At 64.5% G+C, this 56,298-nt stretch carries 53 protein-coding genes (1 of these 53 cut by a window edge); 27 read left to right on the top strand and 26 right to left on the bottom strand.

The annotated features are described in order from the left end of the window. The first annotated feature begins 37 nt into the window (after positions 1-37). From dgoD to A9K66_RS01310, 5 genes are all read left to right on the top strand, one after another. Positions 38-1,201 (top strand): galactonate dehydratase, encoded by a 1,164-nt coding sequence (dgoD, locus tag A9K66_RS01330; protein ID WP_245299514.1) that lies wholly within the window; start codon positions 38-40, stop codon positions 1,199-1,201. A gap of 2 nt (positions 1,202-1,203) precedes the next feature. After that, positions 1,204-1,980, top strand: coding sequence for an SDR family oxidoreductase (locus tag A9K66_RS01325; RefSeq protein ID WP_066990055.1), 777 nt, complete (start codon positions 1,204-1,206; stop codon positions 1,978-1,980). A gap of 85 nt (positions 1,981-2,065) precedes the next feature. Then, positions 2,066-3,058, top strand: a complete 993-nt coding sequence (locus tag A9K66_RS01320; protein ID WP_082953661.1) for a substrate-binding domain-containing protein — start codon at positions 2,066-2,068, stop codon at positions 3,056-3,058. Positions 3,059-3,122: 64 nt separating this feature from the next. After that, positions 3,123-4,643, top strand: coding sequence for a sugar ABC transporter ATP-binding protein (locus A9K66_RS01315; RefSeq protein ID WP_067319034.1), 1,521 nt, complete (start codon positions 3,123-3,125; stop codon positions 4,641-4,643). Continuing rightward, positions 4,640-5,629 carry an ABC transporter permease gene (locus A9K66_RS01310; protein WP_082953629.1) on the top strand — a complete coding sequence of 330 codons (990 nt, stop codon included), beginning with the start codon at positions 4,640-4,642 and terminating at the stop codon, positions 5,627-5,629. The genes A9K66_RS01315 and A9K66_RS01310 overlap by 4 nt, the downstream gene beginning before the upstream one ends. Positions 5,630-5,641: 12 nt before the next feature. On the opposite strand, the gene A9K66_RS01305 is transcribed toward A9K66_RS01310, so the two are convergent. The 3 genes from A9K66_RS01305 to A9K66_RS01295 all read right to left on the bottom strand — a co-directional run bounded on the left by A9K66_RS01305 (position 5,642) and on the right by A9K66_RS01295 (position 8,998). Next, the gene (locus A9K66_RS01305; protein WP_067319031.1) at positions 5,642-6,997 is read right to left on the bottom strand and encodes a glutamine synthetase family protein; all 1,356 of its coding nucleotides are present in this window, start codon (positions 6,995-6,997) and stop codon (positions 5,642-5,644) included. Between the two features lie 287 nt (positions 6,998-7,284). Further along, complete coding sequence (locus tag A9K66_RS01300) at positions 7,285-7,983, bottom strand: GntR family transcriptional regulator (protein WP_066990043.1); 699 nt, start codon at positions 7,981-7,983, stop codon at positions 7,285-7,287. 205 nt (positions 7,984-8,188) lie between these two features. Beyond that, entirely contained in the window at positions 8,189-8,998 is an 810-nt protein-coding gene (locus tag A9K66_RS01295; RefSeq protein WP_067319029.1) for a helix-turn-helix transcriptional regulator, read from the bottom strand. A gap of 119 nt (positions 8,999-9,117) precedes the next feature. Here A9K66_RS01295 and A9K66_RS01290 point away from each other — a divergent pair, with 119 nt between their 5' ends. The 5 genes from A9K66_RS01290 (at position 9,118) to A9K66_RS01270 (ending at position 13,921) form a co-directional block, all read left to right on the top strand. Beyond that, positions 9,118-10,254 carry an ABC transporter ATP-binding protein gene (locus tag A9K66_RS01290; RefSeq protein WP_067319026.1) on the top strand — a complete coding sequence of 379 codons (1,137 nt, stop codon included), beginning with the start codon at positions 9,118-9,120 and terminating at the stop codon, positions 10,252-10,254. Beyond that, entirely contained in the window at positions 10,235-11,398 is a 1,164-nt protein-coding gene (locus A9K66_RS01285; RefSeq protein WP_067319024.1) for a spermidine/putrescine ABC transporter substrate-binding protein, read from the top strand. Before A9K66_RS01290 ends, A9K66_RS01285 begins: the two co-directional genes overlap by 20 nt. A 74-nt stretch (positions 11,399-11,472) precedes the next feature. Further along, entirely contained in the window at positions 11,473-12,336 is an 864-nt protein-coding gene (locus A9K66_RS01280) for an ABC transporter permease (RefSeq protein WP_067319023.1), read from the top strand. Further along, on the top strand, positions 12,336-13,148 hold the full coding sequence (locus tag A9K66_RS01275; protein WP_067319021.1) for an ABC transporter permease: 813 nt from the start codon (positions 12,336-12,338) through the stop codon (positions 13,146-13,148). Before A9K66_RS01280 ends, A9K66_RS01275 begins: the two co-directional genes overlap by 1 nt. An 11-nt stretch (positions 13,149-13,159) precedes the next feature. Beyond that, complete coding sequence (locus A9K66_RS01270; RefSeq protein WP_067319019.1) at positions 13,160-13,921, top strand: glucose 1-dehydrogenase; 762 nt, start codon at positions 13,160-13,162, stop codon at positions 13,919-13,921. A 19-nt stretch (positions 13,922-13,940) separates the two neighbouring features. Here A9K66_RS01270 and A9K66_RS01265 read toward each other — a convergent pair whose 3' ends face one another. Further along, positions 13,941-14,381 carry a GFA family protein gene (locus A9K66_RS01265; protein WP_067319017.1) on the bottom strand — a complete coding sequence of 147 codons (441 nt, stop codon included), beginning with the start codon at positions 14,379-14,381 and terminating at the stop codon, positions 13,941-13,943. A 499-nt stretch (positions 14,382-14,880) separates the two neighbouring features. Here A9K66_RS01265 and A9K66_RS01260 point away from each other — a divergent pair, with 499 nt between their 5' ends. Beyond that, positions 14,881-16,254: a glutamine synthetase family protein gene (locus A9K66_RS01260; RefSeq protein WP_067319015.1), complete on the top strand. Its 1,374-nt coding sequence runs from the start codon at positions 14,881-14,883 to the stop codon at positions 16,252-16,254. A gap of 2 nt (positions 16,255-16,256) precedes the next feature. Beyond that, positions 16,257-17,549: an FAD-binding oxidoreductase gene (locus A9K66_RS01255; RefSeq protein WP_067319012.1), complete on the top strand. Its 1,293-nt coding sequence runs from the start codon at positions 16,257-16,259 to the stop codon at positions 17,547-17,549. Positions 17,550-17,630: 81 nt separating this feature from the next. Here A9K66_RS01255 and A9K66_RS01250 read toward each other — a convergent pair whose 3' ends face one another. The 6 genes from A9K66_RS01250 to A9K66_RS01225 all read right to left on the bottom strand — a co-directional run bounded on the left by A9K66_RS01250 (position 17,631) and on the right by A9K66_RS01225 (position 23,326). Continuing rightward, on the bottom strand, positions 17,631-18,137 hold the full coding sequence (locus A9K66_RS01250) for an L-2-amino-thiazoline-4-carboxylic acid hydrolase (protein WP_067319009.1): 507 nt from the start codon (positions 18,135-18,137) through the stop codon (positions 17,631-17,633). Then, positions 18,134-18,913: an ATP-binding cassette domain-containing protein gene (locus A9K66_RS01245; protein ID WP_067319007.1), complete on the bottom strand. Its 780-nt coding sequence runs from the start codon at positions 18,911-18,913 to the stop codon at positions 18,134-18,136. Before A9K66_RS01245 ends, A9K66_RS01250 begins: the two co-directional genes overlap by 4 nt. Continuing rightward, positions 18,910-19,788, bottom strand: a complete 879-nt coding sequence (locus A9K66_RS01240; protein WP_067319005.1) for an ABC transporter ATP-binding protein — start codon at positions 19,786-19,788, stop codon at positions 18,910-18,912. Before A9K66_RS01240 ends, A9K66_RS01245 begins: the two co-directional genes overlap by 4 nt. Next, positions 19,785-20,615: an ABC transporter permease gene (locus tag A9K66_RS01235; protein ID WP_067319003.1), complete on the bottom strand. Its 831-nt coding sequence runs from the start codon at positions 20,613-20,615 to the stop codon at positions 19,785-19,787. The genes A9K66_RS01240 and A9K66_RS01235 overlap by 4 nt, the downstream gene beginning before the upstream one ends. Then, positions 20,612-21,598, bottom strand: coding sequence for an ABC transporter permease (locus A9K66_RS01230; protein WP_067319001.1), 987 nt, complete (start codon positions 21,596-21,598; stop codon positions 20,612-20,614). Before A9K66_RS01230 ends, A9K66_RS01235 begins: the two co-directional genes overlap by 4 nt. A 117-nt stretch (positions 21,599-21,715) precedes the next feature. Next, the gene (locus A9K66_RS01225; RefSeq protein WP_067318999.1) at positions 21,716-23,326 is read right to left on the bottom strand and encodes an ABC transporter substrate-binding protein; all 1,611 of its coding nucleotides are present in this window, start codon (positions 23,324-23,326) and stop codon (positions 21,716-21,718) included. 342 nt (positions 23,327-23,668) lie between these two features. Between A9K66_RS01225 and A9K66_RS01220 the strand changes: the two genes are divergently transcribed. Next, a complete protein-coding gene (locus tag A9K66_RS01220; protein WP_067318997.1) occupies positions 23,669-24,859 on the top strand; it encodes a Xaa-Pro peptidase family protein in 1,191 nt (396 codons plus the stop codon). 184 nt (positions 24,860-25,043) lie between these two features. Beyond that, entirely contained in the window at positions 25,044-25,451 is a 408-nt protein-coding gene (locus A9K66_RS01215; protein ID WP_067318995.1) for a nuclear transport factor 2 family protein, read from the top strand. A 141-nt stretch (positions 25,452-25,592) separates the two neighbouring features. Here A9K66_RS01215 and A9K66_RS01210 read toward each other — a convergent pair whose 3' ends face one another. From A9K66_RS01210 to A9K66_RS01200, 3 genes are read right to left on the bottom strand one after another with little or no spacing between them, the layout of a single operon-like run. Further along, on the bottom strand, positions 25,593-26,015 hold the full coding sequence (locus tag A9K66_RS01210) for a cupin domain-containing protein (protein ID WP_067318993.1): 423 nt from the start codon (positions 26,013-26,015) through the stop codon (positions 25,593-25,595). 4 nt (positions 26,016-26,019) lie between these two features. Then, positions 26,020-26,883 carry a phosphoenolpyruvate hydrolase family protein gene (locus A9K66_RS01205; protein WP_067318991.1) on the bottom strand — a complete coding sequence of 288 codons (864 nt, stop codon included), beginning with the start codon at positions 26,881-26,883 and terminating at the stop codon, positions 26,020-26,022. A 12-nt stretch (positions 26,884-26,895) separates the two neighbouring features. Further along, complete coding sequence (locus A9K66_RS01200) at positions 26,896-28,092, bottom strand: Tm-1-like ATP-binding domain-containing protein (protein ID WP_067318990.1); 1,197 nt, start codon at positions 28,090-28,092, stop codon at positions 26,896-26,898. A gap of 118 nt (positions 28,093-28,210) precedes the next feature. Here A9K66_RS01200 and A9K66_RS01195 point away from each other — a divergent pair, with 118 nt between their 5' ends. The 7 genes from A9K66_RS01195 (at position 28,211) to A9K66_RS01165 (ending at position 34,912) form a co-directional block, all read left to right on the top strand. Further along, positions 28,211-28,900 carry a TetR/AcrR family transcriptional regulator gene (locus A9K66_RS01195; protein WP_067318987.1) on the top strand — a complete coding sequence of 230 codons (690 nt, stop codon included), beginning with the start codon at positions 28,211-28,213 and terminating at the stop codon, positions 28,898-28,900. A 352-nt stretch (positions 28,901-29,252) separates the two neighbouring features. Beyond that, a complete protein-coding gene (locus tag A9K66_RS01190; protein WP_066989980.1) occupies positions 29,253-30,569 on the top strand; it encodes an extracellular solute-binding protein in 1,317 nt (438 codons plus the stop codon). Between the two features lie 67 nt (positions 30,570-30,636). Beyond that, positions 30,637-31,542, top strand: coding sequence for a sugar ABC transporter permease (locus A9K66_RS01185; protein WP_067318985.1), 906 nt, complete (start codon positions 30,637-30,639; stop codon positions 31,540-31,542). Between the two features lies 1 nt (position 31,543). Further along, on the top strand, positions 31,544-32,500 hold the full coding sequence (locus A9K66_RS01180) for a carbohydrate ABC transporter permease (protein WP_066989974.1): 957 nt from the start codon (positions 31,544-31,546) through the stop codon (positions 32,498-32,500). Beyond that, a complete protein-coding gene (locus tag A9K66_RS01175; protein WP_066989971.1) occupies positions 32,497-32,718 on the top strand; it encodes a hypothetical protein in 222 nt (73 codons plus the stop codon). Before A9K66_RS01180 ends, A9K66_RS01175 begins: the two co-directional genes overlap by 4 nt. Beyond that, the gene (locus tag A9K66_RS01170) at positions 32,715-33,818 is read left to right on the top strand and encodes an ABC transporter ATP-binding protein (protein WP_067318983.1); all 1,104 of its coding nucleotides are present in this window, start codon (positions 32,715-32,717) and stop codon (positions 33,816-33,818) included. Before A9K66_RS01175 ends, A9K66_RS01170 begins: the two co-directional genes overlap by 4 nt. Further along, complete coding sequence (locus A9K66_RS01165) at positions 33,818-34,912, top strand: ABC transporter ATP-binding protein (RefSeq protein WP_067318981.1); 1,095 nt, start codon at positions 33,818-33,820, stop codon at positions 34,910-34,912. Before A9K66_RS01170 ends, A9K66_RS01165 begins: the two co-directional genes overlap by 1 nt. Positions 34,913-34,945: 33 nt before the next feature. On the opposite strand, the gene A9K66_RS01160 is transcribed toward A9K66_RS01165, so the two are convergent. Beyond that, entirely contained in the window at positions 34,946-35,377 is a 432-nt protein-coding gene (locus A9K66_RS01160) for a DUF4437 domain-containing protein (RefSeq protein WP_067318979.1), read from the bottom strand. Positions 35,378-35,487: 110 nt separating this feature from the next. Next, positions 35,488-36,453, bottom strand: a complete 966-nt coding sequence (locus tag A9K66_RS01155) for an AraC family transcriptional regulator (protein WP_067318977.1) — start codon at positions 36,451-36,453, stop codon at positions 35,488-35,490. A gap of 137 nt (positions 36,454-36,590) precedes the next feature. Here A9K66_RS01155 and A9K66_RS01150 point away from each other — a divergent pair, with 137 nt between their 5' ends. Beyond that, the gene (locus tag A9K66_RS01150; protein ID WP_067318972.1) at positions 36,591-37,805 is read left to right on the top strand and encodes an MFS transporter; all 1,215 of its coding nucleotides are present in this window, start codon (positions 36,591-36,593) and stop codon (positions 37,803-37,805) included. A 61-nt stretch (positions 37,806-37,866) separates the two neighbouring features. On the opposite strand, the gene A9K66_RS01145 is transcribed toward A9K66_RS01150, so the two are convergent. Next, entirely contained in the window at positions 37,867-38,214 is a 348-nt protein-coding gene (locus A9K66_RS01145; RefSeq protein WP_067318968.1) for a GFA family protein, read from the bottom strand. A gap of 113 nt (positions 38,215-38,327) precedes the next feature. Between A9K66_RS01145 and A9K66_RS01140 the strand changes: the two genes are divergently transcribed. Then, the gene (locus A9K66_RS01140; RefSeq protein WP_067318966.1) at positions 38,328-39,623 is read left to right on the top strand and encodes an amidase; all 1,296 of its coding nucleotides are present in this window, start codon (positions 38,328-38,330) and stop codon (positions 39,621-39,623) included. Positions 39,624-39,642: 19 nt separating this feature from the next. On the opposite strand, the gene A9K66_RS01135 is transcribed toward A9K66_RS01140, so the two are convergent. The 4 genes from A9K66_RS01135 to A9K66_RS01120 are packed head-to-tail and all read right to left on the bottom strand — an operon-like array spanning position 39,643 to position 43,461. After that, a complete protein-coding gene (locus A9K66_RS01135) occupies positions 39,643-40,620 on the bottom strand; it encodes a hydroxyacid dehydrogenase (protein WP_067318964.1) in 978 nt (325 codons plus the stop codon). A 5-nt stretch (positions 40,621-40,625) separates the two neighbouring features. Then, positions 40,626-41,342: a FadR/GntR family transcriptional regulator gene (locus tag A9K66_RS01130; protein WP_067318961.1), complete on the bottom strand. Its 717-nt coding sequence runs from the start codon at positions 41,340-41,342 to the stop codon at positions 40,626-40,628. 2 nt (positions 41,343-41,344) lie between these two features. Then, positions 41,345-42,514 (bottom strand): mandelate racemase/muconate lactonizing enzyme family protein, encoded by a 1,170-nt coding sequence (locus tag A9K66_RS01125; protein WP_067318959.1) that lies wholly within the window; start codon positions 42,512-42,514, stop codon positions 41,345-41,347. 59 nt (positions 42,515-42,573) lie between these two features. Next, the gene (locus A9K66_RS01120) at positions 42,574-43,461 is read right to left on the bottom strand and encodes a sugar phosphate isomerase/epimerase (protein ID WP_066989944.1); all 888 of its coding nucleotides are present in this window, start codon (positions 43,459-43,461) and stop codon (positions 42,574-42,576) included. 399 nt (positions 43,462-43,860) lie between these two features. Between A9K66_RS01120 and A9K66_RS01115 the strand changes: the two genes are divergently transcribed. The 3 genes from A9K66_RS01115 to A9K66_RS01105 all read left to right on the top strand — a co-directional run bounded on the left by A9K66_RS01115 (position 43,861) and on the right by A9K66_RS01105 (position 47,192). Next, the gene (locus A9K66_RS01115) at positions 43,861-44,916 is read left to right on the top strand and encodes a sugar phosphate isomerase/epimerase (protein ID WP_067319631.1); all 1,056 of its coding nucleotides are present in this window, start codon (positions 43,861-43,863) and stop codon (positions 44,914-44,916) included. A gap of 152 nt (positions 44,917-45,068) precedes the next feature. After that, on the top strand, positions 45,069-46,256 hold the full coding sequence (locus tag A9K66_RS01110; protein ID WP_067319629.1) for a Gfo/Idh/MocA family oxidoreductase: 1,188 nt from the start codon (positions 45,069-45,071) through the stop codon (positions 46,254-46,256). 84 nt (positions 46,257-46,340) lie between these two features. Continuing rightward, on the top strand, positions 46,341-47,192 hold the full coding sequence (locus tag A9K66_RS01105) for a sugar phosphate isomerase/epimerase (RefSeq protein ID WP_067318957.1): 852 nt from the start codon (positions 46,341-46,343) through the stop codon (positions 47,190-47,192). Positions 47,193-47,662: 470 nt separating this feature from the next. Here A9K66_RS01105 and A9K66_RS01095 read toward each other — a convergent pair whose 3' ends face one another. The 6 genes from A9K66_RS01095 to A9K66_RS01070 form a co-directional block, all read right to left on the bottom strand. Then, positions 47,663-48,679, bottom strand: a complete 1,017-nt coding sequence (locus A9K66_RS01095) for a zinc-binding alcohol dehydrogenase family protein (RefSeq protein ID WP_067318953.1) — start codon at positions 48,677-48,679, stop codon at positions 47,663-47,665. 68 nt (positions 48,680-48,747) lie between these two features. After that, positions 48,748-49,713, bottom strand: coding sequence for an ABC transporter permease (locus tag A9K66_RS01090; protein WP_067004136.1), 966 nt, complete (start codon positions 49,711-49,713; stop codon positions 48,748-48,750). After that, positions 49,710-51,263 (bottom strand): sugar ABC transporter ATP-binding protein, encoded by a 1,554-nt coding sequence (locus A9K66_RS01085; RefSeq protein ID WP_067318952.1) that lies wholly within the window; start codon positions 51,261-51,263, stop codon positions 49,710-49,712. The genes A9K66_RS01090 and A9K66_RS01085 overlap by 4 nt, the downstream gene beginning before the upstream one ends. Before the next feature lie 154 nt (positions 51,264-51,417). Further along, on the bottom strand, positions 51,418-52,413 hold the full coding sequence (locus tag A9K66_RS01080; RefSeq protein ID WP_067318951.1) for an ABC transporter substrate-binding protein: 996 nt from the start codon (positions 52,411-52,413) through the stop codon (positions 51,418-51,420). Between the two features lie 191 nt (positions 52,414-52,604). Continuing rightward, complete coding sequence (locus A9K66_RS01075; RefSeq protein WP_082953628.1) at positions 52,605-53,603, bottom strand: aldo/keto reductase; 999 nt, start codon at positions 53,601-53,603, stop codon at positions 52,605-52,607. A gap of 43 nt (positions 53,604-53,646) precedes the next feature. Then, positions 53,647-55,152 (bottom strand): altronate dehydratase family protein, encoded by a 1,506-nt coding sequence (locus A9K66_RS01070; protein WP_067318947.1) that lies wholly within the window; start codon positions 55,150-55,152, stop codon positions 53,647-53,649. Between the two features lie 248 nt (positions 55,153-55,400). Here A9K66_RS01070 and A9K66_RS01065 point away from each other — a divergent pair, with 248 nt between their 5' ends. Further along, positions 55,401-56,298 carry the 5' portion of a GntR family transcriptional regulator gene (locus A9K66_RS01065; RefSeq protein WP_067318943.1) on the top strand. It continues 5 nt past the right edge of the window, so only the first 898 of its 903 coding nucleotides appear in the window; its start codon is at positions 55,401-55,403; its stop codon lies off the right edge, out of view.

Below are 56,298 nucleotides of genomic sequence, written 5' to 3'. Positions count from 1 at the left end.
CTAATTAGCGTCATGGGAGGTGTTGCGCTTGAGGATCGTGGCCATCACCACGCGCGTCGTGAACGCGGATATGCGCAACTGGGTGTTCGTGCGTGTCGAGACCGACCAGCCGGGCCTCTACGGTTGGGGCGAGGCGACGCTGGAATGGAAGACCCAGGCCGTCGTCGGCGCCGTCAATGACCTCGCGCCGCTTCTGGTCGGCCGCGACCCGCGCGACATCGAGCAGGCGGTGCGCATCCTCAAAAAGCACTCGTTCTGGCGGCTCGGCGTCATCGGCATGTCGGCGGTTTCCGGCATCGAGCTGGCGCTCTGGGACATTTTTGGCAAATGGCTCGATCAGCCGGTCTGGCGCTTGCTCGGCGGCAAGGTGCGCGACCGGGTCAAGGTCTACACGCATCTCGGCCTCGGCGACATGCGCGCCGTCTACGAAACGTTGGAGACCGAGCCGTTGGTGCGGCGCGCCTCCGAAGTGGTTGCCACGGGCTATCGCGCGCTGAAGGCCGTCTTCATCCCCTACAGCCACTATCATGCGCCGCTCGTCGAGGTCGACAAGGTCGGCCGCCTAATGGAGGCGCTGCGCAAGACAGTCGGTCCCGAAGTCGAGATCATGGTCGATTTCCACGGCCGTCCCGCCTCGGCCTCCACCGCGCTCGCCTATATCGACGCGCTTGCGCCCTACCGACCGATGTTCGTCGAAGAGCCGCTGCCGCCGGGCGAGACCGGCGCGCTGGCGCAGCTCGTCGCCAAATCGCGCGTGCCGATCGCCACCGGCGAGCGGCTGATCGATCGTCCCGAATTCGACGACCTTTTCCGGGCAAGGGCGGTCGACATCGTGCAGCCGGACATCTGCCACTGCGGCGGCCTGCTCGAGGCGAAGAAAATCGCCGCCATGGCCGAGGCGGTCTCGGTCGGTGTGGCGCCGCACAATCCGCTCGGTCCGATCGCCGGCGCGGCGGCGCTGCATTTCGCGGTCTCCACGCCCAATCACCTGATCCAGGAAGAGATGGTCGGTGCCGTGCCCTGGTATTTCGAGGTGGTGAAGGGGCCGATCCGCATGATCGACGGCTGCTGGCAGGTGCCGGATGCGCCCGGGCTCGGCGTCGAGGTCGACGAAGCGGTCGCCGACCGGCATCCCTACAGGCCGGAGGTCATGCACACCACCAATGCCGTCCTTGCCGACGGCACCATCGTGGACTGGTGACCATGGCCGGGCGACTGAAGGACAAGGTGGTGATTGTCACCGGCGCCGGGCGCGGCATCGGCGAGGCGACGGCGCGCGCGATGGCCGCCGAGGGTGCGGCCATCGTCGTGGCCGAAAAGGATGCGCTCAGCGGAAAGAGCGTTGCCGCGTCGCTGGTCGAAGCCGGCGCTCGGGCGCTGTTCGTGGAGACCGACGTCGCCGATATCGCATCCTGCAAAGCGATGGCCGAGCAAGCGCTTGCCACCTTCGGCCGCATCGACGTGCTGGTCGCCAATGCCGGCATCAACGTTTTCCACGAGCCGCTGGAAACCACGGAAGAGGAATGGCGGCGCTGCTTTGCCGTCGATCTCGACGGGGTGTGGTATTCGGCGCGCGCCGTGCTGCCGGCGATGCGGGCTCAGACGCAGGGTTCGATCGTGGCGATCGCTTCGTGCCATTCTTTCGCGATCATCCCCTCGACCTTTCCCTATCCGGTTGCCAAGCACGGACTGCTCGGCCTGGTACGATCGCTCGGCGTTCAATACGCGGCCGAAGGTGTTCGCGTGAACGCGATCGCACCCGGCTACATCGAGACGCAGATCGCGGTCGACTACTGGAACACCTTTCCTGATCCGCAGGCGGAGCGCCAGCGCACCTACGACCTGCACCCGCCGCGCCGCATCGGGCGGCCGGAGGAGGTGGCGATGACTGCCGTCTTCCTCGGCTCCGACGAGGCCCCGTTCATCAACGCGGCCTGCATCGTCATCGATGGCGGGCGCTCGGTTCTCTACCACGAATGAGGTTTCGCACCGGCGGCCGGTCGCCGGAAACGTCTTCAAGCAAAAAGGACTCCCGCCGGCCGGGATCGATATTGAGGAGGAAACCATGAAACGCATGATCAGGACGTGGCTTGCTGTGGCCGCGACCGCAGCCGTCGCGCTGACGGTCCATGGCGCCGGCGCGCAGGACAAGATGAAGTTCGGCTATATCAACAAGATGGGCGACCATCCCTGGTTCGTCCGCGAGGTGAAGGGTGCCAAGGACAAGGCCGCCGAGCTCGGCGTCGACCTGCTTGTCCAGGACGTTCAGTTCGACGCCAACCTCGCCGTCACCACCTTCGACACCTATGTCGGCGACGGCGTCAAGGGCATCGCCGTGGTGGTGCCGGACCGCTCGCTCGGCCCGGTCGTCGCCGACAAAGCAAAGGCCGCCAAGATCGGCCTGATTGCTGTCGACGACGACATCGCCTTCGCCGACGGCACGCCGGTCGCCTATGTCGGCATGAACGCGCTCAACATCGGCAAGCAGGTCGGCGGCGAGATTGCCCGCATCGTCAAGGCCGAAGGCTGGGACAAGGACCTCTCCAAGGTGCGCGTGGGCTCGATCGAGGACCAGAAGGCCGACACCTGCATGCGCCGCAACAAGGGCGCGGAGGAAGCGCTGGTCGCAGCGATCCCGGAGATCAAGTCGCGCATCGTCTCGATTCCCTATGACAACACGATGGTTAACTCGATCGATGTCGTGTCGACGACGCTGACAGCCAATCCGGACGCCGAGAAGTGGATCTTCTACTCCTGCAATGACGACGGCGTGCTTGGCGGCGTGCGCGCCACGGAGAATGCCGGCATGAAGCCGGAGAACGTCATCGGCATCGGCATCGACGGTTCCCGCTCCTGCGAGGCCTTCGGTTCCGGCAAGCCGACGGGCTTCCGCGGCACGATGTGGCTGGACAGCGCCAAGCACGGCGCCGCCGCTATCCAGGCGCTCTACGACCAAGCTACCGGCAAGGAGATGCAGAAGGACTATTTCCAGGACGCCACGCTGATCAGCGGCGAGAACTTCGCCAAGTTCAAGGACACTCTCGGTTGCAAGTCCTAGGCTGCCTTTCGGGCTCGGGGCGGATGGCCTTTGGGCGGGCGGCTTCAAAGGGAGTCTCCCGCCCATGACCGTGCCCGTCGTTGCCGTCGAAGGCGTCAGCAAGCGCTTCGGCGCCGTGCAGGCGCTGCGCGACGTGTCGGTCGCTTTCAACGTCGGCGAGATCACCGCGCTGATCGGCGAGAACGGCGCCGGCAAGTCGACGCTGATGCGCGTGCTGGAGGGCGAGCATCGGCCGGATAGTGGCCGGGTCCTGGTCGACGGGCAGCCGGTGCAGCTCAGCTCGCCGCGCGCCGCACACGGCTCGGGCATCCGCGTCATCCACCAGGAGCCGGAGATCATCCCGGAGCTTACGGTGGCGGAAAACATCTTCATCGGCGACATCAAGGCGCGGGGCGCAATTTTTCTCGACCGCGCTGATCTCGAAAGACGCAGTCTCGACCTGTTGCGCACCTTTGGCGTGGTCGACGTGCTTTCGCCCGGGCAGCGCTGCCATGGCCTGAGCCCGGCGCTCAGGCAGCTGATCGAAATCATGCGCGCGCTGCGGCCGGGCGCGCGGCTGCTTGCCTTCGACGAGCCGACCTCGTCTTTGACGGAGGACGAGGCGCAACGGCTGTTCCGCGTCATCCGGCGCCTGAAGGCCGACGGCGTCGCGGTGATCTACATCTCGCACCGGCTGCGCGAGATCATCGAGCTTGCCGATCGGTGCGTGGTGATGCGCGACGGCAGCCGCGTCGCCGACGAACCAATCGCGGCGCTCGACGAGCAGCGCATGGTGCGGCTGATGGTCGGCAGGCCGGTAAGCGACCTGTTCAACCGAAAAGTGCGCGCGCTCGGGCCGGTCCGGCTGGCGCTCGAAGGCGTCACGACACGCCGCGTCGACGGGATCAGCTTCGAGGTCAGGGCAGGCGAGATCGTCGGCCTGGGCGGATTGGTCGGCGCGGGACGGACGGAAGTCGCGCGCGCCGTCGTCGGCCCCGATCCACTGCTCTCCGGGCGGATGGCCGTCGGCGGCCGGCCTTACAGGCCGCGCGAGCCGGCGGATGCGGTTGCCGCCGGAATCGGGCTGGTGCCGGAGGACCGCAAGCAGGAGGCCTTGCTTTTGATGCAGGCGGTGCGCGACAATGTCAGCCTCGTGGTACCCGACAAGGTGTCGCGCTACGGCTTCTTCAGCCGCAGGCGCGAGCGCGCGCTGGTCGCCCGCCATGTCGCCGAGCTCCGGGTCAAGACGCCGTCGATCGAGCAGGCCGTCGGGAAATTGTCCGGCGGCAACCAGCAGAAAGTCGTCTTCGCGCGCTGGCAGGCACGGGGGCCGGCGGTCCTGATCCTCGACGAGCCGACGCGCGGCATCGATGTCGGCGCCAAGGCGGAGATCTACAGGCTCATCGAAAGCCTGGCCGACCAGGGCCTCGCCATCCTGCTCATCTCCTCGGAGATGCCGGAGCTGCTCGGCCTTGCCGACCGCATCCTGGTCATGCAGAGCGGCAGCATCAGCGGCGAGCTGCCGTGGCAAGAGGCGAGCGAGGAGGCGGTGCTGGCACTGGCCATGCGCTCGGACAAGAAAGCAATCGAAAGGAGGGTGTCGTGACCGATACCGCGACCGCCGGACGCGAGCGCGCGCCGGCCAGCCTGTTTGGCCGCATCGGCGCGCAAAACATCAGCCTGCTGATCGCTCTGGTCGTGCTGCTGGCGATCTTTGGCGTGTTGAGGCCGGACGTCTTCTTCACGCCGCGCAACCTGATCAACATAGGCCTCGCGGTCACCATTCTCGGCATCCTGGCAATGGCGCAGACCGTCGTCATCGTATCGGGCGGGCTCGACATCTCGGTCGGGTCGATCGTCGGCCTGAGCACGATGGTGCTGGCCGTCGCCGCCCAGGAAACCGGCTCGATCCCCGCCGGCATCCTCGCCGGCCTGCTCGCCGGATTGCTGGCAGGCGCAGTCAACGGGCTGATCATCGTCTACGGGCCGGTCAATGCGGTGATCGCGACGCTTGGCACGATGTCGGCCTTCCGCGGCCTCGCCTATCTGATGAACAACGGCAATTCCATACCGATCACCGGCGACAGCCTGCGCGCGCTGGGCATCGGCACGCTGTTCGGGCTGCCCTTCGCCATCTGGCTGCTGATCGCGGCGATGGCGGCTTTCATCGTCTTCACCCGTGAGACGGTCGTCGGCCGCAACATCTACGCGCTCGGCGGCAATCCGACGGTGGCGCGGCTCGCCGGCATCCCGATCCGCCGCTACCAGATCTCGATCTATGCGATGAGCGGCTTCGCGGCGGCGGTGGCGGGACTGGTGCTGGCCAGCCGCACCATGTCCGGACAGCCCGCCTCCGGCAGCCAGGGGCTGGAGCTAGAGGCTATCACCGCCGCGATCCTCGGCGGCTGCGCGCTGCAGGGCGGCAAGGGCACGATCATCGGCGCCATGTTAGGGGTGCTGATCATCGGCGTCCTCAACAACGGCATGATCCTGACCTCCGTGCCGACCTTCTACCAGCTGCTCGCCAAGGGCGCGCTGCTGATCCTGGCCGTCATCGTGCAAGAGCGCCAGCGGGCCCGGTCGGGAGAATAGCCCCGCGCGGGGTTAGACGCTTTCGAGATAGGTCTCGATCTCGAAGTCGCTGACATTGAGCGCGAAGGTGTTCAACTCCTGGCGTTTGCAGGCGATGAAAGCGTCGCGCAGCACGGCCGGGAAGATTTCGGCGACGCGCTTGCCGGTCTCGAAGGCGGCGATCGCCGAGGCCCAGTCAGGCGGCAGCTTGGCAAGCGTGAGGCCCTGTCCCTCGCCGCCGGTCGGCTCGCCAGGCGACAGCTGCCGCTCGATGCCCATCAGCGCGGCACCCAGGATCGCCGCCAGCACCAGATAGGGATTGGCGTCGGCGCCGGAAACGCGATGCTCGATGCGGCGCGCGGCAGACGGGCCGCCTGGAATGCGGATCGCCACCATGCGGTTTTCGTAGCCCCAGGCGACAGCCGTCGGCGCATAGGAGCGCGGGCGCAAGCGGCGGTAGGAGTTGAAATGCGGCGCGAACACCAGCGTGCTTTCGGCCATGGCCGCGAGCAGGCCGCCGACGGCGTGGCGCATGGTGTCGGAGCCCTGGTCGCTGCCGTCGTCGAAGATGTTGCGGCCGTCCTTGTCGAGCACGCTGAAATGAACATGGAAACCGTTGCCGGCGCGCTCGCCATAGGGCTTGGCCATGAAGCAGGCGGCAAAGCCGTGCTTGCGCGCGATGCCCTTGACCGTGCGCTTGAAAAGCACGGCGTCGTCCGCGGCGCGCAAGGCATCCGGAACGTGGTTGAGGTTGATCTCGAACTGGCCGACGCCGTTCTCGGCGATCGCCGTATCGACCGGAATGCCCTGCATGCGGCAGGCTTCGTAGATGTCGTGAATGAAGCCTTCGAAATCGTCGATTTCGTCGATCGAAAGCGCCGCATCGGAATCGAGACGCCGGCCGGTGACCGGCGAGACAGGACCGACCGGACGCTGCGATGTCGGATCGACGAGATAGAATTCAAGCTCGGTCGCGGTAACCGGCGTCAGACCAAGCGCTGCGTAGCGGTCGAGGATGCGGGCGAGCGCGCGGCGCGGATCGCCGAGATAGGGTGCGCCGGCCTCGTCGGCGAGCCACAGGGGCAAAAGCGCCGTCGGATGCGCCGTCCAGTTGACGGGCAGGATGCCGCGTCCGGTCCAATGGCAAAGCCCGTCGGCGTCACCGGTCGAGAAAACCTGGGCGTTGCCTTCGATGTCCTCTCCCCAGATGTCGAGCCCGATCAGCGAATAAGGCATGCGCAGCTTGCCTTCGAGCGCCTTGCGCGCCTGCTCGACCGGGATGCGCTTGCCGCGCATGATGCCGTTCAGGTCGCACACCGCGGCCCGCAGGCTCTGGATGTCGCTTCTGCTTTCAAGCCAGTTCAAAACGTCCGCAATTGCATCGCCCAATTTCCAGCCCCTGTTCTTTCGGAGGTGCTGCAGCCGTTCCGGCTACGATATCCATTCTACAGCTTGTGAGTTTATGAAGGTCGCCACGGATGGTTCCAGGCGATGTTCCTTCATTTTTTCAATTCACTAGCTGGGATATCGGGCGGCATTTTGGGTCCATAGCTGCGATCTGCGATCGCAACATAGCTGGCCGCTAGGGGAAAGCCAAGGGGGCATTTGCGCGGTCAACGGTGAGCTGGCTGCCGGTATCGTGATGGCCGAGGGCAATCCCTCGATCTACGCTGGCATTAGTGCCGCAATTCAGGAAACTTGATCTGTTTGAGAATGTGCGTCGCGCCCTCGTCGATGTCGCGCACGATGGCCGCGCGGGCTCGTTCGCCGTCCTGGACCTCGATCGCCGCCACGACCTCTTCATGATAGTCGATGCCGAGAATGCCGGCGAGGTCGTCCTCGAAGCCGATGCGCAGGTTGCGGAGGAAGGGGCCCACCTGCATCCACACGGTCTCGATGAGGAAGATCATCTGCTCGTTGCCGCAGTGGCGGTATATCGAGAATTTGAAGTCGTGATTCTTGCGCAGGTAGTCGTCGATGTCGCCGCTGCGGGCGGCCTGGGTGAGTTCGGCGCAATGACGGCGGATGGCGCGCAGGTTGTTGCCGTTGATGAGGCCGGTGGCGAGCTCAGTGGCCGTGCCTTCCAGGACCGTGCGCACGTCGGTGAGCTGCTGGAAACGGTCCGCCGAAATCATCGGCACCTCGACGCTGCCGTTCGGCATCGGGCTCAGCGCCCTGAGCGCCTGCAGCCGCATGAAGGCGCTGCGCACAGGCATGTCGCTGGTGCCGAGCTCCTTGGCGAGCTTGCGCGAGGTCAGCTTCTGGCCGGGCTGGAGCTGACCCGACATCAGCGCCCGCACCAGTTCCAGATAGACTTTCTCATGCAGCGGTACTGTGTCGAGGGCAGTCAGTCCGAATTGTGTTTTGTCGGCCATTGGCTATGCGCTACTTCGTCCGTCCCTGAAATCTGGTTTAGCCGCTCTGTCTGCAACCACGACACTTGGCCGGCGGCCCTCGATCGCACGATAGACGGTTAACGCGCGGCGCCGCAAGTGAGGCAGGGGCGGCCTTCCCTGCCTGACCCGAACGGCGCCCCTGGGCATGCGCGCCGTGGAGCGGTTCCAGTTAGCTGGAGACGCACTATCCGATGCGCGCGTCGATGATCTCGACGAAGCGCGCGAAGAGGCCGGCCTGCGACCTGATCTTGAGCTTGCGATAGATGTTGCGGCGATGGACCTTCACGGTCCCTGGGACGATCCTGAGCGCCCTGGCGATCGATTCCGTCGAGTGACCTTGGAGCACCAGGTCGACGACCTGTTTCTCGCGCGAGGTCAGCGACAGGCTCTTCCAGATGTGGGCGCGATCCAGCTCATTGGTCACCGCCGCGGCTTCGCCCGGCGGCGCAACCGTGGTCTCTTCGACAGGCAAGGCTGGCCAGCGCTGTCGGCAGAAGCCGACCACCGCGGGAGCCATGTCGCGCAACAGCCTAGCGTCGGCTGTTCCGAACGGCCCCGAGGCGCGCAGCCGCATCAGCGACAGCACCAGCGCATCCTTGCCGGCCAGCGGAACGAAGAAGCCGACCTCCTCGGCGAGCCGGGTCTGGCTGTAGTACGAGCGGTAGTACTCGCTGGCATAGAAGCGGTCCGGCGCCAACTCGCGCATGCGCCAGAAGCCTTCCCTGCGCTCGACCGCGGCGTGATGGAAGGGGTCGAGCAGATAGGGCCCTTCCTGATAGAGCGCGACGAAGATGTGGCTTTCGGCCGGCGAGAAGGTCTCGAACAGAAGCGGCGGCCGCGCAGCACCCCGATAGCCGAAGACGACGCAGTGATCGAAGCGGACATGCCCGCGCAGCCAGCCGACGATCGCCTTGCCGAAATGATCGCCGGTCTCGCGCGCCGCGGCAATCACGGCGCCGAGCGCGTTGTAGTCGTCGCTGCGGGAGGCGCTCAATTCATACCCCTCGAAATGCTAAAATCAATTAAATATACCACCCGTGAGGTATATACTAGGCGCCATTGGCTCTGCTAGCTTTGCAAAGATTGCCTCACGCTGTCGCTGGAGCCCGTGGCTTGACTGCAGTGCCCGATATCGAGTTTCGCGCGGTCACCAAGCGCTACGGCGCCGTCACGGCGGTCAGCGGCATCGACCTTGCCATCCCGCCCGCGGCCTTCGTCGCCCTGCTCGGACCATCCGGCTGCGGCAAGACGACATGCCTGCGTATGATCGGCGGCTTCGAGCAGCCGAGCGACGGGCAGGTGCTGATCCGCGGCCGCGACATGGCCGGAACGCCGCCTTACCGGCGTCCGGTCAACATGGTGTTCCAGCAGTACGCGCTGTTTCCGCATCTCGATGTCGAGGAGAACATCTCCTACGGACTGCGCCAGGCAAGGCCGCGTCTGTCATCGCGCGAGATCAGCCTGAAGGCAGGCGAGGCGTTGGCCATGGTGCAGCTTGCGGGCTACGGACGCCGCAAGATTCACGAGCTTTCCGGCGGCCAGCAGCAGCGCGTCGCGCTCGCCCGGGCGCTGGTCAACAAGCCTGCGGTGCTGCTGCTCGACGAGCCGCTGGCGGCGCTCGACAAGAAGCTGCGCACAGACATGCAGATCGAGCTGCAGAACCTGCAGCGCGAAATCGGCATCACCTTCGTTCTGGTCACCCACGACCAGGAGGAGGCGCTGTCGATGAGCGACTTCGTGTGCGTCATGAATGGCGGCCGCGTGGTGCAAATCGGCCAGCCGAGCGAGATCTATGACGAGCCGGCCGATCTGTTCGTCGCCGATTTCGTCGGCAAGACGAATCTGCTCAGCGGCAAGGTGGCCGGGCTCTCCGGCGACCTCGTCGACGTGGCGCTCGCCGACGGCACGGTGATTTCGGCGCGCAAGCGGGTACCGCTCAGCCGGGGCGAGGCCGTATCCGTCAGCCTTCGGCCGGAATCGCTCAGCCTCTCGGCGCCCGGAGGCGGCGGCCTCAAGGGCATTGTCCGTAACCGCATCTTTCTTGGCTCGACCGCGGAATACGCGATCGAAGTGCAGGGCATTGGATCATTGCTTACCAAGGCCGATCACGTGACTGGCCGGGGCAACCTTTTCAAGCCGGGCGAACCCGTCGCCATCGGCTTCGCCGCCGGAGCGCCGCTGGCGTTTCCGCAACCTAAGAACAACGGGACCAACCAGAGGGAAGACCAACATGTCAAAATCCTATCGTGACGGACTGCCGATAAGCCCCGAAAAATTCGTCGACCAATTGATGCGCCTGAAGCGCGGCTCGATCAGCCGGCGCGACTTCCTTGGCCTCACCGGCCTCGGTGTCGCGACCGCGGTGATGGCGCGCGAGCTCGGCATCATGCCGACACCGGCCTTCGCTGCCGAGAACCTCGGCGACCGCATGTCGATCGCCACCTGGCCGAACTATCACGACCCGCAGACCTTCGAGAACTTCAAGGCCGAGACGGGCGTGGCCGTCGAGGTCAACGTCTTCGGTTCGAACGAAGAGATGCTGGCCAAGCTGCAGGCCGGCGGCTCGGGCTGGAGCCTGTTCGTGCCGACCAACTACACCATCTCGACCTATAAGAGGCTCGGCATCATCGAGCCGCTGGACATGGCCAAGCTCGGCAATTTCGACGGCAGCAAGGAAGATGCCCGCTTCACCGCGGAAGGCACGATCGACGGCACGATCTACGCCGTGCCGAAGAACTGGGGCACGACCGGCTTTGCCGTCAACACCAAGAAGCTCGCCAAGCCGATGTCGAGCTGGAAGGAATTCTGGGACACGGCCATGGCGGAAGGCGACGGCCGCACCATGGTGCATGACTACCAGCTGACCACGATCGGCAATGCGCTGAAATATCACGGCTACTCGTTCAACTCGCTGAAGCAGGACGAGCTCGCCAAGGCCGAGGAACTGCTGCTCAAAGTCAAGCCGCATCTCTTCGCGGTGTCGAGCGACTATCAGCCGTCGATGCGCTCGGGCGACGCCTGGATGACGATGTGCTGGACCAATGACGGCGCGCAGCTTCATCGTGATATTTCAGAAATCGCCTATGTGCTCGGCAAGGAGGGCGGCGAGATCTGGACCGACTTCTACGCCATCCCGAAGGACGCGCCGAACAAGCCGGCCGGCTATGCGCTGCTCAACTACCTGATGAACCCGAAGGTCGCCGTCAAGGAGCATCTGGCCAATGGCGCGCCTTCGACCGACGCGCGGGTCAATGCGCTGCTGCCGAAGGAGGTGCTCGAGAACCCGATCCTCTATCCGGCCGCCGAGCTTCTGAAGCCGCTCGAGTTCGGCGCCGCCGCGACGCTCACCGATCCGGGCCGCGCCGAGCTGATGGCGCGCTTCAAGGCCGCGTGAATCAGGGCACCAACTCCGGTCAAGTTCTTACCGCCGGCGGGCAGAGGCCCGCCGGCGCCGAAGCGGCTTTTTCAATGCGCGGCAGTCTCCTTCGCAAAAATCTCTTGACGGCCGTGCTGCTCGCTCCGGCGACGCTGTGGCTCGTCGTGTTCCTCGTCTTGCCGTTCGTCGCCATCGCCGTCTTCAGCGTCGGGGAGCGGGCACCCGAGGGCGGCTACCAGGCAGCGTTCACCTTCGCTCAATATGCCAACCTGCCGGCTCGGGCGACCGCCTTCTGGAACACGATGGTGCTGGCGCCGGTCGGCGCGCTGGCCTGCCTCCTCGTTGCCTATCCCGTCGCCTATTACCTGGCGCTGCGCGCGCCGCAGCGCTGGCGGCTGATCCTGCTCGCGCTGATCGTCATCCCGTTCTGGACCAGCCTTCTGATGCGCACCTATGCCTGGATGTACATCCTTGGCGGGCGCGGCATTCCCGCCCTGCTCGCCTATATAGGCATCGAGGATCTCAGGCTGATCAACACGCCCGGCGCCGTGCTGCTCGGCATCGTCTATGGCTATCTTCCGCTGATGATCCTGCCGATTTATGTCAGCCTCGAACGGCTCGACCGGCGGCTGCTCGAGGCGTCCGCCGATCTGGGTGCTACGCCGCTATCGACCTTCCTCGGCGTTACGCTCCGGCTGTCGCTGCCGGGCGTGATGACCGGCTTCTCGCTGGTGATGATCCTGCTGCTCGGCGAGTATCTGATCCCGACGCTGCTTGGCGGCGGCAAGGTGTTCTTCATCGGCAACGCCTTGGTCGACCTCTTCTTGCAGTCACGCAACTGGCCGTTCGGATCGGCGATTGCCATCACGCTGGTGCTGGTCTCGGTCGTGGTGCTGATCATCGCCAACCGCCTCTCGACTCGGCTTTCGGGCGCCCGCCGCGTGGACCTGATCTGATGCGCGCCTTCGTCGTTGCCGTCTTTGCTTTCCTCTATCTGCCGATCGCGCTGGTCGTGCTGTTCTCGTTCAATGCGGGCCACCACGCCAGCGAGTTCACCGGCTTCTCCGAGCAATGGTACGGCAAGGCGCTGTCAAACCCGTTCCTTGTCGAGGCGCTGAAGAACAGCCTGTTCATCGCCACCACCAGCGCGCTGCTCGCGGCCTTCTGCGGCACGGCCGCGGCGCTCGGGCTGCAGCGTGTCGGCGCGCGGACAAGGGGCATGTTCGACGCGTTGCTGGGTGCCGCGATCGTTGTGCCGGGCGTCGTCATCGGCATCTCGACGCTGGTGGCCCTGGTGCAGCTCTTCGCCGTCGTTAACCCGTTCCTCGCTTCGGTTTGGCCGACCGACCAGCCGCCGCGCCTGGCGCTCGGCTACGGCTCGATCATCGCCGCGCACGGCCTGTTCTCGATGGCGCTGGTGACGATGATCGTCGGCACGCGGCTCAGCAGCCTCGACCGCAACCTGGTCGAGGCCTCGAGCGATCTCTATGCAACACCGCTGACGACGTTCCGCTCGATCGTGCTGCCGCAGATCATGCCGGCTGTGATTGCCGGCTTCCTGCTCGCCTTCACCTTCTCCTTCGACGACTTCATCATCGCCTTCTTCGTCGCCGGCGCGCAGACGACCTTGCCGATCTATGTCTTTGCCTCGATCCGACGCGGGGTGACGCCGGAGATCAACGCCATCGCGACGATCGTGCTCGCCGCCTCGGTGCTGCTCGTCCTGCTCGCGCAATGGCAGCTCGGCCGACGAAAACCATCGCCGTGAAAGACAGATCCATGATTTTGAAAGATCGCATCGCCGTGGTGACGGGCGCCGGGTCGGGCATCGGGCGCGCCGGCGCCATGATCATGGCGCGGGAAGGGGCTGTCGTGGTGATCGCCGACCGGGATCCGGCGGCAGGCGAGGCCACGGCGGCCGCCATCCGCGAAGCCGGCGGCCGCGCCGAAGCGGTTGCGACTGATGTCGGCAACGACACGGCGGTCGAGGACCTCATAGCGGGAACGCTCGGCAAGCACGGCCGGATCAATATCCTGCACAGCCATGCCGGCATCCAGGTCGGCGGCACGCTGACGGAAGTCAGCACCGACGGCATGGACGCGTCGTGGCGGATCAATGTGCGGGCGCAGTTCCTCGCGGCGAAGACCGTCATGCCGGCAATGATCGCGCAGGGCGGCGGGGTCATCCTCAACACTGCGTCCAATTCCGGCGTCTTCTACGATCGCGAGATGATCGCCTATGCCACGTCCAAACATGCGGTGGTGGCGATGACCAGGCAGATGTCGCTCGACTACGCCAAGCACAATGTGCGCATCAACGCGCTCTGTCCGGGCTGGGTCGACACGCCGTTCAACGAGCCGTTCATCACCCAGATGGGCGGACGCAACGCGATCGAAAACTATGTCCGGACCAAGATCCCGATGGGGCGCTGGGCGAGCGCGCAGGAAATCGCCGAAGCAATCCTGTTCCTGGTCTCCGACCGCTCGTCCTTCATGACCGGCCAGGCGCTGGTCGTCGACGGCGGGGAAAGCATCGGCTGAGGCGCGCTTGGCGAGCGATCTACCGGTCGACTGGATTTCCGAATGCCGGATCGCGACGTCGCGAGTAGGTGTCGATACGCGGCAGATCGTCGGAGAATTCCAGCCAGGGCAGACGCAGCCGCCAATAGGCGTGGGCTTGTGGCCGAAACCGCTCCGGATGGTCCAAGAAGCCGATCGTGACATAAAGCTCGTCGTTCAGTCCCTCGTCGCGATAGGCGATCGAGGTGCCACATTTCTCGCAGAAGCTGCGGACGATGCCCCGGGTCTTCGAGAATTCCCTGGGCTGGCCGCGGGTCAAGCGGATCTGGTCCGGCCGGTAACCGATCCAGATGGTCAGCGGGCTTCCGATCGCCCGGCGGCAGTCGTCATCATGGTCGAAGCAGGTCCAGAACGGATCGCCCTGCATCTCGGCCGCGATCGCCCCGCAAAAACATGCCCCCGTTTCGATCCTGCCTTCCATCCCATCGCTCCTGATCGTGCTGAATTCCGTCGGCCGCGCTGTGCGCCGGTGGCGTGCTCAGTGGGAACATCAAAACCGGCAGCGAGTTCCTTCGGGCGGGCAACGCGCGGAGCGGCCCCAGCGGGCGGGCTTGCGCCGGAAGCAACGATCGGTCAAACCATAGGCCAGGTTCCTTGAAGAGGTTTGCCGCGCAAATGGCAAAAAGACGCTCCGGCTCTCGGCTGTTTTCAATTTCGGCCGCAAGAAACCGTCTTTCGGCGGGGCATCACTAGTCATGCGCTGTTGCCGGCACGAGAATCTGCAACGCGCGGAGGAGACCAAGGTCGGTTCCCACGTCGTTCGCGACGGCTGGACCGAGGGGGTATGCGGAGCGCTCGATCCGGCCTGTTGGCCGGCCATCAGGCGGGCGTCCGTCGTTCAGATCACGTAGCTTACTCAGCGCTCAAACCGAAACGGACGTGCCCGCCGAAGCGATTTCTCCTTCGTACGGACATGACTGATGCCTGACAAACTGAATTCCTCATTTCCCAGCACCGATCCGCAAAGCTGGCTGACCACGCATGGAATAAGCGAGGTCGAGTGCCTCGTGCCCGATGTCAACGGTGTGCTGCGCGGCAAGGCCTTGCCGGCGGCCAAGTTCCTGAAGTCGCTCGAGGACCGTGCGCTCTACCTGCCCAGCAGCGCTTTCCTGGTCGCGATGGACGGCCGCTATTCCGGCTCCATCGATGAAGGGTTCGCCTATCAGGACCCCGACATGCGCATGGTGCCCGACCTGTCGACGCTCAGCGTTGCGTCGGGCGGCGGAGCCGGCAAGGCCTATGTCTTTGCCGATACGTTTCACATGGACGGCCGGCCGTGGATGGCTTCGCCGCGCCATGTGCTGAGGGCCGTGCTCGATCTTTACCGCCGGCGCGGCTGGCACGCCGTGATGGCGCCGGAGCTCGAATTCTACCTCACGGCGCCAAATCCCGATCCGGATCGGCCGCTGACCGCGCCAGTCGGGCGCAACGGACGGCCGGAAAGCGTGCAGCATCCCTATGACATGCAGGCGCTGGAGGAGTTCGAAGCGGTGACGCGTCACCTTTATGACCACGCCGCGGCCGCCGGCCTGCCCCTCGACACGCTGATCCACGAATCCGGCACGGCGCAGCTCGAGATCAACTTCCTCCATGGCGACCCGCTGGCGCTGGCCGACAAGGTGCTGTTGTTCAAGCGCATGGCCAGGCAGGCGGCGCAGGCGAGCGGTATGCACGCCACCTTCATGGCGAAGCCGATCGCGACGCAGGCCGGCAGCTCGATGCATCTTCACATGTCCATCCTCGACGAGCGCGGCGAGCCCCTGTTTGCCGGCAAAGACGGCGAGGACACAGAAATGTTCGCGCACTTCATCGGGGGCCTGCAGAAATACGTGCCTGAAATCATGCCGCTGTTTGCACCGAACGTGAACTCGTATCGCCGCATCCGGCCGGGCCACAGCGCGCCGGCCAATATTGAATGGTCGCATGATAACCGCTCCTGCGGCTTGCGGGTGCCAATGGGCGGGCGCGCCGCGCGGCGGGTGGAGAACCGGCTGCCCGGCGCCGACGCCAATCCCTACCTCGCCATGGCCGGCTCGCTCCTCGCCGGATATCTCGGCGTCGAGGAGAAGCTGGCCCGCTCGCCGGAGGCCTTGGGCAACGCCTATCGCAGCCAGAGCACGCTGCCCAAGACCATGGAGGAAGCGCTCGACCGTTTCGCCGCCTGCGAGCCGGTGCGGGTGCTGCTCGGGGAGGATTTCTGCCAAACCTATCTGCGCGTGAAAAGCGTAGAGCTCGACCTGTTCCAGACCGTGGTGACGTCGTGGGAACGCGACCATCTGCTGCTCAAAGTGTGACCATGGCTTCGACGGGTTTCAATTCCGGTCTTGATATCGGCAAATCCTATTATGTGGCGACTGCCAATCCGGCGCCGGACCATCCGGCGCTTACCGGCGATGCAGAAGCCGACCTGGTGGTCGTCGGTGGCGGCTGCACCGGGCTTTCGGCGGCGCTCCATGCGGCCGAACGCGGCCTTAAAGTGGTGCTGCTCGAAGGCGGCAAGATCGGCTGGGGTGCCTCTGGGCGCAATGGCGGCCAGATAATCCCCGGTCTGCGCAAGGGCGCCAAGGAGCTGGTCAGAGCGTTCGGGCCGGAGCGGGCGAAGGCGCTGTTCGACCTCGCCTTCGAGGCGCGAGGCTTGGTGCTCGACATTATCGAGCGCCACGGCATCGAGTGCGACTTGCGGCTGACCGGCCATCTGGTCGGCGCGGTCAACGGCTCCGACATGCGCGAATTCGAGGAGGAGGCCGAGTGCCTCGCCAAGGTGATGGACTTCCCGCATGTCGAGATCCTGTCGGCGGCGGAGGCGCGGCGCATGGTCGATACGCCTTATCTCGGTGCATCCTTCGAGACGCTCGGCGGCCACATGCATCCGCTGAACTACACGCTGGGGCTCGCCGGGGCCGCTTCTGCCGCTGGCGTCACCATCCACGAGAACTCGGTCGCCGTCCGGCTGGAGCGCGAACCCTTTATCCGGGTGTTCACCGACAAGGGCTCGGTCCGTGCCAGGCATGTGGTGCTGGCCGGCGATGCGCTGCTCAACGGGCTCGAGCCGCGCGTCAACAGCCGCATCATGCCGATCGGCAACTACATCGTCGCCACCGAGCCGTTGGGCGCGCGCAACGTCATCCCGTCCAACGCTGCGGTTTCGGACACGCTTTTCGTGGTCAATTACTACCGCATGTCCGCGGATGGCCGCCTGCTGTTCGGCGGCGGCGAGCGCTATACGCCTTCGCCGCCGGCCGACATTGCCGGCTTCGTGCGGCCGCATATGGAAAAGACCTTTCCGCAGCTTAGGGGGTGCCGGATCGACCATGCCTGGGGCGGGCTCGTGTCTGTGACGACGTCGCGCCTGCCGCATGTCGGGCATTATGGCGAGGTCTATTTCGCGCATGGCTATTCCGGCAAGGGCGTCATCCTGTCGACGCTGTCGGGCAAGCTGCTCGCGGAAGCGATCACCGGCGACGCCTCGCGGCTCGACCTGTTCTCGACGCTGACGCCGCTGCCGTTCCCCGGCGGCACGGCGCTGCGCGGGCCGCTCTATGTGCTCGGCATGCTGTGGTATGCGATGCGCGATCGACTCAGGCGTTGAGCGCCGACTTTCCCGTCGGTGCCAGCGACGAATCCGGCGCGGAACTGCACGTCTTCGGCCGAAAGTCAAATCGTCGGCTCGCTAGGTGTCGCGGTTGGTCAGCGCGATGTGGCAGCAGCCGGAGCCGTGGCCCGGCGTCCAGGTCACGTTGGCGAAGCGCACGCCGGTTGCTTCGAACAGTCCGCGGTCGAAGGCGCCGGCGATGCGGCAGAGCGTGGCAAGCTTTTCCTCGCCGACGCCGGCCTCGATCCAGGCATCCTTCAGCGGGCAGCGCTTCACCTTGAAAGCGATGCGGTCCGGCCTGCGCTCGACGTCGATCGGATACATGCGCCCGCCATCCGGGCTGACGGAAAGGAACGCCTCGCCGATCGCCAGCGCATCATTGGGGCCGAAACCGGCGAAAGCGGCCGCTGCAACTTCCCGGCCTCGCTTTTCGATGGTGCGGATCATTAATGCTTCGGCCTTCTCGGCGCCAAGCTCGGCGGTCAACTCATCGAGGAAGAGGCGATAGAGATCGCCCCGGTAGCGAAAGGCGGAGTCGAGCTCGCGCGACAGTTTTTCGGCAATGGCTGCGTCGGAGTCGGTCATGGTGTTTTGATCCTATTCAGCCTCGGGGTTGCCGCCACCAGCGCCTTGCCGACCGCCGATTGCGGGCTGGCGATGACGGTGCGGGCGTCGCCGCTCTCGGCGACCCGGCCGGCATCGAGGAGAACGATGCGATGCGCGAGGGCGCGGATTACGCCGAGATCATGCGAAATGAAGAGATAGGCGATCCGTTCCTGTCTTTGCAGGTCGAGCAGCAATTCCAGGATCTGTCCGCGCACCGAAACGTCGAGCGCCGAGACCGCCTCGTCGAGGACGATCAGCGACGGTCGGGTGGCGATGGCGCGGGCGATCGCTACCCGCTGGCGCTGGCCGCCGGAAATCTCGTGGATCGCGCGCGCGGCAAGGCCGGCATCGAGGCCGACCCGCTCCAGGAGGGCTGCGATGCGGCGCGGGCGCTCCGAGCGCGAGGCGATGCCGTGGATGCGCAACGGGTCGTCCAGCGCACGCGCCACGGTGGAGCGCTGGTTAAAGGCGGCGAGCGGATCCTGGAAGACCATCTGGAGGCGGGCACGGCGGGCGCGCAACGCGGCGCCCGACAAGTTAAGGAAGTCTGTGCCCTCGAATTGGATGCGCCCGGCGTCGGGCTCGAGCAGGCGCAGCACCAGCCGCGCAACGGTCGACTTGCCACTGCCGGACGGACCGGCGAGGGCCAGCGTTTCAGCCGGGCCGATCTCAAACGAGACATCGTCGACGGCCGCAAAGGGTTTGCCGCCGCGGCGATAGCGCTTGGAAAGATTGGAGACGGCGAGCACGGTCATGCCGGGGCGCCTTGCCGGTCAAGAAGCGGCCTGGCGTCGAGACCGAGATGGGCATCGAGCAGCGTGCGGGTATAGGCATGGCGCGGCGCGTTAAGGATCTGGTCCGTGTCGCCCAATTCGACCAACTCGCCATGACGCAGCACCGCGATGCGTTCGGCGAGCGTGGCGGCGAGCGCGATGTCGTGGCTGATGAAGGCGAGCGTCAGGCCGTCCTCGTTGACCAACCCGCGGATCAGGGAAACGATCTCGGCCTGGACGATGGTGTCGAGCGCGCTGGTCGCCTCGTCGGCAATCAGCAGTTTCGGGGCGGCGGCGATGGCCGCTGCGATTGCAACGCGCTGCTTCTGGCCGCCGGACAGCTGGTGCGGATAGGCGCGCAAGATGGCTTCGGAGTCGGGCAGGCGGACGCGCTCGAGCAGGGTTTTGGCTTTGGCATAGGCCTCGCGCCAGTTGAGGTTGAGATGCGTGCGTGCGACCTCGGCGATTTGCTTGCCGACCGGCATCACCGGGTCGAGGCTGAAGGAGGGGTCCTGGAAGACGAAGCCGATGTCGCGGCCACCAATGGGCTGAAAATGCGGAGGCTGGCGATCCTGCGCACCCCCCTCTATCCCGCCGGACGACTGGACGGAGGGGGGTGTGAGGGAATGAGACGATCGAGGTTTCTGCCACTCGATCGAACCTCCAACCTCGGCCGCTTCCGCCAACAATCCCGCAACCGCCAGCGCCAGCGTGCTCTTGCCCGAGCCGCTCTCACCGATGATCGCAAGGCGTTCCCCGGCTTCCACATCAAGGCTGATGCCCTTCAGCGCCGTTACCTCGACGCCGTCGCGCCGATATCGCACGGTCAGATCGCGGATCGAAAGCAGCGCAGTCACGACAGGCTCCTGCGTACCGCGGTGCTTTCCACCACGCCCTCGCCGGCGAGGTAAACGCCGAGAACGGTCAGCACCAGCGCGATACCGGGAACGATCGACAGAAAAGGCGCGGTGCGCAAGACAGTGCGGCCTTCGGCGATCATGCCGCCCCAGGTGACGCGGTTGGGATCACCGAGGCCGAGGAAGGAAAGCGCTGCTTCGGTGAGGATGGCGGCCGCGACGATCACCGAGGAAAGCGCCAGCACCGGCGGCAGCGCATTGGGCAGCACCTCGCGAAAGGCAATCTCGAGCGGATGCATGCCGATGACGCGAGCGCCGGCGACATAGTCACGCTCGCGGATCGACAGCACTTCCGCGCGCGCCACCCGCGCCGGCCCGGTCCAGGCGCCGAGCGCGATGGCCGCGATCACCGCACCAAGCGAGGGGCCGACGATGCTGACGAACGCCAGCGCCAGCAAAAAACTCGGCACGGTCTGGAAGGCGTCGGTGATGCGCATCAGCACCTCGTCGATCAAGCCGCCGGCGAAACCGGCCAGCGTGCCCACCACCGCGCCGACCAGAAGCGCAGCTGCGGCCGCCGCTAGTCCAACCGCCAGCGAGGTGCGCGCGCCGTGGAAAAGTTCGGCCAGCACGTCGCGGCCGAGCCGGTCGGTGCCGAGCGGCAGCGACCAATTTTGCAACGGCGGCAGCAAGGCCGGGCCGGCGATCGCTTGCGGGTCGCCCGGAAAGAGCAGCGGCGCTGCCAGCGCGATCGCGACGAGCAAGGCGAGGATGAGTGCGCCGGCGATCGCTTCCGGCGTCTGGAAAAAGCGATGCAGCCTCTTCATGCGACCGCCTCGCCGGCACCGACGCGCGGATCGAGGAAGGCGTAGGCGAGATCGACCAGGAGGTTGATGACGATAACGAGCACGGCGCTCACCAAAATGATGCCGAGCAGCAGCGGCGTGTCGCGTCCGGCGACGGCTTCCTGCGCCAGCCGGCCGAGGCCGGGGACGGCAAAGACGCTTTCGATGACAACGCTGCCGCCCAGCATCTGCGCCGATTGCAAGCCGAGCATGGTGACCAGCGGCAGCAGCGCGTTGCGGGCGACATGCGCAAGCACGATGCGCCGGCGCGGCAAGCCCCTGGCACGGGCGGCAAGCACGAAATCCTGCCGCCAGGCTTCCGCCATGCCGGCGCGCATCATGCGCAGATAGAGCGCGAGATAGATGAAGCCGAGCGCCGAGACCGGCAGCACAAGATGGGTGGCGATGTCGCCGGCCCGCGCCACCCCGGTCTTGGCCGATGCGATGGTCTCGATGCCGCCGATCGGCAGCCAGCGCAGGTCGACGGCAAAGACGACGATCAGCACAAGGCCGAGCCAGAACCCCGGCACGGCGTAGAGCGCCAGCGAGCCGATCGACAGGAAGCGGTCGCGAAAGCTTCCGGGACGCGCGCCGGCATAGATGCCGAGCGCCGAGCCGAGGCCGAAGGAGAGCGCGGTTGCGCTGCCCATCAGGATGAGCGTGGTCGGCAGGCGTTCGAGGATGACGTCGCGGATCGGCCGCGAGAACGTGACGGACTGGCCAAGGTCGAGGTGCAAGAGCGCCCAGAGATAGTTGGCGAGCCGGGTCAGTTCCGACTGGTCGAGGCCCCAGCGGTGGCGCAGCAATTCGATCATGCCGGCATCGCCGCCGGTCGAGACGATATAGGCGTCGACCGCGTCGCCGGGGGCAGCTTCGAGCAGCAGGAAGCTGCCGATGACGACGATCAGCAGCACGAAGACGCTGCCGACGAGACGGCGGCGCAGGAGGGTGAGGGCTCGGGTCATGGCGACGCCATATCAGGGCCAACCCTTGGATGCCGCGTCCGGCAGGACAGAGGGGGGGCGCGACGGAACTCTCATTCTCAAAGCTCAGCACCCAGGCAGGCAATCCGCAAGTGCGGATCAACCCGCCAAAAAGGTGTCCGCCCAGTTCGATACCGCCCAGCGCGGGTTGTTGGCGATGTTGCCGACAGTGTCGCGGGCGACGGAAATGAAGCTCCACTCGGCGACGTTGATCAGCGGCAGGTCGGCCGCCACCATTTTCTGGAATTCCTTGTAGAGCTCGGTGCGGGCGGATGTGTCGAGCGTCTCTGACGCTTTGGCGATCAGCGCATCCAGGTCGGCGTTCTTGTAGCCGCCCTGGTTGGAGAAGGGCACGCCGTCGGGGATGCCGCTCTGCACCAGGATGGTGGTCGAGATCGCCGGGTCGCCGCGGAACACCGGCGGGCCGACGGCGAGGTCGAAGGCGTGGTCGGTATAGACCGCTTTCATATGGGCGGCCGAGTCGTTGTTGACGATTTGGGCGTCGATGCCGATTAGGGCCAGCGCCTGGCGCAGGTAATCGCCGAACTGCTTGGTCTCATTGAAATACGGCGCCGGCAGCAGCTTCAGTGCAAAGCGCTTGCCGTCGTCGGCCCGTTTGTAGCCGGCCTCGTCGAGCAGCTCGTTGGCCTTGGCGACGTCGAAGGGGTAGATCGGGACGTCAGCAGTGTAGAATTGCGGATCGTTCTTCGGCACCGGACCGGTTGCGGTCGCGGCGTAGCCGAGGAAAATTGTCTTGACGACGAAATCCTTGTCGATGGCATGCGCGATCGCCTGCCGCACTTTCAGGTCCGCCAGTTCCTTGCGGCGATGGTTGATCTCGACGACGAGCTGGTAGGTCAGCCCCTCATAGCCCTTGGTGATGACCTTCAGGCCCGGCACCTTTGAGATGCGGTCGAGGTCGGCGAGCGGCACGGCGGAGAAGGCGGCGAGCTGGATTTCTTCCGCCTCGAGCGCCGCAGCCGCAGAGGTTCGGTCGGGCAGCACCTGGTAGACGATCTCGTCGAGATAGGGCTCGTCCTTGTCCCAATAGGCATCGTTCCGCGCAAGCCGATAGTACTGGCCGGCCTTGTATTCGGCGAATTTGAACGGGCCGGTGCCGACCGGAGCGTTGTTGGCCGGGTTGTCCTCGATCTTGCCCACCTCATAGACGTGCTTCGGCACGACGCTGCTCAATGCCGGCAGCGCGTTGCGGATCAGCTGGAACGGCGTCGGCTTGGCGAATTTGAACACGGCCGTCAGCTTGTCGGGCGTGTCGACGGCTTCAAGGTCCTTGAACACCGTGCGGCCGAGATTCTGCAGAGGCTTCCAGACCTGCAGCGCGGAGAAGGCGACGTCGGCGGAGGTGAAGGGCTTGCCGTCATGCCATTTGACGCCGTCGCGCAACTTGAAGGTCACCGACCGGCCGTCGGCCGAGCCTTCCCAGGAAAGCGCAAGGCGCGGCTGAAGCCCGTCCTTGCCGTCGAAGGAGGCCTCGGCCAGCGTCTCGACCACCTTGCTGGAGATGAAGAAGACGCCGTTGGAAGCGACAATAGCCGGATTGAGGTTGCGCGGCTCGGAGTCGGCGGCCACGATCAACCTGCCGCCCTTCTTCGGCGTCTGCGCCCGGCCGATGGCCGGCAACGCGGTCGAGGCCAGAAGCAGTGCCGAGCCAGCCAGCAGGCCGCGGCGTGAAATCGGCAATCCGGACATCCTCAAGCTCCCCTCTTCACCCGCGACCGGCGCGGGCAACCTCAAAATCAGCGGGATTATGGCCCTTGGCAAAGGTTTCGCCAGAGACGGATTTGGCGCATGCTGGCTTGGCTCTGAAATTTTCGTCCGCTGGACCAGTTATATTCGGTCTGCGGTCGCGACTATCTGGTAGGACCAGAATAAGCCGTACGCGGCCTCAAGCCAAGTAGGAGAGGGCGGGATCAGCCGGATGCTGTCAATTCTGGCTGGACCAAAACGGTCAAGATGGTGCAGATTTGGTCGCAAACGGCAGTTTCATCATGTTTGACTGCTTGAGCGGCCGAGGAAATCAGGGAGGGAAAGATGAACATCGCTCCGGGCAAAACCGAGGCCAGCGGCATCCCGTTCGACCAGGCTCGGGTGGACCGGCTGATGGAGGAGGCCGGCATCGATGTGCTTTTCGCCACCTCCAAGCACAACACGCAATATCTGCTGGGCGGCTACAAGTTCATCTTTTTCGCGGCGATGGACGCCATCGGCCATAGCCGCTACCTGCCGATCGTCCTCTATGAAAAAGGCGGGCCGGAGCATGCGGCCTATATCGGCAACAAGATGGAAGGCGGCGAGCACGAGAACCATCCGTTCTGGACACCGACATTGCATGCGGCCTGCTGGGGCACGCTCGACGCCGCCAACCTTGCCGTCGAGCATCTGCAGAAGATCGGCAAGCAAGCTGCTCGCATAGGCATCGAGCCTGCTTTCCTGCCGTCGGACGCTTACTCGCTGATCCGCAAGGCACTGCCGGACGCGAAGCTGATCGATGCCACCGGCATGCTGGCGCGCATGCGCGCCATCAAGACCGAGGCCGAACTGGAGAAGCTGCGCACCGCCTCGGAACTAATCACCGATTCGATGCTGGCGACCATCGCCTGGGCGCGCGAGGGCACGACCAAGACCGACATCATCGAGCAGTTACGGCGCGAGGAGACCAATCGCGGCGCGCATTTCGAATATTGTCTGCTGACACTGGGTGCCAGCCACAACCGTGCTGCGTCGAGCCAGGCGTGGAAGCAGGGCGAGGTGCTGTCGATCGATTCCGGCGGCAACTATCACGGCTATATCGGCGACCTCTGCCGCATGGGTATTCTTGGCGAGCCGGATGCCGAGCTCGAGGATCTGCTGTCCGAAGTCGAGTCGGTTCAGCAGGCCGCGTTCTCCAAGGTCAAAGCCGGCACGCTCGGCGGCGACATGATCGCGCATGCCGAGAGCGTGCTGAAAGCCTCCAAGGTCGCGGCCTTCACGGATTTCTTCGCCCACGGTATGGGGCTGATCACGCATGAAGCGCCGTTTTTGATGACCAACCATCCGGTCACCTATGAAGGCACCTATGCGGCCAAGCCGCTGGAAAAGAACATGGTGCTTTCGGTCGAGACCACCATGCTCCACCCGACGCGCGGCTTCATCAAGCTCGAGGATACCGTGGCGGTGACCGACACAGGCTATGCGATGTTCGGCGATCGCGGGCGTGGGTGGAACAGGGGCGGGGTCGCCTAGAGCGCGCTCGGGAAACCAATCACTTCGAATGACCGAGTTCAAACCTCGGGGCGGCTTCTGCGGATTGATGGGAAACAAGCTTCGTCGTGCGCGCCCGCCGTCCTGGGTGTATCTTGCTGACTTGAGTTGTGGCCCGGCGCCTCCTACCAGACCGATTACGTCGGGCCGGTAGCAGGAGGAAGTTATGGCAGACGTAACATCAAGAAATCAGAACTCCGAGCTCATTCGGCGGGGTTACGCCGCCTTCAACTCCGGAGACATGGACACGCTTGCGCAAATCATCGACGAGAAATGCACGTGGCATAGCCCGGGAAGGAATCCGATCGCCGGGGACTACAAAGGCCGTGAGGCGACTTTTGCCCAGTTCGGCCGTTATGGCGGGCAAACCCTTGGCACCTTCAGGGCGAATCTTCTGCATGTCATGGAAAGTGAGGACGGACGTGTGGTCGGCGTCCATCGCAATACCGGGGAACGCAACGGCAAACAGCTTGATGTGCTCTGTTGCATCGTCTTCGACATCAGGGCCGGCAAGGTAGTCGATGGCCGGGAACACTTCTACGACCTCTACGCCTGGGATGCATTCTGGGCTTAGCCTGGAGGTGCTATTCGCGTCAACTCGCACGAGACTGTTCGCGATGTCTCCGCACACCTGTTCGCTGGGCCCCCGTACATACCTGGAGAGGTGATTGCGAAGCAAACCGGTGGGCGAATAACGCCCGCAAGCGATTTGCCATCAATTGCTTGCCTCTCGCGGCAGCAGCTTGAAATCCGGCAGGTCACGCAGCGCTAGCTCGGGGCCGGCCGGCGAATAGACGACGAAAAGCTGCATCGGCTGATCGCCCGTGTTGAGCGTCGAGTGGAAGCGGCTTTCCGGCACATAGACGGTGCAGCCGGGACCGACCTTGGCGACCACCGGATTGCCCTTCTCGTCCTCGACCATCTGTTCGCCATGGCCGGAAATCACGAAGATGATCTCCTCCGCGCCTGGGTGGTTGTGGCGGGTGTGCCCCTTGCCGGGCGGCAGGTCGACGACGCCGCCGGAGAAGCGCTCCGCGCCGTTCACTTCCGGCGCGACCGTGAGGGCCAGCTTGCCCCAGTCGAAGCCGAAGGCGCTGACCTCCTTCGGATAAACGAACACCTTGCTCTTGTCGGCCATTGCCTCATCCCTTGCTAGTTGCTGGCATTTTCGCTTTGCCGATTGCCGCTGCCTTGAAATCCGCCGTCTGCCTGGCGATCGCCGCCTCGGCCGGCAGCCGTTCCATCGAGCTTGCGCCGTAGAAGCCGTGCAGTCCTTCGCAGCGCTCGAGGATGTAGCGCGCATCATGGGGCATGGAGATCGGCCCGCCATGGCAAAGCAGGATGACGTCCTTGCGCACCGAGCGCGCGGCGTCGGCAATCGCATCGATCTCCTCGACGCAGGCATCCAGCGACTTCGCCGAGGTCGCGCCGATCGAGCCGCCTGTGGTCACGCCCATATGGGCTACGACCACGTCGGCGCCCGCCTTGGTCATGGCGCGCGCCTCGTCGGGGTTGAAGACGTAAGGCGTGGTGAGCAGGTCGAGCTTGTGCGCCTCGGCGATCATGTCGACCTCGAGGCTAAAACCCATGCCGGTCTCCTCGAAACTCTGCCGCATGGTGCCGTCGAAGAGGCCGATGGTCGGAAAATTCTGCACGCCGGAAAAGCCCATCGTCTTCAGTTCGGCGAGAAACAGCGGCATGATGACGAAGGGGTCGGTTCCGTTGACGCCGGCCAGCACCGGCGTCTTCTTTACCACCGGCAGCACCTCATAGGCCATTTCCTTGACGATCTCGTTGGCATTGCCATAGGCGAGCAGGCCGGCGGCCGAGCCGCGCCCGGCCATGCGGTAACGGCCGGAATTGTAGATGATGATGAGATCGATGCCGCCGGCTTCCTCGGCCTTGGCCGACAGGCCGGTACCGGCACCGCCGCCGACGATCGGAACGCCATCGGCGATCATCTTGCGGAACCTTTCCAGAATGGTTTTGCGCGGGATGGCGGCCATGTTTGTCGGATCTCACTTCTTGGCGATGTCGAGGAAAGCCTCGGCCGCGGCCTTGGCGAATGCAGGATCGTTGATGTGCAGCGGCAGGCGCGTCACGATACGGTTCCCGGTCGGCTTGATGGTGTGCTCGATGGCTTCGAACAGCGCCGCATCGGCTTGCGGATCGAAGAAGGCGCCGCCTTCGACATCGAGCGCCGACACGCCTTTTTCCGGGATCAGGAAGCGCACCGGGCCGTCGCAACGGGCGAGGCGGCCGCCGATCCATTCGCCGATCCGGCGGCTCTCCTCGGCGGTAGTGCGCATCAGCGTGACATTCGGATTATGCTCATAGAACAGCCGCCCGCGATATTTGTCGGGGATAGTCGGCGGCGCCCAGAAGTTCACCATGTCGAGCGCGCCGACCGAGCCGACATAGGGCAGTTTCGTGCGAGCAATGGCGCCGAAGCGATCCTCCGTCGCCGGCAGCACGCCGTTGAACAGCAAATCGCAGACCTCGGTTGTGGTGATATCAAGGACGCCGGCGAGCAGGCCGCTATCGGCAAGCTTCTCCATCGAGCGGCCACCTGTGCCGGTCGCATGGAAGACCATGCAGTCATAGTCGGCGCACAAGCGCTCGACGATTGCCGTGACACAGGGCGTGGTGACGCCAAACATGGTCAAGCCGAGCGCCGGCTTGCCGGCAGTTGACGGGGCCGGCCTCGCCGCCATGCCGGCGATCGCCTGGGCGGCGTTGTGCAGGACGACGCGCGACAGACGATTGAGGCCGGCCATGTCGGTTACCGACGGCATCATGACGATGTCGGAGACATCGACGTAAGGCGCGGTATCGCCGGAGGCCAGCGTCGAGACCATGATCTTCGGTAGACCGAGCGGTAGGGCGCGCATGCCGGCGGTGACAATCGATGTGCCGCCGCCGCCGCCAATGCCGATCACGCCGGCGACGTCGTCGCGCGATTGGATGAAGCGGATAAAGGCGACACCCATGCCGGCAACGGCGAGTCCGCGGTCGTCAGTGCCGAGCACGCCGCCGGCTCCATCGGGATGATGCGCGGCGACCTCGCTTGCCGCGACATCCACCGGGACGGTCGCGCCGCGTGTGCCGATATCGACGCGGACGACCGAGCCGCCGCCGACGGCGACGGCGTCGGCCAGGAAGGCAAGCTCCTCACCCTTGGTGTCGGCGGTGCCGACCACATAGATACGCTTCATTCGCCTTTCCCCGTCGTCTCCTCGGTTAGCCGGCCTGCTCGGCGGTGCGGCCTGCCGCTTCGGGCCTGGCGCTTGGTCCGGCCATTGCAATTTTTTGAGACGCGCGTATCGTATTGATATGGATGTCTCACGTCAACAAGCCGCTTCCGATGACGCCGAGCAGCTGAGAGCCGGGAAGGGGGCCCGCGCCCGTACCAGGCGGCTGATGCTGGAAACGGCGACGCGGCTGATGCAGTCCGGCGTGACGCCTTCGGTCAGCGAGGTTGCAGAGGCTGCGGAAGTGTCGCGCGCGACCGCCTATCGCTACTTTCCGAGCCAGGCCGCGCTGGTGCAGGCGGTCGTCGACGAGGGGCTCGGACCGATCCTGACCTGGAAATCGAATTCGAAAGATCCGGAACAGCGGGTTGCCGAACTCTTCGCCTCCGCCATGCCGCGCATCGAGGCTTTCGAGGCGACGTTCAAGGCGGCGCTCAAGCTTTCGCTCGACCAGTGGGCGAGACGGCAGGCTGGCACGCTAGGCGCCGAACCGGCTTTCAAGCGCGGCCATCGGATCGACCTCCTGAAGGACGCGATCGCTCCGCTCAAGGGTCAGCTCAAGCCGCGCCAGTTCAAGCGTCTTGCCCAGGCGCTGTCGATGATGTTCGGTGTCGAAGTGCTGATCGTGCTGAAGGATATGTGGGGGCTGGACAGCCGTGACATGATGGCGGTCGCCGAGTGGGCGGCGGGCGCGCTGGTGCGCGCGGCGGTGGCGGAATCAGGAGCGAAGGCGACTGGAGGTTCGGCATCAGCTGAAATAGACATGTCCTGAATCTGGTTCGACCAGATTGGAGAGGATACCAACAACAATGACTGCAATACATCGCTGGAGACAAGGTCTCCGCATATCAAGGAGTACGAAAAATTATAGAAAACAGAGGGATATCGCTTTGAGCGGCTTGTGGAACCGTTTTGGACTGCACAAGAAAGAACTTGACGTCCCTCTTGAATTGGTAATACCAGATCAGGACGCGTAAAGCGGAGCGAAGGTGAAGGTTGCGATCGATTTTCCGGCCGGGCGAGGAGGCCCGAAACCGGAAAGTGCCGTCACGGGAGGAACTGCCAGGGCCGACCGCAATGCCGGCCCGCATGACAAGGTAGAAGGCGCACAAGGGAGGAAAACTATGCGCAAGATAGTGACCAGCGTGATCGCTGGTATCGGGCTGGCGCTTGCCTGCGGGACATCCGTCCGCGCGCAAGACAAGGAACTCACCATCTTCTGGGCGGAATGGGATCCGGCGAACTATCTGCAGGAACTCGTCAACGACTACACGGCCGAGACGGGCGTGAAAGTCACGGTGCAGACCACGCCGTGGCCTGATTTCCAGACCAAGGCCTTCACCGAGTTCAACGCGCATGGCGACGCCTACGACATGGTGGTCGGCGACTCGCAATGGCTGGGCGCCGGCTCGACGCAGGGCCACTATGTGGACCTGACCGACTTCTTCAACAAGCATAAGCTTGGCGATGTGATGGCGCCCGCCACCATTAAATATTATGCCGAGTACCCGGGCGGTTCCGGCAAGTACTGGGCGATCCCGCTGGAAGGCGATGCGATCGGCTGGTCTTACCGCAAGGACTGGTTCGAGGACCCGAAGGAGAAGGAAGCCTTCAAGGCGAAGTACGGCTACGACCTCGATGTTCCGAAGACCTACGCGCAGCTGCGCGACATCGCCGAGTTCTTCCATCGTCCGGACCAGAAGCGCTACGGCGTCGCGATCTACACCGACAACTCGTATGACGCGATGGCGATGGGCGTCGAAAGCGCGATCTTCAGCTATGGCGGCGATCTCGGCGACTACGCGACCTACAAGGTCGACGGCATCACCAATTCCAAGGAGGCCGTCGCCGGCCTCGAAATGTACAAGGAACTCTACAAGTTCACGCCTCCCGGCTGGGGCAAGACGTTCTTCGTGGAGGACAACCAAGCCATCACCGGCGGGCTCGCCGCGATGAGCATGAACTTCTTCGCCTTCTTCCCGCCGCTGGTGAACAAAGCCACCAACCCCTATGCCGACGTGACCGGCTTCTTCGCCAACCCGGCCGGTCCGGACGGCAAGCGCTTCGCCGCTCTCGGCGGCCAGGGCATCTCCGTCGTCTCGTACTCGAAGAACAAGGACGAGGCGATGAAATTCCTTGAGTGGTTCATCAAGGACGAGACCCAGAAGAAGTGGGCCGAGCTCGGCGGCTATACCTGCAGCCAGGCCGTGCTGAAGTCGGAGGCCTTCCAGAACGCTACGCCGTATAACAAGGCCTTCTACGACACGATGTTCATGGTCAAGGACTTCTGGGCAACGCCTGAATATGCCGAAGTGCTCGATCAGCTGAACCAGAACATCTATCCGTTCGTGGTCGGCGGCAAGGGCACCGCCCAGGAAGCGCTCGACAAGACCGCCGCCGACTGGAAGGCGACGTTCACCAAATACAACCGCTACAAGTAGGCGTCACAGTCAGAATGCCGGAGGAGGGTTTCCCCTCCGGCATTCCTGTTTTCAGGGAGAACGACCGTTGGCTTCGGTAGCCCTTACCAATCTTGATCCAGCATCCAGGGCCGCCGCGCGAGGCTGGTCGGATCTGACCATCCGCAACATGTTCATCATCCCGACGCTGGTTTTCCTCATCGTCTTCAACATTTTTCCGCTGATCTATTCGCTCGGCTATTCCTTCACCAACTTCGCCGCGAACCGCAGCGAGCCCTGGCAATTCGTCGGCCTGCAGAATTACCGCGAGCTGCTCAGCGACGATCACATCTGGTCGAACTTCGTCATCACCGCGAAATATGTGATCTTGTCGGTGGCCGGGCAGATGATCGTAGGCTTCGGCCTCGCGCTTCTGCTCAACCGCAGCTTTCCGATGAAGGGCCTGATCACGACCTTGCTGTTGCTGCCGATGATGATGTCGGCGGCGGTCGTCGGCCTGTTCTGGCAGCTGCTCTACAGCCCGTCCTGGGGACCGATCAACTATGTCTTCGGCCTCGGTGACTTCGCCTGGCTCTCCAATCCCGACAGCGCGCTCTACGCCGTCGCGATCACCGACATCTGGATGTGGTCGCCCTTCGTCATGCTGCTGTCGCTCGCCGGCCTGTCGGCGGTGCCGCAGCACCTCTACGAAGCCGCCGCGATCGACCGCGCCAGCTGGTGGTACACCTTCACCCGCATCACGTTGCCGCTGGTCTCGCCGATCCTTTTGATCGCGCTGATCTTCCGCACCATGGAAGCCTTCAAGACCTTCGACATCGCCTACACGATGACGACTCAGCCGACCGCCGAGCTGATCGCGATCCGGCTCTACAAGCAGGCCTTTCAGCAGTGGGACACCGGCAAATCTTGCGCGCTCGCCTACATCGTGCTGATCATGGTGCTGGCCATCACCAACCTCTACGTGAAGTATCTGAACAAGGTGAAGGAGCGCTGAGATGGCCGCCGTCCGCACTTCTTCCGAGGTCGCGCTCAACCGTGTCGCCATCGCCGCGGTGCTGATCGCCACGCTGGTCTTCCTCGCGCCGATCTACTGGATCGCCTCGACGGCATTCAAGCCGAAGGAACTTGCCGTCAGCGTGCCGCCAACCGTGCTGTTCGAGCCCGAGGTGACGCCGTTCGTGCGGCTCTTCACCAAGCGCGTGCAGATGCAGAAGACCGTCGACCCGCAAGTCTACGAAGCCGCGCCCTGGTGGGAAAAGCGCATCTACGACGGCGGCGAGCGGGTACTGAAGGTCGGCAAGGACGTGCAGCTTTCGCAATATCCCGACCGGTTCATGAACAGCCTGATCGTGGCGGTGGTCAGCACCGTTCTCGCCGTCGGCATGGGAACCTTCACCGCCTACGGCTTCTCGCGCTTCAAGATCGCCGGCGAGGCGGACCTTCTGTTCTTCATCCTGTCGACGCGCATGCTGCCGCCGGTGGTCGTCGCCATCCCGATGTTCCTGATGTACCGGGCAGTTGGCCTCAACGACTCCCATATCGGCCTGATCATCCTCTACGTCGCCTTCAACCTGTCCTTCTCGGTCTGGCTGATGAAGGGCTTCATGGATGAGATCCCGAAAGAATATGAGGAGGCAGCACTTGTCGACGGCTATACGCGCATGCAGGCCTTCTTCAAGATCGTTCTGCCCGAGGCCGCAACCGGCATCGCCGCCACCGCCGTGTTCTGCTTCATCACCGCCTGGAACGAGTACGCTTTCGCGCTGATCATGACCAACCGGCGCGCCCAGACGGCGCCGCCCTTCATCCCGTCGCAGATCGGCTCCGGCCTGCCGGACTGGACCACGATCGCGGCGGGCACGTTCCTGTTCCTGCTGCCGGTTGCGATCTTCACCTTCCTGCTGCGCAACCACCTGCTTCGCGGCGTGACTTTCGGAGCGATCCGCAAATGAGTTTTCGCGCCGTCAACGAGAAGTACCTTTTGCCGGCATCGCAGATCCTCATGGTGCTCGGCATCGTCGCGCTCTGCCAGCCATGGAGCCTCAGCCTGCATTCCTATGGGGTGACGATCATCCTGATCGGGCTGATCGGCTTCAACATCACGTCGAAAATCGCACCGGAGCAGAGAGAGGAAACCGGCGCCGTGACGCATGAGGGGGCCGGGCAGTGACGCAGATCGAACTTCGCGGCATCGAGAAATTCTTTGGTGCGGTCCAGGTCATCCATAATCTGAACCTCGCCATCGCCGACAACGAGTTCATCGTGCTGCTTGGACAGTCGGGCTGCGGCAAGACGACGACGCTGCGCGCGATTGCCGGGCTCGAGACGATCGATCAGGGCGACATCCTGATCGACGGCAAGGCGGTGCAGCATCTGAAAGCTGCAGACCGCGACATCGCCATGGTGTTCCAGTCCTTCTCGCTCTATCCGCATATGACGGTCTTCGAGAACATCGCCTTTCCGTTGCGGGCCACGCGGATGAGCAGCAGTGAAGTCGACACCTCGGTGCGCGAGATCGCAAGGGTGTTGCGGATCACCGACCTGCTCGACAAGCGACCGTCTGCGCTTTCGGGCGGCGACATGCAACGCGTGGCGATCGGCCGCGCGCTGGTGCGGCGGCCGAAGGCGATGCTGATGGATGAGCCGATCGGCGCCCTGGACGCCAAGCTGCGCGAGGAAATGCGGGCCGAGATCAAGCGGCTGCACATCAAGCAGGGATCGACCACGATCTATGTCACCCACGACCAGATCGAGGCGATGAGTCTGGCCGACCGCATCGTCATCATGCATGAGGGCTTCATCCAGCAGGTCGGCACGCCGGACGAGGTCTACTCGCATCCGGCAAACCTGTTCGTGGCGCAATTCGTCGGCAGCCCGGTGATGAACATCGCCGAGGCGAGCGTCGCCGATCTGGCCGGCGCGGCCTCCGTCACCGTCGGCGGTGCGCCGGCGGGTTTCGAGTTCCCGCGCGAGCTCCTGTCCAGGCTGAACGGGCATTCCAATGGTGGCTTGACGCTCGGCATCCGTCCGGAAGGCGTGCTCGTCCGGCATGATGCCGCTCCCGGCTACGTGCCGGTCGAAGCGCAGATCATCGAGCCGCTCGGCTCCTTCGACATTGTCGACCTCAAGGTCGGCTCCAAGATGCTGCGCGCCCGCACCAAGGCAGGCTACGTGTCGGGTCCGGGCGAGAAGGTTCATGCCCGCATCGACCCGGAACAGGCGCATTTCTTCGACACGGCAAGCGGCAAGTCGCTGGGAGTAAGGCTGTAATGGCCCATATCGAACTGAAGAACATCACCAAGAAGTTCGGCGGCCATACCGCGCTGACGGGTCTCAACCTCAATATCGCCGATGGCGAGTTCTTCGTGCTTTTGGGCGAAACCGGCGCCGGCAAGACGACGACGCTCCGGATGATCGCCGGCCTCGAGAAACCGACCGAGGGCCAGGTCTTCATCGACGGCGTCGACGTCGCCGACTGGAGCGCGGCCGAGCGCGACGTGGCCTTGGTGCTGCAGCAATATTCGCTCTATCCGCGCTACACGGTGCGGCAGAATCTCGAGTTTCCGCTGAGGCCAAAGATTCGCCGGCTGCCGGATGCCGAGATCAAGGACCGCGTCGCGCGCGCCGCCCGCACGCTGCGCATCGAGCATCTGCTCGACCGCAAGACCGACCGGCTCTCCGGTGGCGAGATGCAGCGCGTCTCGATCGGCCGCGCGATCGTGCGCAAACCACGCGTGTTCCTGATGGACGAGCCGCTGTCGGCGCTCGACGCCAAGCTACGCGAGGCGCTGCGCACGGAGTTGAAGAACCTGCAGATGCAGCTCGGTGCCACCTTCCTGTTCGTCACCCACGACCAGATCGAAGCGATGTCGATGGGCGACAAGGTCGGCGTCCTGAACCATGGCCGCATCGTTCAGACCGGCACGCCGCAGGAGATCTACAACAATCCCCGCGATACCTATGTCGCAAGCTTCGTCGGCTCGCCGCCGATGAACCTCATCGACGGCACGCTGGTCGACGACCGCGCGGTGATGGCGCCGATGAGTTTCGAATTGCCGGTTGGCGGGGGGGCCAGGGGGCTAAAGACGGGCGGCGCGAGCGACGGTCGCCCGCTCGTCTTCGGCATCCGTCCGGAGGACGTCTATCTGGAAGGCGGCGCGCCGGTCGAGGCTAAGGTCCACGATGTCGAGAACCACGGCGTCGAGAAGATCGTGACGCTGAGGGTCGGCGACACGATGCTGAGAGCCACCGTGCCGGCGAGAACCGCGGTCGAGATCGAGCAGCCGGTCCGCTTTGCCTGGAACGCGGACAAGGTGGTGCTGTTCGATAAGGGCAGCGGGGTCAGCCTGCGGCACGCCGGATAGCGGGCGGACCGGCCGATTGCTATCGGCCCGCACTTACTTCGGCAGATAGGTCTCGTAGGGCGTGTCGTTGATCAGCAGGATCACGCATTCGGTGTCGGACAGGCAGGCATCGTCATGCATCTCGTTGGCTTTCTGGGTCCAGTAGGAGCCCGGCGGCAGCTCGACCTTGGTCGCCTCGCCGCCTTGGATCTGCCAATGCGCCCAGAGCCCCTTGATGACCACGGCGCGATAGTCGGCGGTGTGCGCGTGGACCGGCGCGCGCCAGTTCCCGGGAACTTTGAGCAGCGTGCCGGCCGCGCCCTCGGTCCGCGAGCCCCATAGCGGGCCGAGGCGCTGCGGCTGGTCCGGCGCTTCGACGACATAAGGGATCTTGTCGGCCGTCAGATAGCTGTCTTCAAGGCCGAATGCCTGCCCCGGAGAGATGGTGAGCGCGGCGAGCGCAAGCGCTGCGAGTTGATTAGCCATGAGCGGTTCCTCCTCGGCTCAGCTTAGGCAATCCCTGTCGGTGAAGAATGACGCGTCGTCCAAAAGACTTGGCAATTCCTCCAGCGTGGTAGCGTCCTGAACGCCGGCTGTCAGGATTGCTCGCCGCCGCCATTGCGCAGATGGCTCGGCGCGACACCCATCACCCGCTTGAAGGCGCGGCTGAAGGAAGCTTCCGAATCGTAGCCCAGTTTCGCCGCCACGACAGACACCCGCATGCCGTCGCGGGCGAGCCATTGCCGCGCCTGATGCATGCGCACGCGCAGCACATATTTGGCCGGCGTCTCGCCGACCACGGTGGCGAAGCGCTGCGCGAAGGCGGAGCGAGACGCGCCCATCAATCGGGCCAGGGCCCCGACCGTCCAATCCCGGTCGGGCTGCAGATGAATAGCGGCGAGCACCTTGCCGACGTCAGGATTGCGCACCGCGGCGATCCATCCGGTCGCGTCGCCGCAGCCGTTCTCTACCCAGGAGCGGATGATTGTGGCGGCGAGCACGTCAGCCAGGCGGGCGAGAATGCCGCCCGAGCCGACCCGGTCCATCGTCACCTCGCCAGCCATCGCATCGAGCAGATGCTGGATGCCCGGCGCGTTCGCCATCAGCTTATGCGCCTGCATCAGGTCGGGCATCATGTCGAGCAGCGGATGCGAGCCGTCGAGATTGAAATGCATGCTGCCGCAAAACAGCAAGGTCTTGCAGCCGTCGCAGCCGTTGGAGACGTCATAGATGTTCTCGCAGACCGGCTCGATCGTGTAGCGGCCGATCGGCACGGGCGGAACGCCCGGCGCGCTCGCCAGCACATGCTCATCGCCACGCGGGATCAAGAGCGCGTCGCCGACAGAGAGCTCGATCCATTCCTTGGCCGGTGAGAACAGCCAGCAGCCCTGTTGGCCGATGAAATGGAACCGCGCCGCCTTCTGCGCGGGGAAGGAAACGGCCCACGGTTCGCCCAGCACGCAGCGGCCATAGTCGACGCCGTCGAGCCGCAATCCGCGCAGCATGTCGGTCAGCGGATCGCCGGACGCCGGGAATGTGGTTTTGGACGAATTGTAATTCATTCCGGCGTTTCTAGCATGGAAACTCCAGCCGGTCACTCCCTATGTTGCACTGCAGCGTCGCGCGCCAGGCCTGTAACGGGTGGATCCCGAACTGGCGGTCTTCCAAATGGCGCCGCAAAACAGATCGGAGATTTCCCATGACCGAACCCGCCACAGGCGTCATCGATGCCGCTGTTCTCGATAGAACCGAAGCCGAGGAGCGAAGCGAGCCTGTATGGGGCGCGGTGGTCTCGCTGGCGCTCGGCGTGTTTGGCTTGGTGACCGCCGAATTTCTGCCCGCTAGCCTGCTGACGCGGCTGGCGCAGGATCTCGGCGTCAGCGAAGGCGCCGCCGGCCAGGCCGTGACGGCGACGGCCGTCGTCGGCGCGATCGCAGCACCCACGATGGCCATCGTCACCAAGCGGCTGGACCGCAGGCTGGTCATGTGGCTGCTCACCTTGCTTCTGATCGTCTCCAACCTGCTTGCCGCCTTCGCCTCCTCGCTCACGATGCTGCTTCTGGCCCGCGTGGTGCTGGGCGTCGCGCTCGGCGGCTTCTGGTCGATGTCGGCCGCCATGGCGATGCGACTGGTGCCGATGCGGCTGATGCCGCGCGCAATGTCGATCATCCTGACCGGCGTATCGGTGGCGACCGTCACCGCGGCGCCGGTCGGCGCCTATGTCGGCGACATCTGGGGCTGGCGTACGGCCTTCATGATCGCGGCGGTCGTCGGCGCGCTGACGCTGCTTGTACAGCTTGCCACCATCCCCAGCCTGCCGCCGACGGCCGTGGCGAGCTTTCGCACGCTGATCGAGGTATTGAAGCGGCGGACGATCCGCATCGCCCTGCTGGTCGTGCTGCTCGTCGCCTCGGGACAGTTTGCCGGCTTCACCTATGTGCGGCCATTCCTGGAGACGGTGCCGGTCATGCCGATCGAGACCATCTCGCTGGTTCTGCTCGCCTATGGCATCGGCGGCTTCTTCGGCAATTTCGCCGGCGCTTTCCTGGCCGAGCGCAATCTGAAGCTTGCGGTCGGACTGGCGCCGCTGCTGATCGCGCTGTCGGCGCTTGCCATGCTCACCGTCGGCACTTCACCGGTGATTGCGGCAATCGCAGTTGCGGCATGGGGCTTTGCCTTCGGCGCGGTGCCGGTCGGGCTGCAGACTTGGCTGGTGCGCGCCGCTCCCGACCAGGCCGAGAGCGCCGGCGGCCTGATGGTCGCGACGTTCCAGGTGGCGATCGCGCTGGGCGCAGTCTTCGGCGGCCTGCTGGTCGACCATGCCGGCGTCGCCAGCGCATTCGGCTACGGTGCCATGGCAACGCTGCTCGCAGCGCTGGTGACTTTCGCCGTCGGGCCGAAACAGGCTGAATAACCTTGGACGCCGACAAGCCAGCCGGTACGGCCGGCTTGTCGGCAGGGCGATGCAGTCTGGGCTAAGCCGAGCGGCCGTCGAACTCGAATACCTCGATGGCGGCGTGATCGATGCCGTCGAGGCAATTGATGTTGATGTAGGCGCTGCGCTCGCTGCCTTGACTGACATCCTCGGCGAAGGGATGGATGCCGCAAGTCCGGCAGAAGCGATGCGCGATCAAGCCCTTGCCGAAGGTGTATTTGCCGAGGTCGTCGCCCCAGGCAACCAGGCGCATGCTGGCGTGCGGCACGGCCCAAAGCAGCGCCCCCTTGCGCGCGCAGATCGAGCAGTTGCAGCGCACGGCGCCGCCGAGCTCGCCTGCGACCTCGAAAGCCACCTTGCCGCAGTGGCAACTGCCTTTGTACAGCATCAGTCTCTTTCCTATCGCTGGCAGGTGCAAAGGCACCCTTGCCGGGTTATCCATCCGCTAGCCAAATCGGCTGCCTTAAAAGACGTTGCATCCTTGCGGAGTCCGACATCGACATGCAATCCGTGCGCGACCGTCTCGAAATCATCCTGTCACGTCTTGCCAATCGCGCGGCTGACGAAAAGGTCTACGTCAAGCTCTATGCGCAGGCGGCGCTCGCCGCAGCGGATGCAGCCGACGCGCGGCAAAGAGCCGGCGTCTGCCTCGGGCCGCTCGATGGCGTGGTCGTGTCGATCAAGGATCTGTTCGATGTCGCCGGCGAGCCGACCCGGGCAGGCTCGGCGATGCTCGCCGGTGCTCAGCCCGCCGCGCAGGACGCGGCGATCGTGCGCCGGCTGCGCCAGGCGGGCGCGGTCATCCTCGGCAAGACCAACATGACCGAATTCGCCTTCACCGCGATCGGTGACAACCTGCACTACGGCACGCCGGGCAATGCGGCGGATGCCAGCCTGATCCCGGGCGGTTCTTCATCCGGCGCCGGCGTTGCGGTGGGAGAAGGCAGCAGCCAGATCTCGATCGGTTCGGACACGGGCGGCTCGGTACGCATCCCGGCCTCGCTCAACGGCGTGGTCGGCTTCAAGCCGACGGCCCGGCGCGTGCCTTTGGACGGCGCCTTTCCCTTGTCGGCCACACTGGATTCGATCGGTCCGCTCGCCCGCAGCGTCGCTGATTGCGCGGTTGCCGACGCGATCATGGCGGGGGAGGAGCCAGTTCCCCTCCAGCCGATCCCGCTCGCCGGTCTGCGCATCGGCGTTCCGCGCGGCCGGCTCTTTGATGACACGCAAGCCGACGTCGCCGCGGCCTTTGAGGCGTGCACCAGCCAGATGGAGCGGGCAGGGGCGCGCGTTGCCGATTTATCGATCGATGACCTCATTGGCGGGATGCGCGCGGCGACCATGCGCGCCTCGATCGCGTCGATGGAGGGTGCGGAGGTGCATGCCGACTGGCTGGCGACCGGGGCCTCGGTGCCCGTCGACCCACATGTCAGCGGGCCTTTGTCGCGCGCGCTGACGGTTCCCGCTTCCGCCTATATCAGGACAATCCGCCGCCGGGCGGAACTGGTCGCGGCCATGACGGAACGGCTGCAAGCGGTCGACGCGCTTGCTCTGCCGACCGTGCCGATGGTCGCGCCGTCGATCGCGGCGATGGCCGGCGACGAAGCGCTACGCGACAGGACGGAAGGCTTGCTCCTGCGCAACACGCAGGTCGCCAACCAGTTCGATCTCTGTGCGATCTCGCTGCCGATGCCGGGCACGAAGCTGCCGGCTGGGCTGATGCTGGTGGCGAGGCATGGGCACGACCGACGTCTGCTCGGAATTGCTGCCGCGGTGGAGGCTTTGCTGAGCGGTTGAGGTGGTGGCTGCGGCGCAATCAGTCGGCCGGAAAGCGCCGGCGGTAACGCTCGATCACTTCCGGGTTCCGCAGGTTGACCGGCAGCTTGTCGGCAAGCACCAGCAAGGCCTCGTTCGCAGCGCCGACGCCCATGCGCATCATCGATTCCTCGGTGATGCCGGCCATATGCGGAGTGATGATGACGTTGTCGAAGCTGAAATAGGGATGGCTCGGCGGCAGCGGCTGGGTCGCAAAGACGTCGAGCGCCGCACCGCCGATACGGCCTTTTCGCAGCGCTTCAATCAGCGCCTCGTCATCGACCACCGGCCCGCGCGAGACATTGATCAACAGCGCATTGGGCTTCATGCGGGTGATGCGCTCGCGGCTGATCAGGCCGCGCGTCTCCTCGGTCAGCGGGCAGCAGAGCACGATGATGTCGCTCTGCTCGACCAGCGCGTCTATCGACAGGAAACCGACGCGCTCGGGCGCCGGGCGCAGGCTGCGCGTCGTCGCCACGACCTTGAGGTCGAAGCCGTGCGCGGCGATGTGGCCGACGGCCTGGCCGACGGCGCCGAGGCCGACAATGCCGATCGTCTTGCCGGCGAGCTCGCTGGTTGAATTGGCGTGCTCGCGCCCGGCGAGCCAGCCCTTGGCGCGCAGGTCGCGATCCATGATGCGGAAGCGCCTGAGCAGCGCCAGCGCCGTGAACACCACATGTTCGGCCACCGAGCGGGCATTGACGGCCGGCACGTTCGCCACCAGCACGCCGGCGGCGGTGGCCGCCTCGACCGGGATCATGTCCAGTCCCGCGCCATGGCGGATCGCGGCGCGCAACAGGGACGCGCCTGCGAACAGCTCCGGCGGCAGCGGCGCTCGGACGATGACGATTTCGGCGTCTTTCGCCTCGGCAGCCAGCGTTTTTGCATCGAGCGCGGAGGCGACGACCAGCCGGCCGGCTCCCGCCAGCATGCTTGTCGCGCGCGGATGTAGCGGGTGCGTCGACAGGATCTTGCGCATGAAGCTCAGGCCCTTTCGAGCGCCGCGCTTTTCGGCTCGGTCCAGCGACCTTCGATGATCCCCTTCCAGTAGCTCTCGGCCCCTTGCAGGTGCGCACTCATCAGCGCCTGGGCGAGGTTGCCGTCGCGGCGCAACAGCGCCTCGTAGATCTGGATGTGTTCGGCATGCGAGCGCATGCTGCGCTCCAGATCGTTGAAATAGATCGGCAGGCGCTGCTCGCCCATCAGGTAGTAGACGCTGCAGATGTTGTGAAAGACGCCGTTCTTGGTCGCTCGCACGATCTCGAGGTGGAACTCGCGGTCTTCCTTGGCGAGGCCTTCGCCGGCGGCGATGCGCTCCTCGGAAGCCTTCAGGATCTCGCGCAGCCGCTCGAAATTCTCCTCGGTGGCGCGTGAGCAGGCAAGCTCGGCCGCCTTGATCTCGTGGATCTTGCGCAGCTCGACGGTCTCGTAGATCTGCACCGGATCCAGCGGCAGGCCCGCGCGGGCGAAAAGCGCTAACGCTTCCACGCTCGCCTGCTTGGTATCGATATAGATGCCGGACTTGGCGCGGCGCTCGACGATGCGCATCGCTTCGAGGATGGCAAGCGCCTCGCGGATCTGGCCGCGGCTGACGGCGAAATGCTCCGCCAGCTCGCGCTCCGACGGCGTGCGGCCCGACTCCTTGTCCGAGTTGGAGAACAGATAGGCGGCGAGTTCCGCAAGAAGGTTCTTTTCTTTCATCGTCAAATGCGTAGCGCGTGCGCCTCCAGGAATCGCTCCGAAACGGTGAAACCCAATCCGGGCTTTTCAGGGATCGCTATCATACCGTCCTTTGCTTCGACAGTCTCCTCGACGAGATCGTGGATCATCGGATTGGCGCCCAGCGAATACTCGACGATGAAGGTCGCGGGGGAAGCCGCGCAGACATGCAGTCCGGCGAAGAAGCAGGGCGCGCCGGCCCACAGATGCGGCGCGAAGCGCAGGTTAAAGGCGCTGGCGATGGTGCCGATCTTCATCGCCTCGCTGATGCCGCCGCAGAAGGCGGGATCAGGCTGGAAGATGTCGGCCGATTTCAGCACGGCCAGATCGCGAAAGGCATAGCGGGTCGCCTCGCTCTCGCCGGTGGCGATCGGGGTCGAACCGGACGCGCGCACCTCGGCCATACCGTGCTTGTCGTCGGCGATCACCGGCTCCTCGAACCAAGCCAGATCGAGATCGGCGGTGAGGCTGATGAAGCGCTTGGCCTCGGCGACGGTGTAGGTGCCGTGCGCGTCCACCATCAGTTCGACGTCAGGACCGATCGCTTCCCTGGCGGCGCGGACGCGCGCGGCCGAGATATGCGGGGCGCCGTCCATGGCGCCGATGCGCATCTTCAGCGCCTTGAAACCGCCTTTGGCGATATAGGATTTGAGCTGGTCGCCGATGGTATCGGCTGGCGCCCAGCCGCCCGAGGCATAGGCTTGCATGCGCTCGACCTTGCGGCCGCCGAGCAGCCGCCAGACCGGCTGCCCCAGCGACTTGCCGAGAATGTCCCAAAGCGCGATGTCGACGGCGCTGATCGCCGCCACGCTCATGCCGCGCCGCGCCAACTGGGGCATGGCATGGCCGGCATGGGCCGCCGTGTGGTGTCGAACGCCGTTGTAGAGCATCTCCCAGATGATGCCGATATCGGCCGGATCGAGGCCGATGAGCTGCGGCGCAATCTCGTGGTTCAGCAGGTGGACCAGCGCGCCATAGCTGCCGGCGCTGCCGGCGGCGTTCTTGCCCTCGCCCCAGCCGACCAGGCCGTCGTCGGTCTCGACGCGCAGGATGGCGGCGTCGAACGTCGTCACCTGACCGAAGTCGCTGCGATGCTGCTTTGCGACTTCGATCGGTATGCGAACCCACCAGGCCTGGACGCTTTTTATACGCATCTTGATCCCCGGCCCGCCGCCCGGCGAGGACGGTAGGGCTAAGCTCCCAATCGGAACGTCTACTTGATCAGCGGCAGAAGCGTTTCGGCGGTGATGCGCATCTGATCGGTGTAGAACTTCTCGGTGAGCACGCTGGAGCCGTGATCCTGGATGAATTTGAGCTGCTCGGGCGAGATGTCGACCGGGTTGCGCTCCACCATCTCCGGATAGGGGGCGGCCGGCGTGCGGTCGACCGGGGCGACGAACTCGTTGGTCAGCGCGCCGTCATAGCCGATCTCCTTCAGCGTGCCGACGATCTTCGGCCAGTCGATCTGGCCGAGACCCGCGGCGAAGCGGTTGTTGTCGGCGACATGGAAGTCGTAGAGGCGCTTGCCGACCTGGCGGATGGCGTCATAGACGTTAAATTCCTCCATATGGATGTGGTAGGCGTCGAGGCAGACGCCGCATTCCGGGCTCACCGCATCCGCGAGCGCGAGCGCCTGGGCACCACGATTGAAGAGGTAGGTCTCGAAGCGGTTGAGCGGCTCGACGGCGATCTTGACGCCGACCTTCTTGGCATGCGCGAAGCATTCGCGCGTGGCGTCCACCACCCAGCCCCACTCTTCCGCCTCCGTGCCGTCGGGCACTACCTTGCCGACGGTGGCGGGAACCAGCGTGATGATCTCGCCGTCAAGCTCGCTGACCATGGTCAGCACGTCCTTGACATACTGTACCGATCGCTCGCGCTGGCCCTGGTTCTTGGCGGCAAGGTTGCGTTCGCCCAGCATCAGCGTCACCGAACCCCAGCAACGTATGCCGTGCTCCTTCAGGAGCGCGCGCGTTTCCTTGGTCTTGTACTGCTCGGGCTCGCCGGAAATCTCGATCGACTCATAGCCGAACTTCTTGATGCGCTTCAGCGTCACCTCCAGCGGCTCCGCCCGCATCCAGTTGTGCGTCGAAAGGTGCATGGTCTATCCTTCCCAGAATTCGCCTGTCACGTTTTTCGCGGCGTTCTCCACCGAGCCCGTCGCATGATCTCCTCCCCACGGCGTTCCAGTGTTTTTTCTCGAAACTGGTTCGACCAATTGGGCCTGACAGAACCTCTACAGCAAATTCACAGTAACGGCAAGGAGACCACTTATTGGGCTCAACTCATCAGTCAATGCTTTGATTTGAATAGATTAGATACCTTTCGGCAATCGTGCGGATCGCATTCCAGCTGTTTATGGCCGCTTGACCAAACAGCCGTATTTGGTAATACCAGAATGCCGCTGCTTGTCGGCGCCGAGACGAACGGTCGAAGAGGCTAGCCCTCGCTTCAATCGGCGCTATGCTTGGTCCATGAGAACGAGAGAGGGAGGATGCCGATGCCGACGACGATGAAGGGTCCCGGCCTGTTTCTGGCGCAGTTCGCGGGCGACGCCGCGCCGTTCAATTCGCTGGCTTCGATCACCAAATGGGCGGCCGGGCTCGGCTACAAGGGCGTACAGATCCCGACCTGGGACGGACGCCTGTTCGACCTGAAAAAGGCGGCGTCGTCGAAAACCTATTGCGACGAGGTCAAGGGCATCTGCACTGAAGCCGGCGTCGAGATTACCGAACTGTCGACGCACCTGCAGGGGCAGTTGGTGGCGGTGCATCCGGCTTACGACGCGCAGTTCGACGGGTTTGCGCCACCCGAGGTGCATAACAATCCGAAGGCCCGGCAGAAATGGGCGGTCGAGCAGATGGAATTCGGCGCCAAAGCATCGAAGAATCTCGGCCTCAAGGCGTCGGTAAGCTTCAGCGGCGCGCTCGCCTTCCCGTACCTCTATCCGTGGCCGCAGCGGCCGCCTGGGCTGATCGAGGAGGCGTTTGCCGAGCTTGGCAAGCGCTGGAAGCCGATCCTCGACGTCTATGACGAGAACGACGTCGATATCGGCTACGAGATTCATCCAGGCGAGGACGTATTCGACGGCGCGACCTTCGAGATGTTCCTCGACGCGGTCGGCGGCCACAAGCGCTGCAACATCAATTACGACCCGTCGCACTTCCTGTTGCAGCAGCTCGACTATCTCGAGTTCATCGACATCTACCACGAGCGGATCAAGGCCTTCCACGTCAAGGATGCCGAGTTCAACCCGACGGGGCGGCAAGGCGTCTATTCGGGCTATCAGGGCTGGGTGAACCGTGCCGGGCGTTTCCGTTCACTCGGCGACGGGCAGGTCGATTTCAGCGGCATCTTCTCCAAGCTCACCCAGTACAACTACGATTCCTGGGCGGTGCTGGAATGGGAATGCTGCCTCAAGCATCCCGAGGACGGCGCGGCCGAAGGCGCACCCTTCATCCAGCATCATATCATCCGGGTCACCGAAAGGGCCTTTGATGATTTCGCCGGCGGCACCAGCGACAAGAAGCTGCTGCGCGCGATGATGGGGATTTAGCACCTTTATCCTCCCCTCGAGGGGAGAGTGGCCCAAAGGGCCGGGCTGGGTCGGTTTATGCCGAGATCCACGCCCGGCGACCCCACCCGATCCGCTGTGCGGATCGACCTCCCCTCAAGGGGGAGCTAACCAACATGAGGGAGAACGAAAGCATGGTCGGCGCATCGAAATCGGAAACGGGAGGCGGCCCGATCCGCTACGGCATGGTCGGCGGCGGGCAGGGCGCTTTCATCGGCGCGGTGCACCGGATTGCGGCGCGCATGGACAACGACTTCGTGCTGGTGGCCGGCGCGCTGTCGTCGGACCCGGCGCGCGCGAAGGCCTCGGCCGAAGAACTCGGGCTCGATCCGTCACGCAGCTACGGCTCCTATGCCGAGATGGCCAAGGCCGAAGCCAAACGCCCGGACGGCATCGAGGCAGTGGCGATCGTCACGCCCAACAATGTGCATGTGCCGGCGGCCAAAGCCTTCCTGGAGGCGGGTATCCACGTCATCTGCGACAAGCCGCTCGCGACCTCGCTCGCCGAGGCGAAGAAGCTTGCCGCGCTGGTCGAGAAGGCTGGAAAGGTGTTCGTGCTCACCCACAACTACACCGCCTATCCGATGGTGCGGCAGGCGCGCGAGATGGTGGCCAAGGGCATGCTCGGCGACATCCGCATCGTGCAGTCGGAATATCCGCAGGACTGGCTGACCGAAGACCTCGCCGCGACCGGCCAGAAGCAGGCCTCATGGCGCTCCGACCCCAAGCAGGCCGGCGCCGGCGGCGCGCTCGGCGACATCGGCACGCACGCCTACAACCTCGCCCGCTTCGTCTCGGGGCTGGAGCTCGATTCGCTTTCGGCCGATCTCGACGCCTTCGTGCCGGGACGCCAGCTCGACGACAACGTCAATGTGCTGTTGCGCTTCAAGCCGGTCGGCAACGAGCATCCGGCCAAGGGCATGATCTGGGCGAGCCAGGTGGCGCCCGGCCACGAGAACGGGCTGAAGCTGCGCATCTACGGCTCGAAGGGCGGGCTCGAATGGGTGCAGGCCGACCCGAACTATCTCTGGTACACGCCCTTCGGCCAGCCGAAGCAGTTGCTGACCCGGGCGGGCGCCGGTGCGATGCCGGTAGCGGCGCGCGTCAGCCGCGTGCCCTCCGGCCATCCGGAGGGCTATCTCGAAGGCTTCGCCAATATCTACCAGGAAGCGGCCCGCGCCATCCGCGCGGCCCGAAAAAAGGGCGGCAAGCTTGCCAAGGATGTCGCCTTCCCGACGATCGCGGACGGCGTCGAAGGCATGGCCTTCATCGAGGCGTGCGTGAAGTCGTCGAAGAAGAACGGGGCGTGGACGAGGCTATAAAGGCGGGCTCGGCGACGGCACGGGCCGGATGAGGGGGATTGTGACCCGCTAGCGCAAGTGGTTGGTCGCAGAGGAGGGGTGTCGATGAAAATCGGCATGTGCATGTTCTTGTGGACGACGAGCGTCTCGAAAAAGCACGAGGCGCTGCTGAAGGACATCAAGGCAACCGGCTTCGACGGCGTCGAGATACCGGTCTTCGCGGGCGAACCGGATGACTACAAGAAGCTCGGCGAGATGCTCGATCGCATCGGACTGGAGCGCACCGCGGTCTCGGCGATGGGCGACCCGGCGATGAACCTGATCTCGCCCGACGCCGCAACGCGCAGGGCCGGCATCGAATACATGAAATGGGCGATCGACTGCAGCGCGGCGCTCGGCGCGGACAGGCTGAGCGGGCCGCTGCATTCTACGCTTGGCGCCTTTTCCGGCAGCGGGCCGACAGCGGCCGAGAAGAAGCGCTCAGTCACCTCGCAGCGGGCCATTGGCGATCATGCCGGCAAGAGGGGCGTCACCATCGGGCTTGAGGCGCTGAACCGCTTCGAGTGCTATCTGGTCAACACGATGGACGACCTGTCCGAGCATGTCGACGCGATCGACCGGCCGCACATCAAGGCGATGTACGACACTTTTCACGCCAATATCGAGGAGGCCGATCCGATCGGCGCCTATACGCGCAACCGCAAAAATGTCGTCCATATCCATATTTCGGAGAACGACCGCGGCGTGCCGGGGCGCGGCCACGTCCCCTGGAAGGAAACTTTCGCGGCGATCCGCAAGAGCGGCTATGACGATTGGCTTACGATCGAGTCGTTCGGCCGATCACTGAAGGATCTGGCAGCTGCGACCAAGGTGTGGCGGGATTTCGCAGAGAGCCCGGAGGCAGTTTATCGCGAAGGGTATCGGCATATCAGAGATGGGTGGAAGGCTGCCGCTTAAACGCCCTCTCCATTCGTCATCCACGGGCGGAGCGGGAGCGAAGCGGACGCCGAGACCCGAGGACCCATTCCGTGACGTCGACGCTCCGCCACGATGCAATTCTGCACCGGCTGCATTCTACGGCTTAGGGACGGCATCACTGTGTTCATGCGAAGGCTGTTTTGTCTCGAATGATGGCATTGAGGACGACCAGGAGCTTCCTTGCAACGGCGATGATGGCCAGTTCTTGGACCCTGAGCGGGCTGCGAGGTTTGTGCGGCATCGAGACGATCGGTCTTGGCGCGCCGTCTTGTCGACTTCGCATAGTGGTGGGTGTGTGCCGGGTTGTGCGGCGAGAACGGCACGCCGGACTTGGCCAGCGCATGGCGCAACAACCGCTCATGGACGCCAGTCGCCTCCGACTAGCCTTCGACGTCGTCATCAAGGGCGACAACCCCTGAGGTCGTCATCGACGGGCGGGTCGGGCCTCCCTATCCGACCTCGATAACCGCTTTGATCAACCCGGATTTTTCGTGCGCCCAGCGCGCTAGATCGCGCGGCGTATCGGCAAGGGTCGTGCGGTGGGTGACGAGTTTCTCCAGCGGCACGGTGCCGTTGCGGATCGAGGCGGCGACATGGTCGAAGTCTGCTCTGAGCGCATTACGGCTGCCGACCAGCGTCATCTCGCGCTTGTGAAACTCGGGATCGGAGAAGGTGATGTCGTCCTTGACGACGCTGACCAAAACAAGCGCTCCGCCATGCGCGACATGGGTGAAGGCGGACTGCACCGACTGCGTGTTGCCGGTGGCGTCGAACACAAGGTCGAAGCCTTCGCCGCCGGACGCCTGCCGCACCAGATCGGCTGCCTGTGCTTTCGAGCCGTCGAGCGCGGCAAAGCCGAGCTCGCTTTCGGCGAAACCGAGCCGTTCGGTGCTCATGTCGAGCAGGCTGACATCGAGGCCGGCAATGCGGGCGAACAGTGCCGTGCCAAGGCCGATCGGACCGGCGCCGATGACCAGCGTGCGCTGGCCGGGCGCACTCAGCGAGCGCCGCACGGCGTGTGCGCCGATGGCCAGGAATTCGACGGCGGCGGCATCGGCCAGCGATAGGCCATTTGCCGGATAAAGGTTTTGCGCCGGCACCAGGATCTCGTCGCACATGGCGCCGTCGCGATGGACGCCAAGCACCTCGATCTGCACGCAGCAGTTCGGCTTGCCGTGCCGGCAGGCAACGCATTTGCCGCAGGCGAGATAGGGGTTGATGATCACCGGCTCGCCGATGGCAAGCTCGACGCCTTCACCTCGCTCGACGACCGTGCCCGAGACCTCGTGGCCCATGATGCGCGGATAGGCGAGGAACGGGTGCTTGCCTTCGAAGATGTGATAGTCGGTGCCGCAGATGCCGACATGGCTGACTGCGATGCGCGCCCAGCCGGGCGGCGGCGCGCCGGGTTCGGCGCGGTCTTCGAGAACAAGGTCGCCAGGCGAGCGGCAGACGACGGCTTTCATGCGCTGATCCAGTGTTTAAGGGGCGTCGGCCCCGCTCGATCGGGGCCGGCGCGTCATTTCAGGAACGATTATTTGCCGCGACGGCGCAGGCCGTCGAAGTAGACGATGACGATGATCAGCAGGCCGGTGATGACGCGCTGCCAGAAGGTGTTGACGTTGAGCAGGTTGGCGCCGTTGTTGATCGTCGAAAGAATGAAGGAGCCGATCAGCGGTCCATGCACCGAGCCGATGGCGCCGAACAGCGAGGTGCCGCCGATCACCGACGAGGCGATAGCCTGCAGCTCATAGGTGTCGCCCTGGGTCGGGTTGCCGATGCCGATGCGCGAGGCAAGCAGCACACCCACGAAAGCCGCGAGCAGGCCGGACAGGATATAGGCCATGAAGATGGTGCGCGGCACGTTCACGCCGGAAAGGCGCGCGGCCTCCGCATTGGAGCCGACCGAGAATAAATAGCGGCCCCAGCGCGTGTGGTGCAGGAACACGTAGGACGGTATGGCGACTAGGATCACCATCCAGAACAGATAGGGGATGCCGAGCAGCGAGCCGCGCGAGAAGGCCTGGAAAGGGTCGCTGTTGATCGAGATCGAATTGCCGTTGGTCATCAAGAGGCCGATGCCGCGCAGCGACGTCATCGTGGCCAGGGTGATGATGAAGGGCGGCAGGCCCATCTTGACGATGCCGAAGCCGTGGAACAGGCCGATGGCGACCCCGGCGAGCAAAGTAATGAGCACAGCCGCCCAGATCGGCCAGCCGGCATTGATCAGAAGCGCCACGATGACGGTGGTGAAGCCGACCACGGCACCGACCGAGAGATCGATGCCGCCGGTGATGATGACGAAGGTCTGGCCGACCGCGAGGATGGCGATCAGCGAACCCTGACGCAAAAGATTGGTGATGTTGAGCGTCGTGGCGAAGGAGGGTGTGGCGACCGCCAGCACGATCCACATCAAAAGCAACAAGCCGAGCAGCGTCAGCCCGAACAAGGCGTTGTAGTTGCGCTTCGGCTTTTCGGCGGGGATCGCCTCGGTGCTCATTTTCGTCCTCCCGTCTTTTCTTGTTTCTCGGCCAGCGCTTGGCCCAAAATGTCCTCATGGCTGGCGGTGCGGAAGCCATGCGTGGCGACCAGCTTGCCGCGGCGGAACACATGCAGCGTGTCGGCGAGCTCGTAGACTTCCGGCAGGTAGGACGAGATCAGGATGATGCCGGCGCCCTTGGACAGAAGCGTCGAGAACAGCCGGTAAATCTCGGCCTTGGTGCCGACATCGACGCCGACCGTCGGCTCGTCGAAGATGAACAGCTTGGCGCCATGCGCCAGCCATTTGCCGATGACGATCTTCTGCTGGTTGCCGCCCGACAGGCTGGAGGCCAGCGCGTGGCGGGTCGGCGTCTTGATCCTGAGATCGGCTATCTGGCGATCGGCCTCGGCCTTCTCGCGCGAGCCTGAGATCAGAAGATTGCTCGAGATGCGCTTGTAGATCGGCAGGTTGAGATTCGTGCCGACCGGCAGGTTGAGGCAAAGGCCTTGGTCGCGGCGGCTTTCGGGGGCGAGGGCCATGCCGAGCCTTATCGCGTCATGCTCGGAGTTGACTTGCACCTCCTTGCCTTGCCACAGGATCTGACCGGCCGACTTCCTGTGGCGGCCGTAAAGCGTGGTGACGAACTCGCTGCGGCCGGCTCCGATCAAGCCGTAAAGTCCGACGATCTCGCCCGCGCGGACAGTCACCGAGACGTTCTCGAAACCCTTGCCGGAGAGATTCCGAGTCTCGACGATCGTCGCGCCCGGCGTGAAATGCTCCTTGTGGTAGATCTGCTCGATCGAGCGGTTGATCATCAGCTTGACCAGTTCCGGCTCGCTGGTCTCGGCTATGTTGCGCGTGCCGACGAGGGTGCCGTCGCGCAGCACCGAAACACGGTCGGCAAGCTCGAACACCTCCTCCATGCGGTGGCTGATATAGATGATGGTGACGCCTTCGCCTTTCAGACGGCGGATCAGCTGGAACAGCTGGTCGGCCTCCTTGCGGGTGAGGTAGGCGGTCGGCTCGTCGAAGATGAGGAACTTTGTCCCGCGTACCGTGGCGCGGGCGGCGGCGATCAGCTGCTGCTGGCCGATGGTGAGGTCGCCCAGCATGACATGCGCGGGCAGGTCGAAGCCGAGCCCATCGATGATCTTCTGCGCTTCTTTCACCATGGCGCGCTGCTGCAACAGACCGAAGCGGGAATTCTCCTCGCCGAGGAACATGTTGGCGGCGACGGTGAGGTGGCGGCAAAGCACGACCTCCTGGTGGACGGCATTGATGCCGAGCGCCATCGCCTCGTGCGGCGTGGCCAGCGCCTCGGGTTTACCTTCCCAGACGACTTCGCCGGAGGTGCGCGGCATGACGCCGGTTAAAAGCTTTATCAGCGTCGATTTGCCGGCGCCGTTCTCGCCGACGATGGCGTGGATCTCGCCCGACTTGAAGGCAAGGTCCACCGGCTTCAGCGCATGCGTGCCGGGATAGCGCTTTTCCAGGCCTTTCAACTCGAGGATGGTCCTGCCCGGTTTCAGCGTGGGGGGCGGGTGCAGTTCCTGCGCCGTCGACGTCATAACAATCCTCCCAGATTGATCCAACCGTTGGATACGCAGCGATGCGTCTGGCGCGCATCTAGAAGGCAGAGCCTAAAGTAAGCCGGCGGATTTCCAAACTGTCCGCGGCGATGTTTCCGGGGCGGCGAAGCCCCGGAAACGAATGTCGCGAAGATCAGTTGAGCTTCGGGTTGAGCAGCGCGTCGATCTTCGGATCCTTCATGTTGTCCTTGGTCACGAGATTGGCGCCGGTGTCGACATTGGCCTCGACCTTCTCGCCCTTCGAGGCGGCTAAGGCGGTCTTGATGCCGTCGTAGCCCATCCGGTATGGATCCTGGACGACGAGGCCGGAGATGACGCCGTCGTTGAGGAACTTGATCAGCTTCTCGTCGCTGTCGAAACCGATCAGCGCCACCTTGCCGGCGAGGTTGTTCTCGGCGATCGCCTGGCCAACGCCCTGCGCCATGATCAGGTTCGAGGCGAAGATGCCCTTGAGGTCCGGATTGGCGGTGATCAGGTCGGTCGCGATGTTGAGGCCGGTGGTGGCCTGACCGTCGGCATATTTGTCGGCGACCAGTTCGAGGCCGGGATATTTCGCCTTGAGCTGTTCCTTGAACCCTTGCGCGCGCTGCTCGAGCGAGCCGGCGCCGGGCAGCGCGGTGATCAGCGCAACCTTGCCCTCGACTTTGCCGCCATTGGCGGCGCCGATCGCGGCAGCGAGACCGTCAGCCGCGACACGGCCGCCCTGGACGTTGTCGGTGGTGAGGAAGGAGGTGAAGGCCTTGGATTCGGCGCTGGAGTCGATGCCGATGACCTTGACCTTGGTCGCCGCCTCGTCGATCGGCTTGCCGAGCGCCTTGGCCTCGGTCGGCGCGATCACGATCGCGGCCGGATTGCCGGCGACGGCGTTCTCGAGGATCGAGATCTGACCGTTGACGTCGGTTTCGGCCTGGGCGCCGAGCTCCGGCACGTTGATGCCGAGATCCTTGCCGGCCTTGCGGGCGCCGGCCAGCACGATTTGCCAGTAGAACGAAGTCGTGTCCTTGACGATGATTGGGATGGTCACGTCGGCCGCCGAGGCGGGTGCCGAATGCATCGCACTGGCGAGCATTGAGGCGGCGGCTAAAGCCACGAAGGCGCGGCGGTTGAGAAGGCTGGTTACGAATTTCATTAGGTTCCTCCCTAAAATCGCCCGGTGAAGGTTCGGAAGCTCCATCTGGATAGGCGCAAGCCAAACAGAACTTTATCAATAAAAAACATTTGCTCGATTTTGATAGTGCATTGCCCTGATCGATGCAAGCGGTGTCTCATGCCGTTTGCGTGATGGCGTGGCAGCTGATCGGTCTGCTGGATCTCCGCATCTCAGCCAAGCTGCTGGACGATCGTATAAGGATCGTATTTGGCAAATTCCGCCGCCGCTACCTTGACATCCAGCAGTTCGAGATTGCGCGTCAGATTAGCGGGCTTGGCGGTGCCGGTCAGCACCGAGGCAACGACAGGCTCGTGCAGAGGGAATTGGAACGCGGCAGCGGCCAGCGGATAGCCACCTCCGATAGCGATGCGCTCCATTGCGCTGACGCGGTCGAGAATATCCTTGCTCGCCGGCAGATAGTCGAAATGCGCGCCATGCACCGGTCCCGTCGCCAATATGCCCGAGTTGAAGACGCCGCCGATGATCAGCGAGGTCCGCCGCTCGCGGCAAAGCGGCAGCAGGTCGGCCTCGGCGCTGCGATCAAGCAGCGAATAGCGGCTGGCGAGCAGGATGCAGTCGAGCGGCGCGCGGCGAAGCACGTCAAGGCAGATCTGGACCTCGTTGACGCCAAGACCGTAGGCGGAAATCGTGCCGGACGATTTCAGCTCCTCCAGCGCCTTCAGCCCGCCGTCCATCAGCTGACGGAAATGCAGCTTCGTCTTCTCGACGCCATGCGTGTAGACGCCGATGTCGTGGACGAACAGGATGTCGATCTTGTTGAGGCCGAGCCGCGCGTAGGAAAAATCCACCGAGCGCATGATGCCGTCATAGGAATAGTCGTAATCGAGCGCGAAGGGCAGCGGGTCGACATAGGAGTGATCGGGAACCTGGTCCTCCGGCACCGGCCGGAACAGGCGGCCGACCTTGGTCGAGAGCATATAGGAGGAGCGCGGCTTCTCACGCAGGAAATCGCCTGTGCGCCGCTCCGACAGGCCGAAGCCGTAGAAGGGCGCGGTGTCGAAGTAACGCAGCCCGCCGTCCCAGGCCGCTTGCAGCGTTTCCATTGCGGGCTCGCGCGGACAGGCGCGATAAAGGCCGCCGATGGCGGCGCCGCCGAAGCTGACTTCGGTGACTTCGAGCGCGGTCGCGCCGATCCGGCGTTTGTTCATCAAAGCCTCCCTTTGCCGTTCGACCGGCGGTCGTTTCGACTATTTAGAGCGTCGCGCCGAGATGCCAGGGCACGAACTCGTTGTCGCCGTAGCCGAACGCCTCGCTCTTGGTCTTGCGTCCGGACGCCGTCTCGATGATTAGCTCGAAGATCTCGCGGCCCATGCCGGCGATCGTCTTCTCGCCGGAAGCGATGACACCGCAATTGACGTCCATGTCCTCTTCCATCTGGTGGTACATGGTCGAGTTCGTGGCGACCTTGATCGACGGCGTCGGACGGCAGCCGAAGCAGGAGCCGCGGCCGGTGGTGAAGACGATGACATTGGCGCCGCCGGCCACCTGGCCGGTGGCCGAGACCGGATCGTAGCCGGGCGTGTCCATGAACACCAAGCCGCTGCCGCTGACCTTCTCGGCGTAACCGAAGACGCCGTTGAGCGGCGTCTGACCGCCCTTGGCAACAGCACCCAGCGACTTCTCCAGGATGGTGGTCAGGCCGCCGCGCTTGTTGCCCGGCGAGGGATTGTTGTCGATCGAGGCGCCGTGCTTGGCTGTATGGTCCTCCCACCATTTCACAAAGCCGTCGAGCTTGGCTGCGATCTCGGGCGAGGCGGCGCGATAGGCAAGCAGATGCTCGGCGCCGTAGATCTCGGTCGTCTCGGACAGGATGCCGATGCCGCCGCAGCCGGCCAGAATATCGACCGCCGCCCCCAGCGCCGGATTGGCGGTGATGCCGGACATGCCGTCCGAGCCGCCGCATTGCAGGCCGACTACGATCTCGCTGACCGGGATCGGTTCGCGCTGCAACTGGCCGACCTCCTCGGCGATCTCGGCCAGCACGCCCATCGCCCGCTCGACGGATTTGCGCGAGCCGCCGGCCTCCTGGATGTTGAAGTGCCGCTTTCCCGCCGCGACGCCCTTTTGGCCATAAAGGGTGAGCTGGTTGACCTCGCAGCCCAGACCGACCATCAGCACGCCGCCGAAATTCGGGTGGCGAGCATAGCCGGCCAGCGTGCGGTGCAGCACCATCATGCCGTCGCCGGTGGCGCTCATGCCGCAGCCCTGGCCGTGGACGATGGGCACGAAACCGTCGATGCCGGGATATTTCGGCAAAAGCGTGCGATTGGCCTCGTCGGCGATCGCATGGCAGACGGTGGACGAGCAATTGACGCTGGCGATGATGCCGATGAAGTTGCGCGTTCCGGCGCGACCATCGGCGCGGCGATAGCCCATGAAGGTGCGCTTGCGGTCCGCTTCGGTGGCGTGCTCGGCCTCGCTCGGCGGCACCACCGGCAGGCGGCCACTCTCGAACACCAGATTGTGCGAGTGGACGTGCTCGCCCGGCGCGATGGCTTGAGTGGCGCGGCCGATCGCCTGCGCATATTTCACCACCGCTTCGCCCGCCGCGATCGGCCTGATCGCCACCTTGTGCCCTGGGTCGATCGCCGCCACCGCAACCGCGCCGCCGGGCAGCGCCGCACCGATCTCGATGCGGCCATTGGCGACCGCGACATTGTCGGCGGGGGAAAGAAGAATGGTGCTTGCGGCGTTCACGGGCGGCTGTCCTGGGTAAACCTGGGAGTGTGGGCGGATTGACATGCGCCCGTTTGAGGATAATGTCTTTTATCGTGAAAAAACATTTTTGCGTCAATTGTTTTTTCATCGCGCGCCGCGCCCTTGGGTGCGTGGCCGCCCGTTAGATAAAGCCGGCGAAATTCGTTCCGCATTTCGGAGGCTTGCGCTAGGAACACCGATCATATTGCGCTTCCGGCCGGCCGCCGCAAGCGTTGGGGATACGGGGCATGTCGAAGAGCAACAACGTCTACAAGGACGCCTTCAACCGCGGACTGCGGCTGCTCGACGAAACCAGGAGCCTGCCGTCCGAGCCCGAGCTCGGAACGCTGCTCGGCGTCAGCCGCACCACGGTGCGCAGCATTCTTTCGCGCATGGAAGAAACCGGGCTGATCGCCTGGAACAAGCGCAACAAAACGGTGCTGCGGGCGCCGAAGGCGGAAGATTTCTTCCCCGAGGAAGAGACCGACTCGCTGGCCGAGATCATCGAGCGCTCCTTCATGCGCCGGCTGCTCGCCGGCGGCGCGGAAGCAGGCATGCAGATCAACGAGCTCGAGCTGGCGCGCGAGATCGGCGTCGGCACCACCAGCGTGCGCGAATTCCTGATCCGCTTCTCGCGCTTCGGCCTGATCGAGAAGCGGCGCAACAGCCATTGGGTGCTCAAGGGCTTCACCCGCGCTTTCGCGCTTGAGCTGACCGAGATCCGCGAGATGTTCGAGCTGCGTTCGGCGGCTGCCTTCGTCGCGCTGCCGCAGGATAGCGCGGTCTGGGCCGATCTCGACCGGCTGGAGATCGAACATCGCCAACTGGCGAGCGAGATCGCGACGCGCTTCAACGAATTCTCCGAGCTCGATGAGCGCTTCCACCGGCTGATCCACCGCGCCTCGCACAACCGCTTCATCGTCGATTTCTACGATGTGATCGCGATGATCTTCCACTACCACTACCAATGGAACAAGGCGCAGGAACGCGAGCGCAACGAGGTCGCAGTCCAGGAGCATCTGGCCTATATCGCGGCGCTGAAATCGCGCGATCCCGCCAAGGTGGACGCCGCCTGCCGCAAGCACCTGAAGTCGGCGCGCCAGACGCTGTTGAGCTCAATTCCGGAAGGGCGGCAGGTGCAGCCCG

The organism is Mesorhizobium sp. AA23, from assembly GCF_001672435.1.
Classification (GTDB): Bacteria; Pseudomonadota; Alphaproteobacteria; order Rhizobiales; family Rhizobiaceae; genus Mesorhizobium.
The sequence above is the reverse complement of the archived record's forward strand: the minus strand, read 5'-3'. Positions and strand labels throughout refer to the sequence as shown.

Bases quoted from the DNA above. Each gene is read 5' to 3' on its own strand.
- A9K66_RS01155 (WP_067318977.1), bottom strand. From the start codon at position 36,453: ATGAATTACAATTCGTCCAAAACCACATTCCCGGCGTCCGGCGATCCG.
- A9K66_RS01175 (WP_066989971.1), top strand. From the start codon at position 32,497: ATGAGTTTTCGCGCCGTCAACGAGAAGTACCTTTTGCCGGCATCGCAG.
- A9K66_RS01235 (WP_067319003.1), bottom strand. From the start codon at position 20,615: ATGAAGAGGCTGCATCGCTTTTTCCAGACGCCGGAAGCGATCGCCGGC.
- A9K66_RS01165 (WP_067318981.1), top strand. From the start codon at position 33,818: ATGGCCCATATCGAACTGAAGAACATCACCAAGAAGTTCGGCGGCCAT.
- A9K66_RS01245 (WP_067319007.1), bottom strand. From the start codon at position 18,913: ATGACCGTGCTCGCCGTCTCCAATCTTTCCAAGCGCTATCGCCGCGGC.
- A9K66_RS01285 (WP_067319024.1), top strand. From the start codon at position 10,235: ATGTCAAAATCCTATCGTGACGGACTGCCGATAAGCCCCGAAAAATTC.
- A9K66_RS01180 (WP_066989974.1), top strand. From the start codon at position 31,544: ATGGCCGCCGTCCGCACTTCTTCCGAGGTCGCGCTCAACCGTGTCGCC.
- A9K66_RS01145 (WP_067318968.1), bottom strand. From the start codon at position 38,214: ATGCTGTACAAAGGCAGTTGCCACTGCGGCAAGGTGGCTTTCGAGGTC.
- A9K66_RS01140 (WP_067318966.1), top strand. From the start codon at position 38,328: ATGCAATCCGTGCGCGACCGTCTCGAAATCATCCTGTCACGTCTTGCC.
- A9K66_RS01095 (WP_067318953.1), bottom strand. From the start codon at position 48,679: ATGAAAGCCGTCGTCTGCCGCTCGCCTGGCGACCTTGTTCTCGAAGAC.
- A9K66_RS01280 (WP_067319023.1), top strand. From the start codon at position 11,473: ATGCGCGGCAGTCTCCTTCGCAAAAATCTCTTGACGGCCGTGCTGCTC.
- A9K66_RS01320 (WP_082953661.1), top strand. From the start codon at position 2,066: ATGAAACGCATGATCAGGACGTGGCTTGCTGTGGCCGCGACCGCAGCC.
- A9K66_RS01120 (WP_066989944.1), bottom strand. From the start codon at position 43,461: ATGCACCTTTCGACGCACAACTGGATGCGGGCGGAGCCGCTGGAGGTG.
- A9K66_RS01105 (WP_067318957.1), top strand. From the start codon at position 46,341: ATGAAAATCGGCATGTGCATGTTCTTGTGGACGACGAGCGTCTCGAAA.
- A9K66_RS01265 (WP_067319017.1), bottom strand. From the start codon at position 14,381: ATGGAAGGCAGGATCGAAACGGGGGCATGTTTTTGCGGGGCGATCGCG.
- A9K66_RS01160 (WP_067318979.1), bottom strand. From the start codon at position 35,377: ATGGCTAATCAACTCGCAGCGCTTGCGCTCGCCGCGCTCACCATCTCT.
- A9K66_RS01255 (WP_067319012.1), top strand. From the start codon at position 16,257: ATGGCTTCGACGGGTTTCAATTCCGGTCTTGATATCGGCAAATCCTAT.
- A9K66_RS01225 (WP_067318999.1), bottom strand. From the start codon at position 23,326: ATGTCCGGATTGCCGATTTCACGCCGCGGCCTGCTGGCTGGCTCGGCA.
- A9K66_RS01150 (WP_067318972.1), top strand. From the start codon at position 36,591: ATGACCGAACCCGCCACAGGCGTCATCGATGCCGCTGTTCTCGATAGA.
- A9K66_RS01260 (WP_067319015.1), top strand. From the start codon at position 14,881: ATGCCTGACAAACTGAATTCCTCATTTCCCAGCACCGATCCGCAAAGC.
- A9K66_RS01125 (WP_067318959.1), bottom strand. From the start codon at position 42,514: ATGCGTATAAAAAGCGTCCAGGCCTGGTGGGTTCGCATACCGATCGAA.
- A9K66_RS01110 (WP_067319629.1), top strand. From the start codon at position 45,069: ATGGTCGGCGCATCGAAATCGGAAACGGGAGGCGGCCCGATCCGCTAC.
- A9K66_RS01300 (WP_066990043.1), bottom strand. From the start codon at position 7,983: ATGGCCGACAAAACACAATTCGGACTGACTGCCCTCGACACAGTACCG.
- A9K66_RS01200 (WP_067318990.1), bottom strand. From the start codon at position 28,092: ATGAAGCGTATCTATGTGGTCGGCACCGCCGACACCAAGGGTGAGGAG.
- A9K66_RS01090 (WP_067004136.1), bottom strand. From the start codon at position 49,713: ATGAGCACCGAGGCGATCCCCGCCGAAAAGCCGAAGCGCAACTACAAC.
- A9K66_RS01220 (WP_067318997.1), top strand. From the start codon at position 23,669: ATGAACATCGCTCCGGGCAAAACCGAGGCCAGCGGCATCCCGTTCGAC.
- A9K66_RS01250 (WP_067319009.1), bottom strand. From the start codon at position 18,137: ATGACCGACTCCGACGCAGCCATTGCCGAAAAACTGTCGCGCGAGCTC.
- A9K66_RS01325 (WP_066990055.1), top strand. From the start codon at position 1,204: ATGGCCGGGCGACTGAAGGACAAGGTGGTGATTGTCACCGGCGCCGGG.
- A9K66_RS01230 (WP_067319001.1), bottom strand. From the start codon at position 21,598: ATGACCCGAGCCCTCACCCTCCTGCGCCGCCGTCTCGTCGGCAGCGTC.
- A9K66_RS01270 (WP_067319019.1), top strand. From the start codon at position 13,160: ATGATTTTGAAAGATCGCATCGCCGTGGTGACGGGCGCCGGGTCGGGC.
- A9K66_RS01210 (WP_067318993.1), bottom strand. From the start codon at position 26,015: ATGGCCGACAAGAGCAAGGTGTTCGTTTATCCGAAGGAGGTCAGCGCC.
- A9K66_RS01130 (WP_067318961.1), bottom strand. From the start codon at position 41,342: ATGAAAGAAAAGAACCTTCTTGCGGAACTCGCCGCCTATCTGTTCTCC.
- A9K66_RS01275 (WP_067319021.1), top strand. From the start codon at position 12,336: ATGCGCGCCTTCGTCGTTGCCGTCTTTGCTTTCCTCTATCTGCCGATC.
- A9K66_RS01080 (WP_067318951.1), bottom strand. From the start codon at position 52,413: ATGAAATTCGTAACCAGCCTTCTCAACCGCCGCGCCTTCGTGGCTTTA.
- A9K66_RS01135 (WP_067318964.1), bottom strand. From the start codon at position 40,620: ATGCGCAAGATCCTGTCGACGCACCCGCTACATCCGCGCGCGACAAGC.
- A9K66_RS01085 (WP_067318952.1), bottom strand. From the start codon at position 51,263: ATGACGTCGACGGCGCAGGAACTGCACCCGCCCCCCACGCTGAAACCG.
- A9K66_RS01075 (WP_082953628.1), bottom strand. From the start codon at position 53,603: ATGAACAAACGCCGGATCGGCGCGACCGCGCTCGAAGTCACCGAAGTC.
- A9K66_RS01215 (WP_067318995.1), top strand. From the start codon at position 25,044: ATGGCAGACGTAACATCAAGAAATCAGAACTCCGAGCTCATTCGGCGG.
- A9K66_RS01205 (WP_067318991.1), bottom strand. From the start codon at position 26,883: ATGGCCGCCATCCCGCGCAAAACCATTCTGGAAAGGTTCCGCAAGATG.
- A9K66_RS01195 (WP_067318987.1), top strand. From the start codon at position 28,211: ATGGATGTCTCACGTCAACAAGCCGCTTCCGATGACGCCGAGCAGCTG.
- A9K66_RS01190 (WP_066989980.1), top strand. From the start codon at position 29,253: ATGCGCAAGATAGTGACCAGCGTGATCGCTGGTATCGGGCTGGCGCTT.
- A9K66_RS01315 (WP_067319034.1), top strand. From the start codon at position 3,123: ATGACCGTGCCCGTCGTTGCCGTCGAAGGCGTCAGCAAGCGCTTCGGC.
- A9K66_RS01115 (WP_067319631.1), top strand. From the start codon at position 43,861: ATGCCGACGACGATGAAGGGTCCCGGCCTGTTTCTGGCGCAGTTCGCG.